Genomic DNA, 55,131 nt, shown 5'->3' with positions numbered 1-55,131 from the left:
TATACATTTCGAAAAAAATTTTTTGGCACTCAAAAATGGCGTGAGCCATTGATATATCAACATTTATAGAGGGAGGAATTAAAATGAATAAATTACTTATGGCAGTTTTAACTGTCGTTGCTTTATTGGTTGGGACTTTTTACGGGTATAACTACTACAATGGTCCAAAAATTGTTGATGGTGTTATTTCGGAGAATATCGATGAAAAGGGTAATCCAATAGATTATACGAATGAATTTTCACCTGGGGATACAGTATATTTCTCTGCAAAAGTAAACCGATTTTGGGTGAAAAAGGCAAAGGTCGTATGGTATAAAGATCGGGTTGCAACATCAAATAGAGTGCACGTTGAAGAAAATGTTGTTTTAAATGATGCGGGATATTTTAATGCAAAGCTATCGATTCCCGAAGGTCTTGAAGAAGGTCGCTACATGGTAACGATTTATAAAAAAGGTAACAAAATTAGAGAAACTACCGCTGAATTTTATGTGAAAAAGTAGAGGATTATATAATCAGGCTTGGAGGAAAAATAATGAACAGTATATTAAACGTTGAAAAAATTGAAAAATATTATGGATATAAAGGGAATGTAACAAAAGCAATCGACAATATTAGCTTTAAGGTAGACAAGGGGGAATTTGTAGGAATCATGGGTCCTTCAGGGAGTGGCAAGACGACCCTTTTAAATTGTATTTCTACTATTGATACGATTACGACGGGCCATATTAATATCAATAACAAAGATATTACAGTCCTTAAGCGAAAAGCTTTGGAAAATTTCAGACGTGATGAATTAGGTTTTATATTCCAGGATTTTAACCTGCTGGATACACTGACTGCCTACGAAAACATTGCGTTAGCACTTACTATACAAAATAGAGGGACTAGAGAAATTGATCGTTTGATTAAAAGTGTTGCTAAAAAACTTGAAATTTCTGAGCTATTAAACAACTACCCTTTCCAGTTGTCAGGAGGGCAAAAGCAACGAGTAGCATCGGCAAGAGCATTAGTTACAGAGCCTTCACTTATTTTGGCGGATGAACCAACAGGGGCTCTCGATTCTAAATCTGCCAGACTGCTTTTGGATACATTTGAAAAGCTGAACAAAGAATTTCAGTCTACAATACTTATGGTTACCCATGACGCCTTTACAGCCAGTTATGCCCACAGAATCCTGTTCATTAAAGATGGACGAATCTTTAATGAACTAATACGTGGAGAGGATACGAGAAAGGAATTCTTCAATAAGATTATTGAAGTTGTAACTTTACTTGGAGGTGATGCGGGTAATGTTTTATAAAATTGCGATAAACAATGTAAAAAGAAGCTTTCGGGATTACTCCATCTATTTTTTAACATTAACCATTGCCGTTTGTATATTTTACAGTTTCAATTCTTTTGAAGAGCAGACAGCCATGCTCGAAATGGGCAAAAGTACGTCGGAGTACATGTTAACCTTAAATAAATTAATAGCCGGAACATCCATATTTGTCTCCTTTATTCTCGGAGGGTTGATTACTTATGCCAACAATTTCTTAATCAAAAAAAGAAAAAAGGAATTGGGTATATATATGACCCTAGGAATGTCCAAAGGTAAGATTTCAAGAATCCTAATTTTTGAAACTTTATTAATCGGTCTCGTGTCCCTTGCAGTCGGAATTACACTTGGAATTATTGTCTCACAAGGCTTGTCGGTAATTACAGCCCAACTATTGGCCGTTGAGATGAGTCATTATAAATTTATTGTTTCAATTGGTGCAGTAATAAAATCTGCTGTGTATTTTGGAATAATTTATCTTCTAGTTATGATTTTCAATCAAGTGACAATTTCCAAATATAAATTGATCGACATGCTGAATGCAGCGAAGAAAAATGAAGTAGTAAAGCTAAAAAATGCATACGTCTCCATCTTTTTCTTTATTGTATCTTTAATTGTCCTGGCAATTGCATATGTATTAATTCTCAAAAATGGCTTGAATTCTGAAGGGTTTTTATTGATCGCATCTCTTTTGTTAGGTGTTTTTGGAACAATGTTGTTCTTTTTCAGCCTCTCTAATTTCATGATTCATATTGTACAAAAAAACAAGAAATTATATTTGAAGGATTTAAATATTTTTATTTTAAGACAGATAAACAACAAAATTAATACGAACTTTGTCTCAATGTCTGTAATATGTCTAATGCTATTTTTAACGATCACACTTTTATTTACTATGTTCAGTTTTAAAAGCACCAATGATAATATGGTGGCAGGAAATACTTCTTTTGATGCCTCATCAGTGCTCATTGCCAAAAATGAAAATCTAGAAGAAAACGCGAATGATATAGAGACATTTTTAGAAAAAATCGACTTCACATTTGAAGCGGATGAAAAACATACTTTTTTTAGTGAATATAAACTTACCCTTACTTTAGAAAACCTGTTATCAAATTACTTAAGTAAGCAGGAGCAGAAGGAATTTCAGGAGAGCTATATGTTGGGGGCTTTATCCGCTGTTAAAATATCGGATTATAATTCAATATTACAACTTAAAGGACAGAAGCCTAAGGAATTAAAGGACAATGAAGTTTTAGTTGTATCGAATTATGGTCGGATGAATCAGGCGTTGAATAAATTTATGGATAATGAAAACACCATAAACATAGAGGGCAAAGACTATGCCGTAAAAAATGATGCTCCTATTGAAGGGAATATTTTGACTACTGCCACAGCTTTGACCTACTTTTATCTCATCATTCCGGATAATTTTTCTGGAGAGTTACAATTAGATAAAACAGGTTATAATGTGATGTTTGAAGGCAGTGACCCTAAAAAGTCAGAGGAAAAGTTTACAAACCTATTTAGTAGTCTTTGGGAAGATAGTACTGTAGATGGCACTAATTATTTAGTTCTTGGGAACACAATAGATCAAGTAAATACAAGAGTACATGGTTTATCAGCTACAGTCGTTTTTCTTGGTATTTATTTAGGGCTCATCTTTCTAATATCGAGTGCAGCAGTAATGGCATTGCAACAATTATCTGATGCAAGTGATAGCTTCGAACGATATCAATCTTTACGTAGAATTGGCGTCACAGAAAAATTAATTAACAAAGCGATTTTAATTCAGAACCTGATTTATTTTGCGATACCTTTAGGATTGGCCATTATACATTCCATCGTCGGAATTAGTATGGTTAACGAAGTTTTCAAAGCTTTTAGCCAGGGGATTATAGGAAGCTCTATGTTAGTAATTATCTCTACGCTTCTTGTAATATACGGCGGATACTTTTATGCAACGTATGTTGGCTTTAAAAATATTGTGAAAAGTAGGAATTAGTGATAGTAACTAACTTAATTAAGTAAAGGTATGCAAAACAAAACGCATCTTCATTTGAGAGGATGCGTTTTGTTATGGAATTCAAATCGGCTAAAATCCAAACTTACTCAAAATAAACGAATATCCTTCAGCAAGTTCACGTAGCTGGTTGAAACGACCAGATGCACCAAAGTGACCGGCACCCATGTTTGTTTTTAAAACAAGGGTATTGTCATCTGTTTTTAATTCACGGAGACGGGCTACCCATTTGGCCGGCTCCCAATAACCGACGCGCGGGTCATTTAATCCTGTCGTGATATACATATGTGGGTAAGGCTTTGCTTCTACATTATCGTAAGGACTATAAGATTTCATGTAGAAGTAATCGTCTTCATTTTGCGAATTACCCCATTCATCCCACTCTAAAGTTGTTAATGGAATTGAATCATCAAGCATCGTTGTGACAATATCGACAAACGGTACTTCCGGAACGATATTTATCTTTCATCCAATAATATTCATCATGCCGAACGTCTCCATGCAGTTCAAACGTATGAGGTATTTGCTTTGCAATTAGTTTATTCATCTATAATTCTACCCCTTGATATAACACAATAACTTCAATAAATTTTTGGATAATCCTCTAAATAGCTACAATTTCCTTGTTTGCAGGAAGACTATAAACAAATTAAAAAGAATTTTGGAGATTTAAATACTTGATATTAATTTACTATTTCATAATGTTACATAATAAACTAAAATTTAGGTAATATATATATTTCCTGTACATAACTACCACGTCTCGACTTCCATTAACTTCAAAAGTTTTCACTTCTTAAGAATATTCTCCAAAGACCAAAATGCCAGAAAAGTAGTAATTAGAAAGGGGGCGGTTTATTTACCATGTTGGTTAATGTTTGTTCTAAAAAATTATATATAAAGGAAGGTAAAAAATGAGATTAAACCGGAGTTTACTTGTTATTTTTGTAAGCGTTATCACATTGTTTTCATTTGCTGTGCCCAATTTTTCTGCACATACGTCTATTCAATATGAATTAAGTGAAGTAAGAACCGTGGCAGGCAATCAGAATGCAGATCTGAAGAATGGGGATTTAATAAATGCAAGGTTCGATACTCCTTCGAAATTTGTAAAATTGCGTAATGGCAACATAGTAATTGCGGATACAAACAATCATGTTATTCGCCAGATAAACGATAAAAAAGTAATATCATTGGCTGGTTCACCATTTTTAATAGATGGAGATATAGCGTATCAAGGAAGTTTTCTGGATGGTAGAAATTTAGAAGCAGCATTTAATGAACCTGCCGGATTAGCTATTGCAAATGATGGAACTATTATTATTGCAGATTCTGCTAATCATGCAATCAGAAAAATTACTACAGATGGCAACGTAACAACAATTGCTGGTAATGGTGTATTGGGATTAGAAGATGGGGATGGGAAAAGTGCGCGTTTTAATTCACCTCATGATATTGCAATCGATTCAAAAGGTAATATTTATGTAGCGGATGCTTTAAATCATGTTATACGGAAAATCTCAAAAAACGGTAAGGTTAGTACCGTTACGAAGCCTTCCAAACGCATAGTAGAATACACACAAGGCTTACCGGATTTTGCTGGGGATTTTGCGGACGGTACTATTAAAGATGCATTGTTTAATGAGCCGAGCGCATTACTGATTGATCAAAAGGACAATTTATACGTTGCTGACCGCGGTAATCAACGTATACGTTATATTGATTTTAGTAAGAATACTGTTTCCACTGTAGCAGGTTCAGGCGATCTACTGACGGATGAGTATTATGTAGAGGGAGGAAATACTGATGGTCCTGCTACAAAAGCGCAATTTTCCTCACCTGAAGGGATGGCATTAATAGATAAATCAACATTACTAATTGCAGATCGAAAAAATCACACAATTAGGCAATTAAAAGATGGAATTGTCTCAACTATTACCGGTACTGCTGAACAATTTGGAAACAAAGATGGACTTTTACAATCGGCTTTATTTAACGAACCAGTGGATGTATTAGTGCAAGGTGACGGTACATTATTAATACTGGAGGCGGGGAATAACCAAATTCGGAAATTAGCTACCTACGATGCATTTTTATCACAAAAGTATTCAAAAAAAGCAGAAGTTTGGTTAAATGGGAAGTTGCTTGAGACAACTGTTGAATTTATTCAATCAGAACCTCTACTTCCTTTAAACACAATTGGAGAAGAATTAGATTTAGCTGTTAATTATGAAAAAAAATCCGGGGAAATTACTCTTTCAAATGAAAAGACAACATTTTACTTTATGAAAATAAGAAGACTGCACAAAAAGAAGAATTAGGTAAGAAAGCAAGTTATCAATTAAATGTACCTGCAAAAGTAATTAATAATAAAGTTTATATTCCGGTTAGCTTTATATCCGAAAACCTAGAGCTACATGTTATTTGGGATGAATCATTAAAAAATCTCGTAATTAGAAGTTATACTTTTGATTAGAAGGAGTGATAATTTTGTATAAAGCAATAATAAGCTTTGTCGCAACTGTAATGTTTTTAACAGTCGCTTTCCTTCCAACTACAACATATGCTGCTGATACATCAAGAGGAGCGGAAATTAGTTCGTATATGGGGACAGTTGAAGTGAAAAAAGCAGGAGGAAAAAAATCAATCATCGCCTTTAAAAATATGAAATTGAATCAAGGTGATGAAATCATAACCGGTGCTGACTCCTCAGCTATTCTTCAATTCTCTAATAATGGTGAAAGCGATGATCAGTTAATATTAGAAGCCAATTCGACGATTGTGCTGTCCAAAGTATCAAATAAAGAGAGCACTGTAACGAAGGTGAAATTAAAGCGAGGCAAAGCGTGGGTAGATGTATCTTCAATTAATAATAATGAAGATGTGTTCCAACTAGAAACTCCTGAGGGAATCTTAAATGTACGGGGAACAAATTTCTTTGTAGGTGTCGATTCTAATACAGGCCAGTCAGTTTTAGGAATGTTTTCGGGAATAGTTAATTATAATGCTACAGTAGATAGATCCCAAGGGACAAATTATATTTACCCTGCTCAAATTGCTTTTTTAGATTCGCAAAATGAAGAGAATGTAGGGAACATGTCTAATCAGACTTTAGAAGAGATGCTGAAAGATTTATCATCAGAAGTAGCTCAAGCAATTGTGGCAAATTTAATTAAAATAAATGAAGAAAATGAAATGTTGATAGATAAAATGAATGAGCAACCAGTGGCAGGTTTAAGTCCTGACGCTTTAACGAATATAAATAGAATAGCATATGCATTATTAAACGAATTGTATAAAACAGGTAAGATTTCAGAAGATGCTTATAAACTTAAATCGGAGGAATTAAGTAATAGCGGTCCCACAGTTGGGGATATACCATCATCAGTGCTTCAATCATCCGATGCTGATAAGATTTTAGAATTGAACCGAAAGAAACGGGAAGAAAGATTAAATGAAAGTAATAATCAATTATCAAAATTAGAAGAACTGAAAAGACAACAAGAAGAGCTAAAGAAAAAAAATGAAGAATTGAAAAAAGAGCGGGAAGCAGAGGCTTTACAAAAATATAAAGAAAACTTATCTAAAGAAGAGCAAGAGAAATTGCTGAAACGGCAAGCTGATTTAGAGGCGGCAAGAAAAACACCGACACCAACACCAGACTCAGGATCTAGTCCAACACCGCCACCGAGTCCAACACCAGATCCAGAGCCGACACCAAACCCAGCACCAACACCAGATCCAGAGCCGACACCAAACCCAGCACCAGACCCAGCACCGACGCCAAATCCAGACCCAACACCAGATCCGGAGCCGTCACCAGGCCCAGACCCAACGCCTGACCCAAATGAGTGGTTCTATAATATTGAAAATCCACTCTATTTTAGGGTGACGGTTGATTCAGAAGAATTTTTATATGAAGGGGATGTTATTAGTCAAGGCAAAGATAATAAATTACTGTTTGAAACAACAGAAGTTATTAAATTCGGCAATGGAGATCGAGTAACATTTTTTATTTCCACTACTAATAGTGATTCATTAGAAATTAGAGGAGTTATATTGGAAAGTCATTATCCTTTCGAAGCTGGGGAACCAGATTACACCATTCCAATAGAAACAGTCGATTCAGATAATTTAACATTTAAAATCACTATAGATGAAAAAGATGGTTCAGGGCGAACTGTAGAGGTCACATTTAAAATCCTTGCTGAATTAAGGGAATATCAAAGTCCGGAAAATATTATTAATTACTTCAAAGAAAGTAAATAAGGCTAGTACGAATTATAGTGGGTATATAACCTCCTAGCGGTGAATTAGTTATGAATAAAGAACGGATTCCTTAATGGGGGTTCGTTCTTTTTGTTCAAAAAAAATAATTCGAAAGCCCTTTAAGTATTTTGCTAATTCATATTCTACTTTTGTTTTATTTCAATAATTTTTAAATACCTCCGATGGATACTCTAAGGCTTTTGGTTCAAAATAAACAAGAGAGGGTATAAATGAATTTGACCTTTAATGGGAAAATCCCGTTCAAAATAATAACCAGCTCAGTGAGGAGGTAAAAATGAATGTTCTAGATTGCATCGTTATAGGCGGTGGACCATCCGGGTTAAGTGCAAGTTTGATTTTGGGGAGAGCTAGAAGGAAAGTTGTGTTATTTGACGATGAAACAAACAGGAATACAATTACACAAGAATCACATGGATTTATTACTCGAGATGGGATAAAGCCACAAGAGTTTAAAGAAATAGGATTAAAAGAATTGGAAAAGTATCCATCGGTATCGTTTGTTAATGCAACAGTTAACGAAATAATTAAGGATAAAGGTAATGATAGATTTTCTGTAAAAGCGTCTAATGGTCAAGAATATGTTACAGAAAAGATTATTTTAGCTACAGGTATTCAAGAAGTATTTTCTATACAGGGGATAAGGGATTTTTACGGTAAAAGTTTATTTAGTTGTCCGTATTGCGATGGCTGGGAGCAAAGAGACAAGCCATTGGTTGTCATTGCAGAAAAAGAAAAGCATGCACTCCATCTTGCTAAAGTTATATATAATTGGTCGGAGGATTTAGTTGTTTTAACGAATGGGGTTTCACTCTCTCCAGAAGGTGCTGCAGAGTTACAAAGACGCAATATCAAAATAATATCTGACCCAATAAAGAATTTAATAGGAGTAGACGGTTATTTACAAAAAATTGAGTTTGATACAGGTGAAACGATTATGAGATCAGGCGGGTTTGTTGCGCCAATTTATTATCGCTCCAATGAGTTTGCCGAAAAACTTGGCTGTGAAATGGATGAAGACGGAAAAGTCAAAACGGATGGCGTTGGCAGAACAAGTGAAAAGAACATATATATTGCGGGAGAAACTGAAAGAAACAGGCCGTCCTCGTTAATGATTTCAGCTGCAAAGGGTAATAAAGCTGCAGTTTCCGTAAATACTGACCTTACGATGGAACGCTTTTAAATGTTTAAAAGATAAAAGGCGCTATCCAAAATACATTGGATAGCGCCTTATTTTTTATGGTTTTTATTATGGGTTAGTAGACCAAAGACCAGCATGTTTCAATACAACACGTGGATGAAGCTTTAATTGTGCAACCATTAAGTCAGCTAAATCTTCTGCTTGCATAACTTTTTCTGGGTTGCCGTCTGTTAAGTTCAGCTCAACCGCCATGTCAGTTGCAACCGTACTTGGTGTTAAAGTTGTAACGCGAATATTTTTCTTGCGTACTTCAAGCATTAACGACTCACTTAATCCGATTACTGCAGCCTTAGAAGCTGAGTATGCACTTGTAACCGGTGCACCTTTTTGACCAGCTGTAGATGAGATATTGATGATATCGCCTGTGTTGCGCTCAATCATTTCAGGTAATACTGCACGTGTTGTATAGTATACACCTTTTACGTTAACATCGATGATATTTGTCCATTCTTCAGGTGTTAAGTCCATGAAGCTGCCGAATTTTGAAATACCCGCATTATTTACTAAAATATCGATTGCTCCAAGCTCGCCGCGAATTGTATCAACCGCTTTAGTAATAGAGTCTAAATCTGCTACATTAGCAGAAGCAACTGCTACCTTTACATTATATTGTTTAAGTTCCTCTGCCACTTGCTGTAAATTTTCAAGTGAACGTCCCACAAGACCTACGTGAATTCCTTCTTTAGCAAAAGCGATTGCTGTTGCTTTTCCAATTCCACGCCCTGCTCCGGTGATTAATGCCACTTTTCCTGTAATTGTTTGCATTTTTTTTGCTCCTTTAAATAAGATTGATTTATTATAGCGAAATAAAGAAATCGAAATCCTCAAACTAGATCGTGCTTTTTCACCAAAAATAAATCAAGTATTATTCTAAAACTAACTTTATTCTACTCATGGTTTTTCGTATTGTAAAGGATACGAGCATGCTAATTTTCTTCTTTCTTCCAAGGAGGATTGGTATGGTGGGAAAAATTATTATATATTTTAGAAACTGTATATGGAATAAAAAATGATAGGAAGGTACAAAGCATAGTAGGTATATCAGTAAAATGTTCCATAAGACTATTCCACAAAAAAATTCCACCTTTAGTGTGATTTTATAATGTTGCCTGGCTTTTCGATAGTTGCGTTGACATCAACTTGTATATCACTCTTTATGAAATAATGCTGACCCTCTTCCCATTCCTCTTTAATGGATTTCCAAAGCGGATAATGCTTTTCATATAAATAAGTGTTTAATCCGATAACGTCTGTATATAACTCATTCTGTAAAATAGAGATGGTATGTTCCGTTATTTCTTTAATTTCTTTTTCTAAAGTACTTTTTAGCTTTTGATAATTTTCTTCCTTCATAACGTCAAGATGGCCATATTGTTCAGCGACTCCGCTAGCAACATCGATTTTAATATCGAATTGTAATGGCATTTTCTTATCTTTCAGTGATATTTTACTTTGAATGTTTAAGATTTCAAAGGTGACATCGTGATCATCAAGTTTTGTATTAATCGTCCCTGTCTGATTTTTGGATTGAATAAAGTTTACTCCTTTTGCTTCATCTCCGATTAAATTACCAACAACTTTATTCTTAATACCGCTGTATACCGAAACCCCATCATAATTAACTGTCGTTGTATTTACCTGACTAATAAAAGGAATAATAAAACTTCGATTCATTAACAAATAGGATTGAACATTTCCCACAGTTAAAGGTTGGGCAATATCTAAAGTCGACTTGTTTTCCAAAACTTTGGATAAATATTTACTTGGTATTTTCTCGTTTTCAGGAAGAATTGATAAATAATCGCTGGATTGATCCTCCGTAATGGCGATTTTCACGCTCCGTAACATTTCTTTTTCTCGAAGGAAAATATCCATCAGATCAGCAAATAAATATTCTTCTTTTGCAAGGGCTTCCGAAAAGAGGACAATATTTAAATGTGTCACGTTTGTCCTACTTCCAGCCTGTTTTATCATATCGCGGTTCATTTCAATAATGGTGTCTCCAGTTTGTGATAGGTTACGAAATGAAGTGGCGTTTGAATTGTTAGTGTTTTGTTGTGAGCTAAAGGTAGAAGGATTTAAAAGCTGTTGTGTTAATTTGAATTTATTATTATCATTTTGTTCATAATCCTCATCTTTTTCATAATTTAAAACTCTTTCATCGGTTTGTAATGAAGATTCATTTTGATTTTGTTTTATGCGTTCTTGCCCTGATGAAGGTTGATTACTTTGCTGCTGTGAGTTCTGCTGCTGTTGACCTTGGGAGTCCCTCTCAGCCGCACTTTCTTCTGAAGGAGCTGGTTTATTATTATCTTTATTAGTAGCTAGGTCTATCGCAATCCCTGTTACAAAACTTCTATCTTCTACTTCAAGATTATCCCAGCAACCGGCTGTAAGTGGGAGACAACAAATTAAAAATATAAGTTTTTTATAAGGAATCATGGGTTCTCCTACCTCTTATTAATAGCATAGTTCCTAGTAGAAATATGACGAATACAATATAAACTATCTCTAAATAGGCCATATATTTTGCGATGTTATTAATTTGAATAAAGTTTTTAGGTAGCATGGCTAAAAAGAAAATGATGGGTGACAAAATAAAGATAATCGATTGCTTGGCTAATTTAGGAATTAACTGGTTAATGAGCATTACTGCAATATCAAATGCCATTAAGCAGGTTGTAAATACAATAATTGTCCAGATGATAAATAAAATAGAATCAAAGCGTTCGAAGAAAATCCCTGGAATCGATATAATTTTTGAAAGCTCGAATACAGGATAATAAAGATTTTTGACCGTTGCATTCCCAAAGACGCCAACACAAATAATAAAAATAATGATATAAAAGGTAAATGGAAATAAAATTCCTAAAACAGTCATTTTAGCTGCTTTTTCAGGTTTTTTTATAAGAGAAATATAAAATAATACGATACCAAATCCTAGAAATGCGTTCAAACTGGATATTGTTCCAGACTGAAGTCCTTTAAAATCGGTTTGAAACACAGGAAGTAAATTTTCAAGCTTAATAGCCCACATCGGTGCAATAATTAATAAAGTTAATCCGCCGACAACAAAAGGGAAAAAGAGAATATTTAATTTGAAAATGGCCATCTTCGAGCCAGATACTGCATATATAACGACAAGGATAAACGCTAAACAGACAACTTCCAATGGGGTACGATCAAAAAAGTACTCCTGAGACAGGGTAGCCATTTCCCTCATTTGAAAGGAAGAGATAATAATATATTGAAAAACAAAAATAAAGCATAGTATGACTGCCACTGGCTTTGATACTAAATAGGAGGCAAAAGAGAGAAAGGGTTCATTTGGGAAGGATACGGCTATTTTTGCTAAAATCCATCCTAAAAGAAGCGCGATCAACCCTCCGAATAAAATTGCTATCCAGCCATCAGAAGATACAGTATGTTCGGTTATATACCGAGGCAAAAATAAAATTGTAATACTAATCGTATTCGAAGCAACAGCAAACATAATGTCTTTATCTTGAATCGATTCATTGTTTTTATAAAGTTTCATTACTTCACTGATCCTCCGTCTTTCTTTTTCTTATTCGATTTCAGGAATGGCTGAAATGAGCGTTTTGACAATACTGTAATCGGAGCCCTTACGACAATATTTTCAAGGGTCCATAAGTTGCCGGGAGAAAAGGATTGTGTATATGGAACACCAATACTTTTTAAGTTGGCAAGATGAACATAAATCATAATAAACACTAAAATAATTCCGTATAGCCCTAAAATTGCCGCAGCAAATATAGTAGCGAGGCGAACTATTCGCAAGCCAATCGCAAAGCTGTAATTGGGTATGGTGAATGCGCAAATGGCCGTTAAAGAAATAACTATAACCATGATGGGGGTTACAATACCCGCCATAACGGCAAGTTGACCAATAACTATACCGCCTACAATCCCAATTGTCTGACTGATTTTATAGGGGAGTCTTGTTCCAGCCTCCTGCAATACTTCATAAAAAAAGACGAGGATTAAAGCTTCAATTAAGGACGGAAATGGAATCCCTTCCCTAGCTGCCGTTATTGTAAATAATAGCTGAGCCGGAATTAATTCTGGATGGTATGAAATTAATGCAACATATAGGGCTGGTAAAAATATAGTCATGTAGAAAGAGAATAAGCGCAATAATCGAAGTAATGAACTTATTAACCAACGTTGGTTATAGTCTTCTATTGACTTTAATGAATCCCCGAAAGTGATAGGCATTAAAAGAGCAAAGGGTGACCCTTCAACAATAATGGCTATTTTACCTTTCAATATATTGAAAGCCACCCTATCCGGTCTTTCTGTATCTAAAATTTGTGGAAAGGGTGACAGAAGATTATCTTCAATCCACTGTTCAATAAATCCAGAATCCGGTGCGAAATCAATATCAATTGTTTTAACGCGACGCAAAACTTCCTGTAAAAGATCTTCTCTTACAACCCCATCAATATAACAAATGGCAATTTTCTGGTTGGAATGTGTGCCAACTTCCATCATATCGACTCGAAGATTGGGATCTTTGATTTCCTGGCGAATGAGCGAGAGGTTAATTTTAAAATTCTCTATAAACCCTACTCGGGACCCTCGAATAACTGATTCAGATTGCGGCTCTTCAAGGGCACGATATTCCATTCCGCTCGTTCCGATAAGAGCGGCTTCACTTACACCTTCCAGTAAGAAAACTGTATCGCCGGCTAAAAGCGTTTTAATTACCTGCTTCATTTCCTTCGATCTGTTGATTTCAGCAATGGCGATTATTTCTTCATAGACATGATCAAACAAATTCGAGTGAATATGTTTTCTGTTTAATTCAAGAACTCTTAATATATTTTTATTTAATAAATCCTCGTTTATAAGCCCTTTTATATAAATTAAAGCAAAAGGATGGTTCAACCGGCCAATTCTGCTTTTTCGGATAATAAGATCTGAAGAATTTCCAAGTATTTTTTTTATTACTGTAATATTTTCATCTAATTGGCCATCGAGATATAGGGGATTATTGTATTTTTCATTTGAAGATTGGACCATTTTCTTAACTCCTGTTCAAATGATGTAATAAGTTTATTGTTTTATTTTTTCCAAATAATATGCAATTCATACTTTAATTCGATGTGTTATTGAATCTTTAAAATGTGGGTGTAGCTTAGATTGAGTGAGCAATCTAAATGTATGAATTTGACATTCAACATACCTGTTGATAATATGGAGGAACAAACAAAATAGCATATATTGCGGGGGGACTCTTTTGAGTTGAGAAGGTTAAAACCTGACTCTTTGAACCTGTCAGTTAACACTGGTGTAGGGAAGCGATTCATTATATTTTTAAGCAATAATTTGAATTGTGCTTTCCCAATTTTATTTAAATGGGAGAGCACTTTTTTATTTTCGCATGCTTAAGTGAATTCATATCGAAAGCCTCTGTCCTGTGATTCTATTTGTTCGTATTCAGAATGTTAATAGAAAGGTGTTTGGTAAATGGGTATTAAACAGGAGATTCAAAGTGAAATAATTCAGGCAGTTGAAACGGTAAAACAGATAAATCCGATGGCAGGTTCTATTACGAACTCTGTAACCATTAATCTAGTGGCAAACGCTCAGCTTGCTGTTGGCGGATCTGCAGCTATGGTATATTTGCCGGATGAAGCGGAGTTTTTGGCAAAAACCGGAGGAGCTACATATGTCAACGTTGGTACACTTCTACCGATTTATGAAAAGACATTACCCCATGTAGCAAAAGTATTGCATGAAGCAGGAAAGCCATGGGTGTTAGATCCCGTTGCTGTTGGTATTGGCTCCCTAAGGACACAACTTTTAAAACAATTTAAAGTATTTAAACCGACAATTATTAGAGGTAACGCCTCAGAAATTATCGCATTAGCAGGTTTATGGGAATTAGATGGGGGGACAGATGAATCAAATGTGCGCGGTGTTGATTCTACTGATTCCGTACATGCGGCTAAAAAAGCAGCAATTGCTCTTGCAAAGTGGACAGGGGGTGCGGTTGCTGTCTCAGGGGAAACCGATTTAATAACAGATGGATCTATTATAGCTATCTCTTATGGAGGGTCATATTTTATGGAAAAAATCACGGGTGCAGGTTGCTCGTTAGGTGGAGTTGCAGCTGTGTATGCAGCGGCAGCTAATCCATTTATTGCAGCACTTACTGCCTCTGCTGTGTACAACTTAGCGGGAAAAAGAGCTGAACTTAAAGTAGATGGTCCCGGAAGTTTTCAAGTACAATTTTTAGATGAATTATATAAAGCGACAGCTGAAGAGATTGCAAACAACCCATTTGATTTGGAGGAGGTTTAAATCGTGAATACATTAGTAGCAGTTGCAATTGCGCCTTTTGGTGTAGGAGATGAATTATCTCAGGAAATAGCCGAGGTAGTGAAAGTTATCCGAGATTCAGGACTACCTAATCACACTACAGCCATGTTTACAGAAATTGAAGGCGAATGGGATGAAGTAATGAAAGTAGTAAAAGAAGCGACATTTATCCTTGCCGAAAAAGGAATTCGAACGGAAGTGGTGTTGAAAGCTGATATCCGTCCGGGATACACAAATACAATCAATACAAAAGTAAATAAAGTGAATGATATTTTAGGAGGATAATATGAGAAACATTAAGAACCTTGATATTTCAGCATATTTAGTTATAGGTCCCGAAAATACAAAAGGACGTCCAGTTGTATCAATTATTAAAGATGCAGTAGAGGCAGGATTCACTTGCATCCAAATACGCTCAAAAGTCGCTTCTGCCAGAGAATTAATTCAATTAACACGTCAAGCAGCAGATGTCATTGAAGAGACTGGAAAATCCCAGGAAGTGACACTGCTTGTAAATGACCGTCTAGATGTTGTTTTAGCTGCTAGATCGCAAGGGATTAAAGTTGACGGCATTCATGTAGGACAAACAGATATACCGGTGAACGTTTGTCGTGAATATTTAGGGGGAGATCTTATTATCGGTTTATCTGCTCGAGTTGATCAATTATTTGACTATATTAAGACAGAGGATGTCTCTCAACTTGATTATTTTGGCGTAGGGCCGTTACATGAGACCTCAACAAAACCTGATTGCGGAATTGGGGAAGACGGAAAAGTGATTACGAGAAGTATTGACGATATTGCGAAAGTTGCTGAGCTTAGTTCAATTCCCGTAGTCGTAGGCGGGGGTGTAAAGCTCGCGGATATTCCGACCCTAGCACAAACTGGAGCACACGGTTTCTTTGTAGTATCTGCTGTCACGGAGGCCGATAATCCAAAACAAGAAGCAACAAATTTAGTGAACACCTGGAACAATTATAAATCCAAATTAATATAAAACATCAGATTAAGGAGAGTACGCAATGACTGCTTCCCTTGAGGACGTATATAAGAATTCCTTCTTACATCCAACTTTAATAATCCCAAGCTATTGCCATCACAATTATTCTCTTACTCTTATTCCCCTACTATTTGGTTATTACAGGTCCAACCAATCAATTTGTAATTTCATACACTGCATTATATAGCTTATTGTCGCTAGGAATGCACAACCTTCATATCAGCATAATAAAAGTCGTTTATCATACAATTTGGTACAGGGCATTCCTTACTAATGAATAGTAGGTGGAGAAAATTGATGAATCTTAACAACCCAAATGGCAGCGATAATAAAGAGGAACATAGGACCTCTATGGATAAATGGAATAAATTGATGTTCCGCAGCAAAAATGAGAAACGGTATGTCTCGAATAGCAATAATAAAAGTAGTAGCTCTAGTGAAACAAATATTACGGCGGTAGCAGGAAACTGGATTGTGGCTATCGGAACAATTGTATCGGCAATTGGGAGTACACCTTCAACCTTTTTTACTCAGCAAACACTGACAGACTTCAATGTAATCGGAAATATTCTGCAAGCCGGCGGAAGCGCAATTGTAGTGGAGACAGAAAACGCGGTATTAGATGTGGTTGGTGGTCAACTTTCAGCTATAGGAAATTTGGCTGTCGTAGCAGGGATACTGTCAGAGAACGAACAATCAAGTCAACTGTTACAAAAGCAAGGTACACTACTTCAAGTAGTAGGGGTAGGAATTACGATTAATACGGAAGGGGAACTGACACTCCTACAGACTATAGCAAATACAGGAAATATCATTCAGTTAATAGGCAATGTAATAGAAGTTTTTGCTGATACTAATACAAGTGAAGGGGAAGTAATGAATGCAGTTGGTGCTTGGATACAAACGGTCGGAGCAGTTATTACAGCATTGGCCTCCGATTAAGCTATAAAAGACTATCGAGTTAATTTTCTGAAAATTAACTGAATAATTTAACCTCTTAGTGTATATTTAAATTAAATAAAAAGTAAATACATTGAATGGGTATGTAATTCGGAAGGGGTATACAATGAAAAGGATTATTTTATCGACTGAGAGTGGAGCGGATTTACCGAAAGACCTGGTTGAAAAACATCAAATTCAAGTAGTACCGATGCATGTCATTATGGAGGGAAAAGATTATTTAGATGGTCAGTTATCTGTAGAGGAAGTTTTTGATTATCATAGCCGTACGAAAAAAATTCCTTCCACAGCAGCAACAAATGTACATGAATATGAGGATTTATTTACTAAAATTAGAACGGAATTTCCTGACAGCATCATTATTCATATTGGGTATACGTCTAAAGCTTCTGCATCATTTCAAAGTGCGTTAATTGCAGCGGAGAATTTTGAAAATCTTTTTCTTATCGATACGTTAAATGTGACAGGCGGCTTAGCTGCCATCGTGATGTACGCAGCTACTTTGCTTGAGGAGGAACCTTCTATTGAACCTGTACGTTTAATAGAAAAAGTAGAATCCATTGTTCCTAAAGCAAGACTGGCCTTTCTGCCGGGGAGTTTGGATTTTCTGAAAGCTGGTGGACGGGTAAGTAACCTAGCGTATATTGGCGGAGCCTTACTAAAAATAAAGCCATGCATTGAATTAAAGGAAGGAAAGCTTGTTTCAACAAGGAAATATCGAGGGAAAATGAGTATTGTTGCTGAAAAACTTTTACGAGACTACTTAGATGAATATGATATTGATAGAAAACAGCTGTATTTAATTTACTCAGTCGGTCTTGATGAAAGTATTAAAAGGCAGATGGAGGAAATCGCGAAGGAAACAGGCTTTGAAAATGTAACATGGATGCAAGCTGGAGCAATGATCTCTACTCATGCCGGACCAGGAGGCTTTGGAATAGCAGGGCTTGAAAAATAAAAAACGGGTTGTTAACGCTTGCTAGGTAATTTAGGAGTTGATGCGTTATGGAGAGAATAGTTTGGTTATCAGCTTTAACTTATTTTTTATTAGTTGCTTCTTTTACTTTTAGCTATTATGTGAGCAAAGGTCGTTCGAAAATGGTTGTCATTGTAATAGGTGTTGGAGCTTTGGCACTTTTATCGTGGTCGTTAATTGATAATGCAGTAATGGACTATCAGGATGCGAATATTGGATTGGGGCTTGTTCTTTACCTTATATGGATAATTACATTCTTTTCATTTTTGTTCGCTATTTTTACCTTCTTTTTCTCGAAAAAAGGAAAGTAATATTATATCTTACCAATATAATAAATTATAAAGGCAGTGCTAAAAGTACGATTAAACTTTTAGCACTGCCTTTCCTGTAACCGTTTACTTTTTAGGAGAGACTAAAGTTTCAAGAGCGATTTATGTTGGAAAGGGCATTTGCCTTTTATCGGTACAATATCATCACCAATAAATGATTGTTTCCACTCATTATGTGTCGGGTCACCATAGTGACCAATATCGGGATGTTTAGGAAGCTGATCCCATACCTCTACACGTTTCCGAACTTTTTCCCGAGACATGATCCCGCCTTTTTCAGTTCCTTCTAACCCTTCGAAAATTTTCCGAGGTTGAAATCCAAGAACCATTGCATTTCCTAAATGACGTGTTTTCCGCTTTTTATACGCAGGTGCATTTCCAAATACAAAAATTGGCTCTCCGGCAAAATGAAAATCCCATAAGTAATGTTCAGGGTCACGAGGACTGTCTATTGGCCATTCCACTTTATCTTCTTTATGCAAGTATTGTAGTATATCCCAAAATTGCTTTCGGTAATCTTCAAGAGAGCCCTCTTGCTCAAATGGTTCTACAAAGACGAAAAGTCCATGTCTCTTGTAGTTTGGCATCTTAAATAAATTAAGGAAGTGTTCTACTGCAGAAGGTAGATTGCTCCAGTCATCCTGATTAATATAGGCATAGCGAAGCTCACCTTTGAGCTCACCACTCATACCGAAAAAACATGGAAACGTTTTATCTGTTACCGTGTTATGAAAGGTTTCGTATTCTTTATAAAGCCAATTTGGCAAGTCGGTTCTTGTTTGAAAATCTTCCTTTGTTAATAAAGTATGCCCTTTCGTAATCATACAAACCCCTCCATTATCATTATCCAATTATTATTATATAGCCAATCATTACCCCTTCCTAAATTTCTTGAAACAATGGTACCTGAATAGATTAAAAATTCAGAAATGTTTACTGAATGTAAATCAAGGAAATGAAAATAAATAAGAGAGAGTTGAATTAAGAATCTGGAGGATGCCTTAATGGGTGATACAATTACAAAACATGATCAAATAAATTGTAAAAATGAATATGGAACATTAAAAAAAGTAGTTTTATGTGAACCGCAATATATGGAGATTAGAGAAGTGATTAATAATGTCCAAAAGCAATATAAACATGAGAATATTGACCAGGAACTTGCTATTGCACAACATCGGAATTTTGAACAAACATTAAGAAGTGCGGGTGTGGAAGTGATTAAACTAAAACCTAGTAAAGATCACCCTGAGCAAGTCTTTACACGAGATATTGGCTTTACATTAGGAAATCGTTTATTTATTTCAGAAATGGCGAATCCGATTCGTCAAGGTGAAGAGGAAGTATTAGCCCATTGGATGCATAAACATAATATTGCATATAAAAAGCTCTCAACTCATTCCATAGAAGGGGGAGATGTCATTGTCGACGGACAACGTGTCTTCATTGGAATCAGTCACCGTACATGTAAAAGTGCAATTCAATCTTTACAGAAAGAATTACCTGAATTTAAAATACTGCCAATTCAATTCAACCCAAAATATTTACATTTAGATTGTGTATTCAATATTCTTTCCTCAGAAGAAGCATTAATATATCCAGATGCGTTCGATCTGAAAACTGTAGAATTTTTAGCGAGTATGTACAATTTAATCGAAGTAAGTGAAAGCGAACAGTTTACAATGGGCACAAATGTATTATCTATTGGTCAGAAGCGGGTATTGAGTTTACCAATGAATCGTGATGTTAATTATCAGATGAGACAGCATGGGTATGAAGTATTGGAAGTAGATTTTTCAGAAATCATCAAGTCAGGCGGCTCATTCCGATGTTGTTCAATGCCTATTGTCCGGCTTTAAGAGGTAATAAAAATAATGTAATTGGCTCCTCGTTTCGTAATATATGTCATTTGTTCATTACTCATTCTTTATACGAACGAATCCTTGTTAAAGGGTTCGTTTTTTCTTTTTGCAAAAAAAGGTGGACCGCTTTGTAATGAGGATTACGAAGACATAACCAAAATCAAAAGCAGCCGATTTTAAGACCGGCTGCTTTAGCGTTACGTGAAATATTCAAGTTTCGCATTAGGAAAGAAATTTTCCATATAACTGTATAACTGCTCTTTCATTTCATCTTCTTCGTCTTTTTGATAAATATATTTACCGATTCCATACTTACCCCACTTAACTCGTCTTGTAGATTCATCCAGCTGTAATTTAGTTTTTGGATAATTTTTCTCAATGACATTTTTTGCTTTCTTAGTAAATCGGTGCTGAATGAATTCAAACGTTATATCATCACGAGCGTCTTTAGGTAATTCTGCATCAAGACGCTCAAACATATGATAGTATCCCTCTTGCCATCCTTCATGAAGATAAATTGGGGCGACGATAAAACCAAGCGGATAACCAGCCCTTGCTACTTTCCCAGCTGCTTCTATACGCTTTGCTAGGGGGGAAGTACCCGGTTCGAAATTCTTAATGACATAGTCGGCATTAATGCTAAATCGGAATCTTGTATGCCCGTTATGCTTAGCATCAAGCAAATGATCAACATGATGAAATTTAGTCACAAATCGTAATCTGCCTAATTCCGTCCGACCAAAATGTTCAATAGCTTTTTTTAATGAGTGGGTTAAGTGATCGATCCCTACAATATCAGAGGTACAAGCAGCTTCAAAACGCGTAATCTCAGGAGCGCGTTCTTCTATATAATGATCAGCGGCTTCAAATATTTCATCGACATTCACATATATCCGAATATACGGTTTACTCCCCATAGTCGTTTGCAAATAGCAGTAATGACAATGTCCCATACACCCGGTTGCAAGAGGGATGGCATATTCTGCGGATGGTTTCGATGTGTCAAACTTCAATGTCTTACGAATGCCTACAACGAGTGTGGATTTTGCAATACGATACTTCTGTAAATCATTGTCTCCAGGAAGATCGCGTATCTGATTATGGGAAGTGGTATAGCGAATTTCAATACCTAACCCTTCAAATTTTTCTTTCAGCTCTTTTCCAAGTGGATAATCTAAAGCATTCGGTTCAAAATAAACTAGCTGAGGCATAAACGGTTTATCCATGATTATCCTCAATAATGATAATCTGCATAAAGTTATAGAAACACATTGCGTTGTTAAGCTTAAGCACCTTATCACCTTCTTTTCTTTTTGGGATTAGTTTGTCTAAAGGACGAGGAATTATAATGGAAAATATTACAGTCCTTTTATAATTCAAAACCCGAAAAGGTGAAGGTAGTATAGGTATTGAGTTATAAATCTTCTTTTTGCTTTAGAAAATCAATGACTACTTCAACATACTCTTTTTTAGGATAAGTAAAATATAATTCGCTCGCTGCGCGGATTGAATCACCAAAAAAGAATCGTTCATATTGCATTTGCCTCGTACCAAATGAGCTCATTGTTAAATCCCAAGCTAAACGAAATATTTTTACACGATCCTCTGCTGTTTTAGTAGCTCCTTGAAGATATTGGTCTAAATCTGCTCTTATATCGGAATGGAATGCCTTTTTCGTAGGTAAGGTAATCATACCGCTTGCGCCTATAAGCTGAATTATTTCGATGTAGCGAGGGTACAGTTTTGAAAAAATATTACCGGCAACTTTCAATGGGAAAATAGCCGGGCGTAAATAGCCCCACTTATCTAATACTGCATTATTCTCCGATTTTTCCAGAAGTGCTTTCATCGTTTCTAACCCAACGATGATTTCTGACAGCTTTTCATGAATATGCTGATATTCGCGGACATTAATCGTATCTACAAGAAGCTCCGCAATACCTAAAATAAATTCTGTTTTCACAATCTGCCTTATCGTCACCTGATATTTAGCGAAGTGATGAAACGAACTTTCCATAAGGAACTTACCGGCAATTTCAAAGTTATTGTAAAAAAATATGCGCTCCCACGGAACTAATACATTATCAAAAACTATAATGGAATCTATCTCTTCATACCTTGAGCTAAGAGGATGATCAAAGTGGGAGTCCCCTCCTATAAAGGTATCTCTGCATATAAATTTTACGCCTTTCGTATTGGAGGGGATGGCAAAAGCAAAAGCTTCATCTTCTGCGAATACAGCTTTACCACCTCCAAATACTAGCACTTCATCTGTTAAACCACCTTGTGTAGCCAATAGCCGTGCACCCTTTATCACAAGACCATGTTCATTTTCTTCAATTATCTTCGCGGAAATAGGTTCATTTGTACGTTCGAAATAATTTTGAGAGCGATTAACTTGCGGTGTAATAAAAGTATGAGTGAGTGATAAATCATTTTCTCTTACTAATTCAAAAAATGCCTCAACATTTTCAGGGAAACAGTTTTCCTGTCCCTTCAATATTTCCGCTGAAGAGGCAAAGCTCATTAAAACGGAGTTCAAATAGTCGGGGCTTCTTCCTAAAATACCATAAGTATGTCTCGCCCAATGTTCAATCATCTTCCGCCTTTTCACTAAATCCTCTTTCGTTTTTGGTTGCAAAAAAGAAAGTCCAATAGGTTCTCCTGATTTTGGTGAAATAAAGGTCATTTCATCTTTTATTTTAGGATTATGCTGTAGGTCATAAAGAGAAGCTTTCGTTTTAATAAGACCTTTGAAAGCGGGGTGTTCAGAAAGTAACCCTTCAACCTTTTCCCCATCAAACCAAACTTCATTATTTAATTGATTCAGTCGATTAATATAAAATTCTCCAGTTATAGCACCCATGTATTCACTCCTTAAATTTCATGGAAATATAGAGCTAGGTCACTCGCTGTAAAGCAACAAATCAAAATTCTTTATATACGCAACATATGTCAATGATGTAAATGGTGTCACTATAGTACGTAAACAGGCTATATATTATAAAAACAGATGGACTTAGAAGTGCTTGCAGCTACCTCTAAGTCCATCTGTTTTAACGGGTATTTTTTTGTTTAGTTATAACTTGAATTTTGAAACAGAGTCCGATAAATTTTCGACTTGTTCATTTAAATGAGTAGCATGAATTGTTACTTCGGTAGTGGCTGATGTTTGTTCTTCAATCGAACTTGCAATTTCTTGTGTTTCAGCTGTTACCTCTGTAGTCATTTCATGGACTACTAACATTGATGAGAGCACAACATTTTTTTGCTGTTGCATTGTCGACACATTATCCATCGTTCTAGTAATAGATTCTTTCATATTTTCCAAAGTATCGGATAGCTGTTTAATTGCATTATTCACAGTATCAACGGCTACCTTTTGATTGTCACTAATATCATTTGTTTGCTGCATTACTTGAACGAGTTGCTCTGTATCTTCCAAAATACTTTTAATAATTTCCTGAATGTTCGTAGTAGCTGCTTTGGAATTCTCAGCTAATTTTCTTACCTCATCTGCTACGACCGCAAAGCCTTTACCGTGTTCGCCTGCTCTAGCTGCTTCGATAGATGCATTTAATGCAAGTAAGTTCGTTTGTTCTGTAATTTGGGCAATCAATTTTGTCACTTGAGAAATAGACTTTGTTTTATCATCCAGGTTGGTTGCTACAATGGTTACTTCCTGAAATGCTCTTTCTAAATTTGTATATGTTTCTTCTAATTGATCAACTTTATCAATAGTTGTATGTGCTTCAATGAGCGCTTCGGTTGCATCATCTGCCATTTGTTGAGATTGTAATTCAATAGTCTCAATACCGTCTGCTAATACTTGGAGAGCATTAGAACCATCCTGCATTTTTTCAGCCTGATTACTACTATTCATAGCGATTTCTTCAATACTAGTAGAAACATTATTTAATGCTTGTTCATTTTCTTTAGCGATAATTGCTAAACTATTAGACGAATTTCGAATTGCATTTGTATTTTCATTAACTTGAAGAACTAAACGATGAACTCCATCTAGCATCTGGTTATAATGGTTTGCTAAATCAGCAATTTCATCATTTGAATTCGTTTCAAAACGAGTAATAAAGTCGCCTTTTGCTGTTCTTTCAAATACTTTTTTTAAATTACTAAAAATCAGGATTAGTTTAATTGACATGAAATAAGCGATTAAACAACCAATTACTAATCCAATAATGAGTGATATCCAACCGTTAATTGTAAATTCCTTTAATTTTTCGGCAAAATTACCTTTATCTATAACAGAAACAATCTTCCAATTGTTTTTTTCTATTGTCTGTATTTCTCCCGAATAATCCATACCATCCCAGTTAAATTGTTCAATTTGATTATTCGTATTTGAATCATTTAAAAGCCAACTGAATTCTGTAGCTAATTCATCAGGTTTTAATAAATCCGAAACACCCTCAACTTTGCCGGAATTATCAGCGTTAATATTTTTTCCGTCACCATCTTCAATAAATGAAGAAACAATTAGACCATTTGGATCAACAATCATTAATTTGGAAGATGTATCTGTTTCAATACTTTCGCGTATTGAACCAATCGTTGAGAAGTCAATATCAAAGCCGACTGCGCCAACTAGCTCACCATTATTAAATACGGGAGCAATAACGGAAGTCATTAATTTATTTACACCAGTATCCAAATAAATATCCATCCATTGTAAATTAGGATTACTATTTAATTTCGCGAATGTTTGAGAATCGCGAACATCCCAATCGTATGTAATCTCTGGTGTCACATGTAATTTGCCAGTATTAAAATCCATGAAATACACGGCTAAATAATCATTATTTTGTTCATGAAGTGTTTTTGTTATTTTGTCTATTTGAGTATAATCTTTTTCCTCATTCGTTAAGATTGCCTCTATTACCTGACTTAATTGTAAAACAGCAGATTCATAATTCAATAAGCCTAATGAAACCTGATTAACTGCATTTTTAGCACTGTCAGCAGAGGTTTGACGATTTTCATCTTCTAGAATGTTACGCACGTTCCACTGACTAAAAATTACAGTTACGCCGACTGCTAACACAATGGCGCATGAGATATAAATCATCCACTTCACTTTTAAAGTCAAATTCTTAAAAAAGTTCACTTGTTTCACATCTTTCTTTTATCTAAATATTTACTTTTGCACCGAAAAGTAGAAAGGTAATCTGGATAAAAGTATATATATGTATAGGACTTATGTCTATAGAAAAATATTATATTGGGGGCAATTTGCATTATAGTTACAATTTTCTAAATAATATTACTATTTAGTGGGTATATTTATAAAAAAAACTAATAACTAATTAGAAATGGTCGAAAAATGGTTTTTGACAGTTGCAAATGTTATTGGAGGATAAATAAAAAAAGTACAATTGTCTATATATATATATAGTAAATATAAGGATTGGTGGAGGTTTTTAAAGCGAAAATTTTTAAAAATAAAAGCCTTGTTTGAAATAAATATTTCATTTTAACCTAACTTAAAATGTATTGTCAACAAAAAAATTGTATTTTTGTTTAAGAAATGTTATAATAGACTTACAATTGTGGTATTTCGAATTCTGCTGTAAATGCAGAAAGAATTTGGAATACGTTTTTTAATAGTCTTTTTCAAAATTAAGGTAAAAATTCAAACAATTGTGTGAGGTTTATTAGGAGTTATTTAATTTAATAATAAATTTACCTGTAAAAATGTGAAGGAGGACTATAATAATGAATCTAATTAATAAGAAAGTTACACATAAGCTCTTTGGTACGGGAAGTGTTGTTAAACATAATGATTCAAGTATCGAAATACATTTTGCATCTGAAAAAAAGAAGTTTGTTTTCCCTGATGTATTTGAAAAACACCTGAAACTTCATGATAAAGGTGATGCAAGTTCACTTGAAAAAATTATTGAAAAAAGAGAGCTTGAACGAAGAGAAGAGGAATGGCAAAAGGAAGAAGATTTAAAACTTTTGCGAAAAAACCAGGACCTTCGCCAACAGCATGAAAAACTTATGAAAAACCATAAACTTCATCCTGAGTCCCAAATGGTATTTTGGTGTGATGAAGAAGAGAAAAGTACAGCATTTTCAGAGTGGAAAGTTTTCTCTGGAGTTGCAAAAAGTGGTGTTAACAAAGGCAAACCAAACAAACCGATTCGATTGTTTGAAAATAGTGCGGTCTTGTTAACTTCTGTAGATTCTGACTCGTCAGAAAAAGACAGACGCATTTTAGGTGTTTATATGGTAAAGGAAGATTTTATCGGAAAGCTTAGCCAAGATGGTAATATTCCTGCCCATTCAAAGTTCAGATTGCAACTTACAGAAGAGGAAGCGAATCAAATGCTCTTCTGGAATTATTATGTAAATGAAAAGTTTACACATAAAATGACATGGAATACCGGCAAACACCGTTACTTTAATAATCTTTGGATGGCTCAAATTTTACGCGATATAGTATCGATTAAAACTGATCCACAGGAACGAGAGCTGGCACAACAGTTTTTTGATTATTTCTGCAAAATCAATAAAATTTCAGCTCAAGAGTTACCAGATCCAAATGGTGCATTAAAACGCATTTAATTTTTAGTTCCAATTCGAAAAGAGAGATTGCATCCGGCAATCTCTCTTTTTGTGCTTTATTTTAATCAGGCCTTCAAAACTAAATGGATGAATCACAAATACTTTTAATCAATCAAAAATATAACGAATTACATCTATTGCTTGGTCAACAGTCTCTACGGTTACATTTGCTTTATTGGAAAGCTCCTTTAAAGGGTGAATCAATGACTCCGGTCGAATAATAATAGTTGGCTTGTTCATAGCAATAGCCGTACTTGCATCCATTGCGGTATTCCACTGTTTATACTTTTCGCCGAATAAGGCAATGACAATATCAGCTTTTTGCATTAATACTTGTGTTCTAAAATTATTAATATCCGATGCTGCATTATCTTTATGGAAGTTAGAAGGCTGCTCCCCTAAAATTTCTTCGCCAATATTATCAGAACGATCATGGTTTGTTTGTGGAGCTACGAAGCGTAGGGGGAGATTATATTCCTTTGCCTTTTTTGCAACTTCTTCCCGCCAATTATCATGAATCTGTCCTGCAAGATATACTGTAAGTTCCATTCCTATCCCTCCTATTATTTTCACTATAAACTAATACTACCCAAAGTAATGGAGATTTTAAAGGAAACCTAAATGTAAGGATTAAGCAGGACGAAGATATGTTATGGTGGAAAGTAAGAATAACAAAAGCAAATAAGGAGATTTAAAATGAATATTGGTATAGTTGGGGCGGGTGCAATCGCTCATTTTTTATTAAAGGAAATTAACCAAAAGGAACATAATGATTTACGAGTTAAAAGTGTATTCGTTAAAGATAAGAGAAAGTACGAAACAGTTGCATCGCAATTCGAGGTTGAATTATTTACGGAACTGGATGATTTTCTAAGTTCGGATATTGACGTTGTAGTGGAAGCGGCGGATATAAATGCTGTGAAAGATTTAGTACCAGACATTATAACTCAAAAAGATGTTGTGGTGATTAGTGTCGGCGCATTTGTAGATACGGAACTGTTAACCAAAATCAGTCATCTTGCACACAAGTATAAAAATAATATTTATTTACCTTCAGGAGCAATTGGGGGCTTGGACGTTTTACAAAATGCACATGCCCTCGGTAAAGTTACTTTTGTTTCACTCACTACTCGTAAGCCAGCAAGTTCGTTAATTGCTGAGGAAATTGAGGAAGCTCAAGTCGTTTTCGAAGGAAAAGCAGCAGATGCGATCGAGCGATTCCCTAAAAATATGAATGTTTCAATTGTCCTTGCACTGGCCGGGATTGGTATGGAAAATACTAAAGTAACTTTAATTGCGGATCCACATATTGAAAAAAACATTCATCATGTTGAAATAACGGGAGAGTTTGGGGAAGCAACTTTTACGATTAAAAATAATCCATTGCCGGAAAATCCAAAAACGAGTTATTTAGCTGCTATGAGTATTTTAGGAACACTAAAGAGGATGAATGGGAAAATTAGAATCGGTGGATAGTGCTTTATTGACAGCGGCTCTTTAGAAATATAAGCAATATTGTAGAAGGAAACGGTTGAAAAGTATAAAATAAAAAAGTGTTTTTGAGGCTTGCTATAGTTTTAAAATAATATTAATGACAATTATGCTCTATTAATGAGCTTAACTTAAGGGATGAGTAACGCAAAATCCCATTTTGAGAGGACTTGAAATAGTATGAAAGAAAATTTTTGGAACGATTTACCGAAACCGTTTTTCGTTCTTGCGCCTATGGAGGACGTGACGGATACTGTTTTTCGTCATGTTGTAGCGAAAGCAGGCAGACCGGATGTATTTTTTACAGAGTTTACAAATTCGGATAGTTACTGTCATCCGGAGGGAGAAAAAAGTGTGAGAGGTCGTTTACATTTTACCGAAGATGAACAGCCCCTTGTTGCACATATTTGGGGAGACAACCCCGAATTTTTCCGTCAAATGAGTATAGGTATGGCTGAAAAAGGATTTAAAGGTATTGATTTGAATATGGGATGCCCTGTACCAAACGTTGCACAAAGAGGGAAAGGAAGCGGGCTGATTCTTCGTCCCGATGTTGCGGCAGAGCTGATTGAAGCAGCAAAAGCTGGTGGATTACCTGTTAGTGTAAAGACTCGCCTTGGCTATAAAGATGTAGAAGAATGGAAGGAATGGCTGACACATATTTTAAAACAGGATATCGCTAACCTATCGATTCATTTACGTACGAGAAAAGAAATGAGCGCGGTTGATGCTCACTGGGAGTTGATTCCGGAAATAAAAAAATTAAGAGATGAAATTGCGCCACAAACATTATTGACAATCAATGGTGATATTCCAGATCGTCAAGTTGGTTTAGAGCTCGCTGAAAAATATGGTATTGATGGGGTAATGATTGGGCGCGGTATTTTCAAAAATCCTTTTGCTTTTGAAAAAGAACCGAAAGAGCATAGTCCTGAGGAGTACCTTGATCTTTTAAAATTACAACTTGATTTACAGGATAAATATGCGGAAATGCTGCCACGTTCCATGTCAGGTCTACACCGCTTTTTCAAAATTTATGTTAAAGGCTTCCGTGGTGCAGGTGAGTTAAGAAATCAATTAATGAACACAAAATCAACGGATGAAGTACGTGAACTGCTGAATAACTTTGAAATAAACAAAGTCGAAGAAAATTAAAAATAAGAACAAAATTAAACTCCTGTGGACCTTAACCAGTCCACAGGAGTTTAATTTTGTTTATTTACCAATTTATAGTAGTTTTATTCACGATAATACTGTATGATACATAGTATATAATAATACTGTATGACATACATTATTATGGAGTGAGGTGTTTTAGTGAGCAATTTATTGAATTCCTTAAAAATAGAGCTTAGAAGAGGGACTTTGACACTAGCGGTTCTAAGTCAATTAAGAACCCCACAGTATGGATATTCATTAGTTCAATCATTGGAAGGAGCAGGGATTTCCATTGATCAAAGTACTTTGTACCCTTTACTACGTAGATTGGAAAAGCAAGAACTCGTTTCAAGCAGTTGGGACACATCAGAGAGTAGACCTCGAAAATATTATGTTTTAAGTGAATTTGGCTTGGAGATCTTTTCAGAATTGAAAAAAGAGTGGATTAATAATTCTAAGGAACTGTATTCCTTATTAGGAGAGGGAGATGACGATGAGAACGAATTTAATTGAAGTTTACATTCAAGAAGTCACTAGAAGGTTGCCTGAAAAAATGCGTTCAGATATTGCACTTGAATTACGCTCAACGATTGAGGATATGCTGCCTAACCATCATACCGTGGAAGATGTTAAAGATGTGCTTAATCAGCTAGGTAATCCAGCGATATTGGCAAACGGGTATAAGGATCAGCCAATGCATTTAATAGGTCCACGCTATTTTGATGTTTATATGTCATTATTAAAAATGATTGTACCAATAGCAGCTGTCGTTTCATTAATAACAATTATCACAAAATATTTCATTGGTTTCAGTGGTGAAGAGGCGCTATTAAATAGCATTTTATCCCTTATCGGAGAAGGTATCTGGACGTTGATCCAAGTAGGAATCCAAGTCTTTTTCTGGCTAACTATCACTTTTGCTTTATTAGAAAGATTTGATAAAGATAAGGAACAGCTGCCATTAACTTCAGGTTTAGAAAAATGGACCGCGGAGGATCTGAAAAATGTTGCATATATTTCTAAGAAAAAAACAATTTCGAAATTAGAAATTTTCGGGAGTTTAATGTGGACGGCTATTTGGGTGACGCTTTACTTTTATGCTAACCAGATTATAGGAGTATATGAAGGGGATGGCGGTCCATTAGAATTTGTTATGCCAGCATTAAATCAGGATGTTTTACAACAATATGGGCTAATCGTTCTTATTATCGCTGGTTTGGAGATTGCATTTGCTCTTTATAAGTTATTGAAGGAACAATGGACAAAAAGAATGGCTATTGGAAATACATTACTTGAAGTAATTTCAACGATTGTTTTCATTATTATTTTAATAAAACCTAATTTTTTGAGCGAAGAATTTGTTGTTTATATAACTAATTTGTTTACGATTACGAAAGAGCAATTCAATGTATGGCTAATAGGGGGTACAATTATTATTTTAATAATTACTGCTGCCGCTAGTATTTATGATGGGTTCAAAAAAGCGAATATTCGATAAATATTTCCGGATAATTAAATTAAAAAAAGAACGTATTCCTTTAGGAATCGTTCTTTTTTCTTTATAAAACAAAAGAAAATATGAATCGAGAACTCTTTCGCTATAATATTTTACAATGTTATATAACAATGGAACATGCAAAAAAAATGCTATTTAAAATATGAAATTATATATTTTAGGGGATTTTATCAACAATCTTTATTATTTTTTATTTTCTTATTATTTTAAATACTATTGCATTTTTTATTTATCTAAGTAAAAATGGTAGAAGAAATAGTAATGTTTAAGACGAAATATTGTTATTTTAAAACAAAATTTAGGAGGAAAAGAGATGTTTTCGACAACTTGGAATCGGTTATGGGAAATGCATGACCAAGTGAAAGATTTGTTTACTTTTTTCATAAAACCAAATTCTTCTAAAATCGCTACTAATGGAAGTTCCGGGAAAACAGGTAGTGAGGGTTCTGGTAGTGGAGGCGGTTATACTCCACGCAGTTATACAACAGCACAAACAGTTGGCCTTATATTAGGACCGGTATTTTTTATTTTAACGTTGATGTTTTTTAATCCTGAGGGTCTTACTCCGGAAGCTAAAGGAATTTTGGCAAGTACGATTTGGATAGCAACATGGTGGATAACGGAAGCAATTCCAATCCCTGCTACATCATTATTGCCGCTTGTATTGTTTCCTTTAACAAATAGTTTGGACATTAAAGTAACTTCATCCTCTTATGGAGATGAAACAATTTTCCTGTTTATGGGTGGATTTATGATTGCTCTTGCAATGGAAAAGTGGAACTTACATAAACGCATTGCTATCTCGATAATTTCAATGGTCGGTACAAATATGGACCGAATTGTACTTGGGTTTATGATTGCAACAGGATTTTTATCTATGTGGATTTCAAATAGTGCCACGGCAATGATGATGATTCCAATTGGACTTGCTATCATTAACCAAGTAGCAGACGGTTTGAAAAATGACCCGAATATCGATATAGATACTTCTCCGCAACGTTTTGCTTTTGGTAAAGCATTGATGCTCGGGATTGCCTATTCAGCGTCTCTTGGGGGAATTGCTACATTAATAGGAACGCCACCGAATACATTACTTGCAGGTGCAATCAATAAAATGTATGGTATTGAATTATCTTTTGCTGGATGGATGCTGTTCGGGGTACCATTTGCATGGGTATTCATCTTCTTCACATGGATTTACCTTGTAAAGGTGGCTTTCCCGTCTAAAATAAAAACTTTACCTGGCGGACGTGCTGTAATTGATAAAGAAAAAAGAGATTTAGGTAAAGCATCTATCGAAGAGAAGATTGTCTTTGTTGTCTTTATACTTGCTGCATTTTCTTGGATTACCCGTTCATTCTTCCTAGGTAAGATTATTGTCGGACTATCTGATGGGATAATCGCAATATTTTTCGCCATCGTATTATTTGCGATTCCTTCTGTGAATCGTAAAGGCGATCGCATAATGGATTGGCAAACGGCAGTGAAGTTACCATGGGGTATTTTGCTATTATTCGGAGGGGGCCTTGCAATTGCTTCCGGTTTTGTGAGTACAGGATTATCTGAATGGATTGGTTCACAGCTTATGGGACTTGATGGTGTAAATGTAATTGTATTAATATTCCTAGTTACAGCACTTGTTCTTGCTTTAACTGAGATTACTTCGAATACAGCGACGGCATCTATGATGTATCCAATTATGGCATCACTTGCTGTTGCTTTAGGTATCCATCCTTATGCATTAATGATTGCAGCTGGTGTCGCAGCGTCATGTGCATTCATGCTTCCGGTTGCTACACCACCAAATGCGGCAGTGTTCGGTTCAGGATATATTAAAATTACAGATATGATGAAGGCTGGTTTTGCACTAAATGTCTTCGCTGTCATATTAATTACATTGTCTATCTATTTCTTACTCCCTGTTTTGTGGGACATCGATTTAAATACAGTACCAGAAGTGTTCAAAGTAATGAAATAAATATAAAAAGGTGAAATCGCATCATTGGATTTCACCTTTTTTACATTAAAAATATATTTACCAAACTGGCGACCATGATTTTAAAAATTGTATTGTCCTCTCTTTACCGATGCTAATTAATTTATTTTTTGTTTTTTCATCCAAATCAAATTGAGTTGTACTATAATCTTCAACAGGAATAAAGATAATATTTTTCACATGTTTTCGGGCAATATAACGGTTATCATGAGCATTTTGCATTGTAGTAAATAACGCTTCAAATAATTGAATTGCGTTGTTAATTTCATGCGGTGCTCTATCCTCGCTTGAACTGCTTAGCTTCATTCCGAGAACTGGGCGCTTTTTGTGACCGTTATCATAAATCCACAGAGGGAAATTACTTAAAACGCCGCCATCTACAATTACAGATTCGCTTTTTCCGTTTTTTAAATAAACCGGTTCAAAGAAAAAGGGAAGACCGCAACTCATCCGTAATGCCCGAGAAATCGGAAATGTGCTGCCATCTATGTTGTAATGATGCAGATCATCAGGCAACACAATCATCTTCCCGTTTGTTAAATCGGAAGCAACGAGTTTTAATGAATCTTTTGGTAAGTCACCAAATGTATAAATCCCTTTTGTCGCTAGTTTTTCGAGAAACCAATTTTCCAAAGCCCTTCCTTTATACAAGCCGAACCGTTTATATAAGTTGAGCCACTTTAAAAACGGGAATTCTCGCGTCATTTTTGGAGGATCTAGCAATACTTTTAAATTTAGTTCATCAAAAATCACTTCAAGTTCTTGTGCATTAAATCCTGCTGCGATAAATGTTGCTAAAATAGCACCCGCGCTCGTACCAGCTACCCTTTCAAACTTTATGCCTTTTTCTTCTAGTGCCTGAATCGCTCCTACATATGCAAATCCTTTAATACCACCACCGGAAAATACCCCGTCAACAATCATTTACTCTCCCTTTCCTGTTTATGTTAGAGGTCGAATTGATAATTTAAAAATTATGGAACAACGCTTCAAGTGAAGGTTTATAACACATTATATGATAATAAAACGAAAGTGGGTTTATCAACATATAGCTAAGTGGAATTGATTATATTGGCTAACAGATAAGGAAAGTATAATTGGGTTTCAAGTTTTTATGAAAATGAAAAGGCTGTTCGAAAATATACTTCGAACAACCTTATTTATAATGATTTATTGCTGTTGAATAAAAATCACTTGATCATATCCGCATTCGTTACAAGTTAATAAGTGTGGACAAATTTCATTTGCTGTAGTATATGGATAGCCATCACCCATTTTAATGGTTTCTTCATCATTGTAATGTCCGTATGGATCTAAATAATCGGATACCTTTCCTTCATCATTTAATAGAATATGGCATGTTCGACAATATTTCTCCACTTCATGTAAACCATTGCATAACGGACAGACTGCCATATGCATCCTCCTTTTTGGATCATTCCTATTTATGTAATATGGCACTTTTTAGTTCACTAATAAACATGTCGTAACTATTTATAATTGCTAACTTTTATCCATATGAAAAGAAGTTAGGCGAATGCTCAATTTACCGAAAAATATTTATTATAATAGGCGCTCACCACTAATCTTTTCACTCCATATGCTATATAAAAAAGAAAAGAGGAAGAGTATGGGAATTGAATTAACAGCTCTCCACTGGATTTATGTAGCATTTATAGCTCTTATTATTATTTTCATGGTAAAGCGACTCGATACTTCACTAATTAGTATTTTAGGAATATTCGTTATCGCATTCGTCGCAACAGGAGAATTCATTTCTTCTATTAGCGGGGTTTTTAACAGCTTTATTTATGCGATTACAGAACTTTTATCTACTATTTTAATTATTTCTATTATCGTAGCGATGAGTCGGGTGCTTACAAAAACAGGTATTAATGAAGTAATGATCGCACCATTTACAAAAATTATAAAAAATCCGACACTTGGGTTTTGGACTATAGGTATATTAATGATGGTCATTTCATGGTTTTTCTGGCCTTCACCCGCTGTTGCCCTCCTCGGAGCCGTTCTGTTACCGGTAGCTATCCGAGCTGGACTTCCAGCACTTGGGGTGGCAATGGCGATGAACTTATTCGGTCATGGTATTGCGCTGTCCAGTGATTTCATTATCCAAGGTGCACCGAAATTGACTGCCGATGCAGCAGGAATTCCGGTAGGAGATGTGGTCACGGCGAGTATCCCACTTGTTATAACAATGGGTGTTGTGACGACTGCAGTGGCGTTCTATCTTTTAAAACGGGATATGAAACGAGGAAATATTCCATTGGTAGGAACGTATGATAACAGCACAGAACAGGAAAAACCTGATAATTTACTGTCGATGAGACAGAAAAAAATCTTTGCCCTTTTAATTCCGGTTGCATTTTTACTCGACGTTGTGGCAATGTCTCTTTTTAATCTACAAGGCGGAGATGCGACTGCTTTAGTGGGAGGAACTTCTGTATTTATATTGCTCCTTCTTTGTGTTGTAGCCTACAGAAAGAAAGGGCTCGATCAAACGACCGAATATTTTATTAAAGGGTTTCAGTTTGGATTTAAAGTATTTGGTCCGGTAATCCCAATTGCGGCATTTTTCTATTTAGGGGATGCAGGATTTCTTACAATTATAGGAGATCACTTACCCGAATCCTCACATGGCATAGTCAATGATTTGGGTATGGGGTTAGCGGCAATTGTCCCATTAACTACAGAAATTGCTGCTATTACTTTGACAGGGGTAGGGGCAATTACGGGGCTCGATGGTTCAGGGTTTTCAGGGATTTCACTTGTAGGGTCAATCGGAAGTTTATTTGGTACGGCGATTGGTGAAGGAACTGCAACTTTGACGGCACTTGGACAAATTGCAGCTATTTGGGTAGGTGGCGGTACACTAGTTCCTTGGGCGCTTATTCCTGCAGCGGCAATTTGTAACGTTAGCCCATTTGAGCTCGCTCGCCGAAATCTTGTACCTGTAGTAGTGGGGTTAATTGTTACGACAATTGTGGCGATGTTTATTATTTAATTTGCCTGAAGCTTATGAAAACGGATATTGAAGGAACGCCTAAATGAAGTGAAGAATAAACTATATGAAATTAGTAAAGAAGGATGGTATATTTTGAATTTTAGTGAACAGCCTGTTAACCCAGCTGATCCAAATACAATACCCAAATTTATAGATAAATTAGTAAAACCGCCTACTGCAAGACCGAGAGCAAATAAAAATTATCCGGCAAATTCCTATTATGAAATACAAATGCTAAAGTCAAAGCATCGATTCCACAAAAACTTTCCTTTTACCGAGGTGTGGGGATATGATGGCATTGTTCCGGGGCCGACGATTGAAGCGAAAAAAGACTACACGACATATGTGAAATATTTGAATAGACTTCCGGAAAAACATTTCTTGCCGATTGACTATAGTTTGCATGGCGTAAACAATTCCGCCGAAGTACGGACCGTTGTTCATTTGCATGGAGCGAATGTTGCTTCTGCAAGCGACGGTCACCCTGAGGCATGGTATACGAAAAATTACGCAGCTACAGGTCCAACCTTTAAACAGGAAGTACACGAATATACAAACCACCAGCCTGGTACAACATTGTGGTATCATGACCATGCAATGGGGCTTACTCGATTGAATGTCGTTGCGGGTCTTGCTGGTTTTTATTTGCTTCGTGATTCCTCGGAAGAACGTCTACAACTGCCAAAGGGGAATTACGAAATTCCTTTACTCATTCAGGATAAATCTTTCAATGAAGATGGTTCTATTTTTTACCCTACAGAACTAGATCCACCATTTCCCCTTCCCGTTCCTGACCAGCTTCCATTGCCAAACCCGACTGTCACGTTAGGCTATGTCGGTAATACGATACTCGTTAATGGAAAGGTATGGCCTTTATTAAATGTTGAGCCAAGAAAGTATCGCTTCCGCATACTGAATGGTTCAAACCGGAGAAGCTATAACTTGCGTCTCTCCAATGATGAGAAAATAAGCCAAATCGGAACAGATGGTGGGTTTTTAGCTGCCACTGTAGATATTGGTTCAGTTGAATTAAACCCAGCAGAACGGGTAGATGTTATTATTGATTTTAGTAATTTTGCCAATGAAGAGATAATTTTAATGAATGATGACGATGAATTTGCTGATGATCATACGAACGTTATTATGAAATTTAATGTAAACTTGCCATTAAAGGGTGAGGATACAAGTCAAATCCCGACATTATTGGAACCTGCAATGGATTTGCATGAGCATCATGCACATACGGTCCGGGATCTTCCTTTAACAAGTACGTTAGACCGTTATGGCAGACTTATGTTGTTATTGGGCGATAAAATGTATCATGATCCCGCAACAGAAAAACCAGCTTTAGATAGTATTGAAGTTTGGAACTTTATCAATACTACAGCAGTCCATCACCCGATTCATGTTCATCTAGTGCAATTTAAAATACTTGAACGTAGACCTTTTAATGTAGATCTTTATGTAGCAGAGGGGAAATTGCAATTTACAGGGCCTCCGGAAGAACCGCATGAATATGAACGAGGCTGGAAAGATACTGTAAAAGCAGATATAGGAAAAGTAACAAAAATTATTATGCACTGGAAGGAGCATACGGGGGATTATATATGGCATTGTCATTTTTTAGAGCATGAAGATCATGATATGATGCGCCCGATTCGTGTCATTAAAGACGCACATCCCGTAACACCTCCTCATATTAACGATCATTAAAAGAGTGAGGATAGGACAGAAATAGTAATTTCATAGGATAAGGAAAAGACCCTTATTAAGAAACGATATTTTATGAAATTGATTGGAATGGAGGGCGACTCCTGCGGGAACAGCACGACGCCTGAGACTACAGGCTCAGGCCGTGCCCGCGGAAAGCATCCCGGAATGGAAAGCAATTTTTACGCCAGCAAAAAAATGCCATTTTTCTCAGGGAGAAGAATGGCATTTTTGGGTTATGTCCCAGTCTCCTAAATATTGTTTATAACTTTATTAGAGTACTAACACTTTTTCCGCCGTCATTCTCCCAGCGATTAATATCCAATTGTTCATCAGAACATCTCATGATATACATCATCCTTTTTAAGTATTTTCATTGCGGGAAGCTTCGTTAAAGAGTGGCGATTTCAATAATGCCAGTTTTGATATACATAAGGCATTTGTTGGCTATGGGGCGCACATTGTGAGCAATGATACTGGGGATATAAATATTGAGGGAATATTTGTTGCGTCTCTTTAGAGCAATCCGTATAGGGTCCTATAAAGGTATTTGGTTTCACAGGACTGATGGCTTGGTTCCATTCATTTTCATTGATGCAATAAGTTTTAGATAAGATATTGGGTGGAGTTAATTTTAATAAATCAGATCCTAATATTACTTCAGGAGTCGGTGCATTAAAAATTGCTAAAAGATGCGTGTCATCAACAGTAGCTACTTCATAATGCCACCAACCTTGTGGAACATTCGCCACTTGTCCGGGTGTAAGCGGATAATGGAGAAGCTGTTTTGTGAAAGGATTTAAGATAGATACGGTAACAGCACCAGAAATACAATAAATGAGCTCTGCTGCATTTTGATGATAATGCGGTTCAATTATATTATTGGCACTTAAATATATATCCAGCAAGGACACATTATCCAATGTATTTAACTGTTGTACACCTAATACGTTTATAAAGTTCTGATGGTCTTTTTTAAATAATGTGCTTTTATTTATGTCAAAAGCGAATTGAGTAGATGGAGATGTGTAATCTATAGATGACGCCATTCTTTCTTCACCTCGTATATAAGTTTAAAACTGGATTTCTAGTTATATTATGCTTATTTACCTCTTTTGGTGTACTTAAAAAGGTGCCTAAAAAGCCATATGCCTCTCACTAGAAATGAGAGGCATACAAGTTATATTAAATATCAATTATTAACAGCCATCCTACTTAGAGGACTTGATTCATCAATAATATCGGTTAAATCAAAAACAGAAATCGGAAACATCGGCAAGCCTACGTAATAGGGGGTAATTTCGTATAGCTGGAAATAGATTACTAGTGTTTTATCCGCTATATAAAAATCCTGGTTTGGTTGAATACCGGTAAAATCATCCAGCAGGGGAATATCCCGCTCGTGAATTTGAATATTTACAAGACTGGAAATCCGTTTGATATAGTCACTGCCAGGGATAAATAAATCCTCTAACTTACAAATCTTCTGTTTTTCTAAATCAAAGTTCAATGATTTGATATAGGTCATTCCGTGAGCAGCCTTTTGATGATACGTATAATTGGAAAGCGATAAGCTTAATATTTGTCGCTGATTGTTTTTTATTTCATAAAGACCTAGCATTTCTTCTACTGTTGTCGGCATATCACCAACTTGTTCAGAAATCAGCTTTTTCACTTGTTCTTTAATTGCCTCGTTCATTTTATTTTCCCAAAAATTATTCTCAGTAAAAAATACATACGGATAATACACTACCTGGTTTTTGCCACAATCCAAACGAAGCGTACTTATAGGCAAAGGACCTATTTGTAGAATGTTTGCACTCCCTTTATGATTTTTTCTCCAACCTGGAAACCACAACCTATATATTGTTATTTATATGTAAAGCTAAATACTTTATGAAAATGTCTGCAACTAAAAAGATATTACATTAAGTCCAATCATAAAATGAGTCAGAAAAGGGTTTTACGCTATTTATCAAAGGAGTAGAGGCTACTGGATAAACAAAATAGTAAGTACAGATGGATTGTATTTGCTTCGGTATTGCTTACGTATTTGCTTATGGCAAGTCAAAGAACCGCACCAGGATTGATTACGGATCAGTTAATGAACGATTTTAGTATTACCGCTACGACTATCGGATTTATAACAGGTGTGCAATTTTTTGTTTATACAAGCTTACAAATTCCGATGGGAATATTAGCTGATCGTTTTGGACCGAATTTCTTTCTTATTTTGGGAGCAGTTATAACAGGTATTGGAACGATTTTTTACAGTGTTGGAACACATGAATATGTACTGTTTCTATCACGCATTTTAACTGGATTAGGCGACGCGACTATTTGGGTAAATATGATGCTTATATTAGGGCAGTGGTTTCATAAAAAGGAATTTGTTCGACTAGTAGGTTTTGCCGGTATGACAGGTAGTTTAGGTTTTTTGTTAGCTACTGTTCCGTTTTCTGCATGGATACAACTACTTGGGTGGAGAGGGGCCTTTTTCTCGTTAGGGGCCATCGTATGTTTATGTGGCTTACTTCTTTATATCGTCCTTATTAAAAACCCAAAACAGACTTTTATAAAACCAGTCGTAGAAAAAGAGCAAGTACTTCGTGAACGAACAGGAATAATAGTAAAAAGAATTTTTTCCAATCGTCAGGCATGGGCTTTATTTTTCTGCCATTTTGGAGTAGTTGGCGGTTATGTCGGTTTTATCAGTTCATGGGCAGTACCTTTTGGTATGGATATGTATGGAATGACTCGTTCTGAGGCAAGTCAGCTAATTATGGTCGGTCTTGTTGGTGCAATTTTAGGTGCACCTTTAATGAGTTGGATTGCGAGCATGTTCGATACTATTAAAAAACCTTATATTACCGTTCATCTAATCGTCTTATCAAGTTGGATTACTTTTTTATTATTTAAAGGATATCCATCGATTTGGTGGGTAATTATACTTTTCTTTCTAATCGGTTTTGGATACGGGGCAAGTGCATTAACGTTTGCAGCAGTTCGTCGCTCTTTCCCGCTCGAAGAATCTGGTATTGTATCGGGCTTTGCGAACACAGGTGGTTTCTTAAGTGCTGTGTTATTACCGATTTTTTTAGGGACAATATTAGATTACGTTCAAGGTAGTTCCGGAGTGTTACAAAATGCTTACTACTATGGATTTATTATTCCTGTTGTTTTTTCAGTAATTGGTTTAGGTGGAATGTTCCTTTTTAGGGAAATGCAAGCTACTGATTAGTGTATTACTATATGATTTCATCTCGTTCACATAAACCCTATTTCCTCGCGCATCCTAAAGTAGGAGGAGGTGGATTTATGGACGAGAAAAAATATACAGAGGCAGGCACCGATATTGAAGAAGTAAAGCGGTTAAATGCAGCATCCGGTCTTTCTTATAATGATGCACTTGCTTTGCTTGCTCAAAAGAAAGAGATTCAAACGGTATATGAAGTCCCACTTAAGCCATTAAGTGAAAATTTGGAAGTAGATAGCAATGCATATAAATTAAATGAAGTTCCTGGGTTAGATCGTAATGGCCCGCATTAACACTTTAAAAAGGAAGCTGTCGTGTTGACAGCTTCCTAAAAAATTAGGAGTGTTTTGATGCATCTTTTTTAGAAATGAATGTTTGACAGCATGTTTCATTTGAATTCTTTGCTTTCTCTCGTTTATCAAAGTCAAAATCAGAAGCAAACTCGGTATTCTCATTCTTACTGGCTTTATCCATATTGATTTCTATTTTTTCGGCTCCACAAAAATTCCCCTTTGCATGGAAAAAACAGTTGGATACAGTACATTTCACCTCTAATGTTGGCATAAATATCCTCCTTATTAATTTTTTTTGAAAAAGTATAAAAAGAGTATTTACTATAATATCCTTTTATATTCCTCAATATTTAATTTGTCCAATTGCACTTCTTTTATGTTCAATGAAATAAGCTACTTTTAGCCAAATGTTTTTTGTGAATGAAAAACTGTATTTAAATAGAAAAAATTGTTAAAATCAAGAAAATACATGTTTTTTTGATAAGGAGCGATGGGATGGCGATTACAAAATCATTATTTGAGCAATCTATAAAGACACCGGAAGCTAAAGCTATTATGTTTCATGATGAATCTTGGACTTATAAAGAACTTTATGAAAAATCATTAAAAATTGCGCATTACCTCGTAAAGAAGGGCTATAAAAAAGATGATATTGTTGCACAGTTTACGCTTAATTCCAATCTGTTTATGGCGATTTATTACGGTGTACAACTTGCAGGGCTTACGGTAATGCCAGTTAATACGAAATTGGCTTCACCTGAAGTGGAGTATATTTTTAAACATTCAAAAGCAAAAGTACTCATTTATGATGAAAAATTACAAGGGACAATTGACTTTCCTCTGACTGGTTTTGACGAAGTACTAACACTAGAAAAAATTCAAGCGATTATTGATACGCAAATGGAAACACAGGAATTACCAACAATGGATTTGGAAGAGACATCTGTTGTCATGTACACATCAGGTACTACGGGAAAACCTAAAGGTGTAATGCTGAGTCATCGGAATGTATTCGAAACAGCAGAAATCTGGTCGGAGTCCATGGAGATGAATGAACAGGATCGCATGTTTATTTGCACACCGTTATTCCACTGTGCAGGCAGTCATGTCTTTGCTGTACCGACAATTTTAAAGGGCGGGACAGTTATAATTGACGAGGCATTCTCACCGGATAAAACTTTAAAAAAACTTGTAGAAACAGAGACTACAATTTTCTTCGGTGTGCCGGCTATGTATACGATTTTATTAAATAAGCCAGAGCTTGCTGCATATAATTTTGAGCATTTACGATTGTTTTGTTATGGTGCAGCCCCGATGCCGTATGAACTAGTGAAGCGTTTAAAGGATACGTTTCCAAATGTAAAAGTACAAAACTTATACGGTCAAACCGAAAATACACCTGCAGCGTGTTCATTGTTAGATGAAGCGGCACTGATTAAAATTGGGTCAGTAGGAAAGCCGCTTGCTCGTACAGAAATTCAATTGCTAAATTCCAACGGTGAAATCGTACCTATAGGTGAGGTAGGGGAAATTTGTGTGAAGGGACCGCAAGTCATGAAGGGTTACTTGTTTGCACCGGAGGAAACAGCAAATACGATTCAAAATGGCTGGCTTCATTCAGGTGATTTAGGTCGTTTTGATGACGAAGGCTATTTATATATTGTGGATCGTAAAAAGGATATGATTATTCGTGGCGGTGAAAATATATATCCGATTGAAGTAGAAGAAGTACTTTATCAGATTCCTGAAATTTTAGAAGCAGCAGTCGTTGGGGTTCCACATGATGTATATGGTGAAGTTGCGAAAGCGTATGTCGTGACAAAGCCCGATAAACAGTTAACAGAGCAACAAGTAATTGAATATTGCGCAACTCAACTTGCAAAATATAAAGTACCTTACGAAGTAGATTTTATAGGGGAACTGCCACGGAATGCTTCTGGGAAAGTGTTGAAGCATACGTTGCGCCCGAAGCAAACGACCTAAAGCGATATGCTTTTAACTGATTGGAACGTAAAAAAGTGGGAGCAGATTTAGCGAAGTGTGCACCTGTTATTCAGGAAACGATGATCCGTTATGCAGAAGAAGCAGATGATGAGTATGGTCGTCGCCTTCGTGAAAATCTAAAAAATACGAACGAGTCCGGACCTCTTGGTAACCCCGATAACGATAAAGCGGTACAGCAAGCAATTGATGAAAGTAGAGAAACGGATCATCTATAAAAACTAGCCTTCTATTTAAGCAGTCCAACTAACAACTGTGCCCCTCTGTCTGTTATAATAGGTGTTAGCAAAATATTATGGAGGCAGTTATGGATAATAATGATATTTTAATCCGTGTGCGTTACGCGTTGGATTTTAAAAATAGAGAAATGATTGAGATATTTAAGTTAGGCGGAGTGAAGATTACACCAGAAGAAATGCCGAAAATTTTAACGAAGTCTTTGGAAAAAGAGGCTGAAGTACCAGTTGATTACGATCAAATGAAAGTAAACAATAAAAATTTAGAGGCCTTTTTCAATGGTCTAATTACGTATAAGCGCGGTCCTATGCCTAAAAAAGAAGGACAAGCAGTGCCAGTACAAGAAAAACCAGATCATGTGAACAATATGATCTTAAAAAAACTAAAGGTAGCGTGCCAGCTTACAACCGAAGATATGCTGGATATTCTGGATGAAGGTGGTATCGCTGTTTCGAAAGGCGAACTCGGTGCAATTATGCGTAAACCGGGTCACCGAAATTATAAAGAGTGCGGAGATAACTTTGCGCGCAAGTTTTTAAAAGGCTTGTCCATTCGTAATCGAGGATAAAATTATAAACTGTTTAGAAGGTGAATACTTTCTAGGCAGTTTTTCATTTGTAGAGGAAAATTGAAGTATGAGATAAAACATCAACTATCTATTTATGTTTGAAGTTTGATACAATGAAATGTATTGCTTTACTTTACTTCTGAGTGTAGACGTACAAAAACATAAGGAAGAAGATAAAGGCAGATCATAATTGATAAGAGGAATGGTGAACGAGCGTTGAAAACTTTTAAGAAAGTGTATATCGAAATTACAAGCGTTTGTAATTTAGCTTGTAGCTTTTGTCCACCTACAGAGCGAGCAAAAGGTCTAATAAAGGTAGAGCAATTTGCTCATATTCTAGATGAAATTAGTGGCTATACAAAATATATTTATTTGCACGTTAAAGGGGAGCCTTTACTGCACCCGCGAATTGGTCAATTACTCGACATTGCCCATGAAAAAGGCTTTAAAGTCAATATTACGACAAACGGAACTTTGATTAAAAAGAACCGCGATAAACTATTAGGTAAGCCAGCACTTAGACAAATTAATTTTTCTCTTCACAGCTTTGATGGACATGAAGGTTCTGAAAACCGGGAAAAATATTTAGGTGATATTTTGGAGTTTGTGCGTGATGTACGAGAGCATAATGTTATTATTTCGTACCGATTATGGAATTTACAGCGAAACAATGTTTCAGAGCTGGCAAACCGTAGAAACCGTGAAACACTTGAAGTTTTAGAAAATGAATACGGATTAGACTTTGAGATTCAAGAGCGGGTAGAAATGGGCAAAGGTTTAAAAATAGCAAAAAATATTTATTTAAACCAAGATCATGAATTCCGCTGGCCAAGCTTGCTTGAAAAAGCAGATGAAGGGAAAGGGTTCTGCCATGCATTGCGTACACATGCAGCTATTTTAGTGGATGGCTCTGTCGTTCCTTGCTGTTTAGATGGCGAGGGTGTGATTAATTTAGGCAATGTCCATAATCAGCAATTTGGGGATATTATCAACACTGAACGTGCACAAAATTTAGTGGATGGCTTTTCTCGCCGAGAAGCTATTGAAGAGCTATGTAAAAAATGTGGTTTCCGTCAAAAGTTTGGAATGGATTCCGAGTTACCGGACATATAAAATACTAATTTTAAACCTGATGACAGAAATGTAAATATAGTATAATTATAGTGATAAATTTACAGATTTCACTGAAGAATAGATCGTAAGCGAGTTTATGATATTGTAAAAAAACTTACAGCAAATTCTAATCGAAGTAAAAGCTCCTTATGTAAGATCATAATGTGTATTAACGACGGGTTGTTCAAAGTAAAATTTGAACAACCCGTTTTATATGGATTCTGAGCTTTTTCCTATTGTGCCTGCATAAATGTAACCGTCATTGCTTGACTGTCGTATAAGCACCACTCCTTATTTTCTACAACGGGACCGACATTTATTTGGTAACTCCTATGTCTAACTGACAATGGAATGTCATATGGTACAGGTTGTCTCTTCCCGTTATTGTATATCGCCGCCTCATGACTATGACCAAAAAATAGTAACGGCGTTTCAATCTGAGGAAATGTAGGATTAAATGTTTTATCCCACACTATTTGGTGACCGTGAATTAACGTTGCATGCTCAATTTCAAGGGCATTTTCATATTGCAGAAAACGCTCATCCCCTGTTACAAGCGCAATGCGTTCTTCCTGGTTGCCGATAATTGAAGGAAATGTTAAGAGGCGCATAAACCTATCATCAATTATCGCTGCATCTTTTAACCTTGCATGACGAATCACTTTCGCTTTTTTCTTGCCGATTTTACACTCAAATAAATCCCCTAAGCCAATAATCTCTGCATTGGGCGCCACTTGCTGTATATGATTTAACACCTTTTTTGTATTTTTATAATGCGAATGTAAGTCACTCAAAATCGCATACTTCATAAAGAATCACCACCGTATAATTGAATTTCTACAATATTATAGCAATAGTCAATAAATCGATAAAATAAAACATTTACCCCTATTTATTTTCAGAAAATTTAAATAAAATCTTGACGACTAGCAATATAGGTTTTATTATGAAGTTAAATTTCATATATTTTACATAAAAGAAGGAGTTTTACAACATTTTGTATGAGAGTAGGTAGTGGATTTGGAAAATAGTATTGAGAGAATACGTTCGGGGATGGAATTGCTGAAACCTGCTGAAAGAAATGTAGCTTTATATATTTTAAGTCATTTAGAGGATATCATACGTATGCCGATTGCTACGCTTGCTGAAAAAGCTAAAACAAGTGAAGCAACAATTGTACGGATGTGTAGAGCATTGAACTTTTCAGGATTTAAAGATTTAAAACTAAGTATTGCAACAGCATCTACTCTTGAAATCCAACAAAACCACAATTTTGAACTAGAAAAAGATTCCACGATTATGCAAATGATACAGACGATTGAAATGCATAATATCGATGCAATCCAACGAACGCTAATGATTAATGACGAAAGAGAATTGGAAAAAATTATTCATCAAATAAATAACGCGAGAAAGATAAGCTTTATTGGCATCGGGGCTTCAGCGATCGTTGCGCAGGATTTCGAACATAAGTTGAAGCGGATAAATAAAAACTGCGAAACAATATTTGATAGTCATGGGCAGCTTATTGCAGCAACACATGCAACGTGCGAGGATGTTGTTTTCGCCATCTCGTACTCAGGGGAAACGAAGGAAATTATTAATGCGCTTACAGTTGCAAAAGAGAATAAAGCAACAGTTATTACAATGACACAAAATAAACGAAATACAATACAAAGCTTTGCAGACTATGCTCTATACGTTGTTTCTAATGAAGCAGATATTCGTAGCTCGGCAACCGCATCACGCATCGCACAACTGACATTAATTGATATTTTATATACAGGAATTGCCACGTTAAACTATGAAAAATCGATTGTTGCGTTAAATCGAACACTCGAGGTAATTAAGGGTTTTTCTCGTTAATATTGGTGCTGACTATATTCATATAGTTAACATAATGAAAATGAAGGGGTGTAATGTATGTTTGTTATCAAAGAGAGAAAGCAGACTTGGTTTTTAGTAGCATTAATGAGTTTAATGTTATTGCTCGTCGCATGTTCGAATGACGAGGAATCAAACAGCGGCACTGAAGGAAACGGCAATACAGAACAATCAACGACTCCATCGGATAATACTACTACAGAAAATACAGGGGATGGTTTGTCAGGCACACTGGAAATTCAATATTTTGTTGGAGGCTATGGTGACGGATGGTGGAAGCAAGTTATAGGTGACTTCCAAAAACAGCATCCGGATTTAAAAATTGTTGAACATGCAGGTCCGAACATTAATACAGAGATGAACACACGCTGGATTTCGGAAACACCACCTGATGTCGTATATATCGATGGTGCTGGAGCTAGTGAAACACAAATGATCGCTGAAGGTCAGTTAATGGATATTAGTGAATTTGCTAAAGGAATTAAACTTGAAAATGGTACAGCTTTATTAGATAGCTTTATCTCACCGGCAGAAGAAGTAGATGGCGGGAAAATCTATAGTTTACCATTAGTATTCGATACATGGGGAACTTGGTTTGACGCGAAGTGGTTTGAAGAAAACGGATGGGAAGTACCAACAGATTTTGACAGCTGGATCAGTTCTATGGAGAAAATTAAAGCCGATACAAAAATTGCACCATTTGTAACGACAGGACAACACACACAATACTTCCACCGTGGCGTATTGAATCCGGCTTTTGCTGCAGCAGGCGGTGAAGAGTTATTAAATGACTTAAATAATGGTGTAGTAGAGGCTTGGAAAAAACCTGAAACGCTTGAAGTATTGAAGAAGGTTGAAAAAATTGCTAAAGCAGGAGTAATCGATAGCGGTTTTGCTGCCTACAATCATACGCAATCACAAATGAACTTTTTAATGCATAAAAATGCTTATATTCCAGTAGGTTTCTGGTTACCAAATGAAATGAAAAATGATACGCCTGACAGTTTTGAATTCGGCTTTACACCAACACCGATGAATGACCCTGGTAAGCCATTAGCGCTTGTACCGGATATTCGTACAATTGCAATTGCTGAAAAATCGCAAAATCCGGAAGCTGCAAAAGCATTTTTAGAATTCATTTTTACGGAAGAATATGCGCAGGCATTTGCTGAATCAACAGGTGCGATTATGAACATGAAGGACATTGATTTGTCTTCGAATACTAATGTTCAGGATTTCTTGAAAAATATAAATGAAATGATCAACAATCCAGGTGCTGTTCATACGTACAAACGTTACACACCAGATGCTGAACTGCAAAAAATAGCGGTTGAAATTACAAATGAAATTAAATTGTTAATTATTGATATCCTACTTGGTGACATTACTGCTGAAGAATTCGTCGATAAGATGGTGAAAAAAGCAGAGGAACTAAGAAAATAAGAAGCGGTCACATTCTAAAGAAGTGACTACGGGAAATGAGGTTGCTAAAAGCTTTTTAGCAACCTTATTTAATAATAGAGAAAGGAGAAATGATTAATGACCTTTTCTTCCAAAAGTAAATATTTGTTTTTAGCATTTTGTTTACTGCCGACTTTTCTGCTATTTATAATTTTTACTGTTTACCCTATGTTAGGTGGTTTGTATTACTCATTTTTTGATTGGTCCGGAACAAGTGCCAACAAAACATTTATTGGCTTAGATAATTATATTCGTCTATGGAATGACTCCATTATTAAAAAGGCGATAATAAATGACTTTTTCTTTGTATTTGTAAAAGTCATTGGGATCATGACGCTCGCCCTATTTTTTGCGGTGGCATTAACGCAGCTTAAGATTAAGGAAGCGCCATTTTACCGGATTGTATTTTTCTTTCCTAATATTATGTCTGTAGTAGTTATCGGGATTTTATGGCAGTTTATTTATGATCCGAATATGGGGATTGTAAATAGCTTATTAAATCAAGTCGGATTAACAGAATGGGCCCGGCCTTGGTTAGGTGATAAAACATGGGTACTACCTAGTATTGCGATTCCCGCCATTTGGGCAGGGATTGGATTATTTATGCTACTTATAATGGGTGGTATATCGAATGTGCCGAAAAGTTTATATGAAGCGGCAGATATTGATGGTGCATCTGAATGGCAACAATTTTGGCATATTACGGTTCCACTCGTTTGGCCACAAATTAAAACATCCATTCTCTATATTATTATTACCTCTCTTAACGGTTCATTTGTACTTGTGCAAGTTATGACGGGGGGCGGACCGGGAAGTGCTTCAGAAGTTATGGGCTCCTATTTATACCAGCGCGCTTTTGAAGATTTCCAATTTGGCTATGGTGCAGCGATTGGGGTACTAATCTTAGTTGTGTCGCTCATTACCGTTCTCGTGTCACAATTTATTTTGAAAAAAGAAAAAGTCGAATATTAACGGGGGGAATTTAGATGAAAGTAGTTTCGCAAATTTTAGTACGTATCCCGTTAATCCTATGGGCATTTATTGTAATTTTCCCGTTAATATGGATGTTTATGGGTGCGTTTAAATCGAATGCAGAAATCTTCACGTCACCTTGGTCATTTCCTACTGATTTTAGTTTTACAAATTTTGAGCGCGCATGGAATGACTATAATATCGGACGTGCATTTTTAAATAGTTTTTTTGTAACAGTTCTTGGATCATTTTTAACAATCATTTTATCCATTCCAACGGCTTATGCGTTAGAGCGTGTGCGGTCAAAATTCGGTGAAGTGCTAATTAATGTTTATTTAGCTTCAATGATGATCCCATCTGTTTTAGGTTGGATTCCTCTATTTTTCCTATTGATGAAGCTTAATTTACTAGACAATTTGTGGGCGTTATCCCTTGTTTATGCCATATCACATGTACCATTTACGATTTTCATTCTTGTTGGATTCATTGGCAATATTCCTAAAGAGCTGGAAGAAGCAGCGGTCGTTGATGGTATGAGTCCATATGGCATACTATTTAAAATTGTGACACCACTCATAAAGACAGGAATTATAACCGTAACGATTTTAAATGCCATTTCTTATTGGAACGAATTTTTCATGGCGCTAATTTTACTTCAAACGGAAAGTAAAAATACGTTAGGTGTTGCTATGAACTTACTGAAAATCGATGCACAATACGATAGTGCATGGGGTGTATTATTTGCGGGGTTATGTATTGCTGTCATACCGGTAATCATTTTCTACTCATTCTTCCAACGCCATATCGTAAAGGGTATGACAGAAGGTGCCATCAAATAGGAGGGGGATCATGTCTTTTTCAGGAGTTGACCAATTTATTGAAACAGCAATCCAAAACAAAGAACTGCCGGGTGCAGTATTGGTTGTGGCAAATGCGAAGGATGTAGTCTATTGTAAGGCATTCGGTATGGCACATATAGAAGAACAAATCCCGATGTCGGAACATACGATTTTTGATTGTGCTTCATTAACGAAAGTAGCAGCAACAGCAAGCTCAGTTTTATTATTGCTGGAGCAGGGCTTTATTGATTTAGATGATTCTATTAGCTACTACTTTCCGGAGCTTATATTGAGGCATGAAGAAGTTAGGATTCGACATTTATTAACACATACAAGCGGATTTCAGGCAGAAATCAAATTTTATAAAGAACAAATAGCAAACAAGGAGATTGTGGAACGCATTGCACAGGAAACAGGACGGAAAAATGTAGAGCAGCAGGTCATCTATAGTGATGTAAACTATATTTTATTAGGGAAACTGATAGAAAAGGTTACGGGTATTTCTTTAGAGGACTATGCCCATAAAAATATTTTTCAACCGCTTCGTATGCAAAATACCCAATTTAATCCGTCTGTTCGATTGCGGGGAAAAATAGCGGCAACTGAATACCGACCTTATTTAAACAAACATCAATGGGGTGATGTGCATGATGAAAATGCGCTCCATTTCGGTGGAGTTAGCGGGCATGCGGGATTATTTTCAACTGCTGAGGATTTGGCGAGATTTGCTCAATCTTTTATGAAAAATAACGATTCTATTTTTAAAGAGCATACTAAGCAATTAGCAAAGCGGAGTTTTACAGAGCAGCATTTGGAACAGCGTGGATTAGGGTGGCAATTGTATTCTTCGCCTTCATTTTCCGGCCAATATTTACGAGATGGTTTTGGGCATACAGGGTTTACGGGTACTTCAATTTGGATATCGGATGAGAAGCAATTAGTAATTATATTGTTAACAAATCGCGTTCATTTTGGACGAAGTTGTGAAATTCAAAGGTTTAGAAGAATTGTTCATAACTTAGTTGCACTTGAGAATGAAGAGGTAAGGTGAGCATGTGTCAGGGAAATTATGGATTGGAATCGATGGCGGCGGCACTAAAACGATTGCTGTAATCGGTAATGAAAGCGGACGTTTACTTGCAGCAGCCAAAGGGAGTTCCAGCAATTTAACAGCAATTTCAACAGAGCAGTTGTACACACTAATAAATAATCTGATTGACCAATTGTTAATGAAGACAGGTGTAGCCTTATCGGATGTTGAAACGATATTTGCTGCAATGGCAGGTGCAGATCGACAAGCTGAGCAACAGAAAATATATGATGCGTTTTTGCAATCACCAGTTCTTGCTAAACTTAAAGTTCAGAGTGATATTCATGCTGCATTAGCAGCGGGAACATGGGGCAGAGAAGGTACTTTACTTATTGCTGGAACCGGAGCGATTATATTTGGTTATGAGCAACAAAACACATTTCGTGTTGGTGGCTGGGGCTATTTATTAGGTGACGAAGGAAGCGGCTATCACTTAGGGAAGCTCGCCATTCGTTCTGTATTAAAGGCGCATGATGACAAAATGCCTTTAAAACTTTTTCAAAAAGAGATACTTACTCATTTTAATGTATTATCACCAGATCAGCTCATTACAAAAGTATATAGCAGCACAAATCCTGTAGCCGCTATTTCTTCTGTGAGCAGGATTGTGCTAGACGCTTTTGAAGAAGATACATTAGCAAAAGCCATCGTTTATACAGTTCAAGAAGCTTTATTAGAACTTATTGAAAGTGCCTACTCACGAATCGATCGAACAAAGCCGGTAGTATTACACGGCGGATTATTTTCGAATAATATATTTTATGAAGAGTTTAACATGCGTTTTTCGTCACGATTTCCTGACTTGATTGCTTTGAAGCCAACAATTTCGGGGACAGTTGGAGCTTACTTATTAGCATTACATGAAAATAAAATTGAAGTAAGTGATCCGGTTAAACAAATGATTCAACAAACATGGCGTCTATTGGAAGGTGAGATAACATGAATTACGATCAATTAACAACTGAAAAAAGGAATAATGAAACAATGAATTTGGATGTTATGCCCATCTCGGACGTACTTCAAATAATGAATAAAGAGGATATGCAGGTTGTGAATAGTGTCGAACGAGTTTTACCTACCATTGAGAAAGTAATTAAAAAAGTGGTTGAAAATTTAAGAAATGGAGGGCGCCTGTTTTATATCGGGGCGGGGACTAGTGGTCGTTTAGGTATGCTTGATGCATCTGAATGTCCTCCTACTTTTATGACTGACCCGGAGCTTGTGCAAACGGTAATGGCAGGTGGAAAGGATGCTTTTTTTCAGGCAGTTGAAAATGCTGAAGATCGTTTGGAAGATGGGATGAATAAATTAAAGGGGAAAAACATTACGCCGTTCGATTCCGTTATCGGTATTACGGCAAGTGGTACGACACCATTTGTAATGGGGGCTTTAGAATATGCCCAATCTGTCGGAGCTTTTACGGTAAGTTTGACGAGCAATGTTAAATCTGAAGTAAGTCGCTATGCGGAAGAAGCAATTGAGGTTGTCGTCGGACCCGAAATTTTAACAGGCTCAACTCGATTAAAAGCTGCTACATCACATAAAATGATTTTAAATATGATCAGCACGGCATCGATGGTGCAATTAGGTAAAGTGTATGAAAACTTAATGGTCGATGTAAATGCTAGCAATAAAAAATTAATAGAGCGGGCTAAAAGAATTGTTGTTTCTGCAACGGACTGCAAATATGAGGAAGCAGAAGAGGTGCTTGGAAAAACGAAATTTGCTGTAAAGCCGGCAATTGTCATGCTAAAAACAAATCAAAATTATGAACGAGTAAAACTTGCATTGGAACAAGTAAACGGCCATACAAGAAAGGCTATTTTACTTTTAAACAATAGTTAATAACGAGAGTTGTCATGAATAATTCTGGCAACTCTTTTTGGTTTTTTACTTAGAATTTCTGTATAGCGCGATAATATTTCTTATAAAACCATTGTTTCTGTTTTTTGTGACTGTTAATATTAAAGTGTACTAATATTCAGAAAAAAACAAAGGGGGCGGGGAGATGGGCATTTCTACAGAAGAGCATGAGATGTTTAGAAAAGCTTTACGCAAAATGCTGGATAAAGAGGCATATCCTTATTTTGAACAATGGGAGAAGGATCGGGATATTCCGCGTGAGTTTTGGTTGAAGCTTGGGGAGAATGGCTTTTTATGTCCGATGGTGAGCGAGGAATACGGAGGACTTGGACTGGATTTTGGCTATTCCGCTATATTAACGGAGGAGCTAGAACGTGTAGGAGCAGGACTTGCGAGTGGGATTTCACTTCATTCTGATATTGTGACACCATATATCGAATCATATGGAACAACTACGCAAAAAGAAAAATGGCTACCTAAAAGTGTTACAGGTGAGTATATTTCGGCTATTGCAATGACAGAACCGGGAGCAGGCTCCGACCTCGCGGGGATTCAAACGACCGCTAAAAAAGATGGGGATGTCTATATTTTAAATGGAGAAAAGACATTTATTACGAACGGGATTCATGCAGATTATGTAGTCGTTGTTTGTAAAACAAACACAAAGGCCAGCCCGGCGTATAAAGGGATTAGTTTGCTTATTGTAGAGAGCGGTACACCTGATTTTAAACGCGGAAAAAAGCTCGATAAGATCGGAATGCATAGTGCAGATACAGCGGAGCTTATTTTTGAAGATGTACGTGTACCTGCAGAAAACTTATTGGGGGAAGAAAACCGGGGCTTCTATTATTTAATGGAAAAATTGCAGCAAGAAAGATTAATCGTAGCTATTGAAACTCAAATCGAGGCTGAATGTTGTTTACAGCTAACGGTAGATTATGTAAAAGAACGTAAAGCATTCGGGAGTCGTATTGCAGATTTCCAAAACACACAATTTAAATTAGCGGAAATGGCGACGGAAATTGAGCTTGGACGTACATATGTCGACAGTTTAATCGAAAAACATATTGCTGGTAAAGATATTGTGAAGGAAGTATCCATGGCAAAGTGGTGGAATAGTGAAATGGCTAAACGCGTCGTAGCTGATTGCCTACAGTTACATGGAGGATATGGCTATATGGAAGAATATGAAATTGCGAGACGTTACCGAGATATTCCCGTAGCAGCAATTTATGCGGGAACAACGGAAATTATGAAGGGGATTATCGCAAAACAAATTTTAAAATAGTACTTACAAAGGGGATAGAATTATGAAAAACGTATATATTGTAGACGGGGCTCGTACTGCATTTACAGCTTTTGGGGGTTCCTTTGCAACAACAGATGCAGTACAGCTTGGTACAAAAACTGCAGTGGAAGCGTTAAAGCGGGCAAATGTACAGCCTGAACAAGTCGACCATGTAATTTACGGGGGTGTCATTACAACTGGTTCCAATTCAGCCTATTTAGCTCGACATATTGGACTTTACGCAGGTGTTCCTAAAGAAGTACCAGCTTTAACTGTGAATCGTTTATGTGGATCAGGTATACAATCGGTTATATCTGCTGCACAAATGATACAGCTAGGTGAAGGAAATGTAGTATTGGCTGGGGGAGCAGAAAATATGTCCCAATCGCCATATTCGAACTTCGAACAACGCTTTAGCGGTTCGAAACTAGGCAACCTGGAGTTTACAGATATGCTTCAAGCAACATTAACTGACCAGTATACA

The 55,131-nt window shown here is 36.1% G+C and carries 53 protein-coding genes and 1 riboswitch (1 of these 54 cut by a window edge); of the genes, 37 read left to right on the top strand and 16 right to left on the bottom strand.

Annotated features, from left to right (window positions below):
* Positions 1 to 83 precede the first annotated feature (83 nt).
* The 3 genes from H9632_RS14520 to H9632_RS14510 are packed head-to-tail and all read left to right on the top strand — an operon-like array spanning position 84 to position 3,320.
* A complete protein-coding gene (locus H9632_RS14520; RefSeq protein ID WP_191704785.1) occupies positions 84 to 500 on the top strand; it encodes a hypothetical protein in 417 nt (138 codons plus the stop codon).
* 32 nt (positions 501 to 532) lie between these two features.
* Complete coding sequence (locus tag H9632_RS14515; protein ID WP_191704784.1) at positions 533 to 1,300, top strand: ABC transporter ATP-binding protein; 768 nt, start codon at positions 533 to 535, stop codon at positions 1,298 to 1,300.
* Complete coding sequence (locus tag H9632_RS14510; RefSeq protein WP_191704783.1) at positions 1,290 to 3,320, top strand: FtsX-like permease family protein; 2,031 nt, start codon at positions 1,290 to 1,292, stop codon at positions 3,318 to 3,320. The genes H9632_RS14515 and H9632_RS14510 overlap by 11 nt, the downstream gene beginning before the upstream one ends.
* A 90-nt stretch (positions 3,321 to 3,410) precedes the next feature.
* On the opposite strand, the gene H9632_RS14505 is transcribed toward H9632_RS14510, so the two are convergent.
* Positions 3,411 to 3,794: a prolyl oligopeptidase family serine peptidase gene (locus H9632_RS14505; protein WP_318247706.1), complete on the bottom strand. Its 384-nt coding sequence runs from the start codon at positions 3,792 to 3,794 to the stop codon at positions 3,411 to 3,413.
* A gap of 458 nt (positions 3,795 to 4,252) precedes the next feature.
* Between H9632_RS14505 and H9632_RS14500 the strand changes: the two genes are divergently transcribed.
* The 4 genes from H9632_RS14500 to H9632_RS14485 all read left to right on the top strand — a co-directional run bounded on the left by H9632_RS14500 (position 4,253) and on the right by H9632_RS14485 (position 8,808).
* Positions 4,253 to 5,659 carry an NHL repeat-containing protein gene (locus H9632_RS14500; RefSeq protein ID WP_191704782.1) on the top strand — a complete coding sequence of 469 codons (1,407 nt, stop codon included), beginning with the start codon at positions 4,253 to 4,255 and terminating at the stop codon, positions 5,657 to 5,659.
* Positions 5,614 to 5,814 (top strand): stalk domain-containing protein, encoded by a 201-nt coding sequence (locus H9632_RS19140; RefSeq protein WP_191704792.1) that lies wholly within the window; start codon positions 5,614 to 5,616, stop codon positions 5,812 to 5,814. Before H9632_RS14500 ends, H9632_RS19140 begins: the two co-directional genes overlap by 46 nt.
* Positions 5,815 to 5,828: 14 nt before the next feature.
* Positions 5,829 to 7,607 carry a FecR family protein gene (locus tag H9632_RS14490; RefSeq protein WP_191704781.1) on the top strand — a complete coding sequence of 593 codons (1,779 nt, stop codon included), beginning with the start codon at positions 5,829 to 5,831 and terminating at the stop codon, positions 7,605 to 7,607.
* A 295-nt stretch (positions 7,608 to 7,902) separates the two neighbouring features.
* On the top strand, positions 7,903 to 8,808 hold the full coding sequence (locus H9632_RS14485) for an NAD(P)/FAD-dependent oxidoreductase (RefSeq protein ID WP_191704780.1): 906 nt from the start codon (positions 7,903 to 7,905) through the stop codon (positions 8,806 to 8,808).
* A 66-nt stretch (positions 8,809 to 8,874) separates the two neighbouring features.
* On the opposite strand, the gene H9632_RS14480 is transcribed toward H9632_RS14485, so the two are convergent.
* From H9632_RS14480 to H9632_RS14465, 4 genes are all read right to left on the bottom strand, one after another.
* Complete coding sequence (locus H9632_RS14480; RefSeq protein ID WP_191704779.1) at positions 8,875 to 9,591, bottom strand: 3-ketoacyl-ACP reductase; 717 nt, start codon at positions 9,589 to 9,591, stop codon at positions 8,875 to 8,877.
* Positions 9,592 to 9,912: 321 nt separating this feature from the next.
* Positions 9,913 to 11,268: a Ger(x)C family spore germination protein gene (locus tag H9632_RS14475; RefSeq protein WP_191704778.1), complete on the bottom strand. Its 1,356-nt coding sequence runs from the start codon at positions 11,266 to 11,268 to the stop codon at positions 9,913 to 9,915.
* Positions 11,255 to 12,364, bottom strand: coding sequence for a GerAB/ArcD/ProY family transporter (locus H9632_RS14470; protein ID WP_191704777.1), 1,110 nt, complete (start codon positions 12,362 to 12,364; stop codon positions 11,255 to 11,257). Before H9632_RS14470 ends, H9632_RS14475 begins: the two co-directional genes overlap by 14 nt.
* Positions 12,364 to 13,872, bottom strand: a complete 1,509-nt coding sequence (locus tag H9632_RS14465; protein WP_191704776.1) for a spore germination protein — start codon at positions 13,870 to 13,872, stop codon at positions 12,364 to 12,366. Before H9632_RS14465 ends, H9632_RS14470 begins: the two co-directional genes overlap by 1 nt.
* A gap of 195 nt (positions 13,873 to 14,067) precedes the next feature.
* A riboswitch (TPP riboswitch) is annotated at positions 14,068 to 14,167 on the top strand.
* Positions 14,168 to 14,319: 152 nt separating this feature from the next.
* Here H9632_RS14465 and thiM point away from each other — a divergent pair.
* The 6 genes from thiM (at position 14,320) to H9632_RS14435 (ending at position 18,421) form a co-directional block, all read left to right on the top strand.
* Positions 14,320 to 15,156: a hydroxyethylthiazole kinase gene (gene thiM / locus H9632_RS14460; protein ID WP_191704775.1), complete on the top strand. Its 837-nt coding sequence runs from the start codon at positions 14,320 to 14,322 to the stop codon at positions 15,154 to 15,156.
* Positions 15,157 to 15,159: 3 nt separating this feature from the next.
* The gene (locus tag H9632_RS14455; RefSeq protein ID WP_191704774.1) at positions 15,160 to 15,459 is read left to right on the top strand and encodes an MTH1187 family thiamine-binding protein; all 300 of its coding nucleotides are present in this window, start codon (positions 15,160 to 15,162) and stop codon (positions 15,457 to 15,459) included.
* Between the two features lies 1 nt (position 15,460).
* A complete protein-coding gene (locus H9632_RS14450) occupies positions 15,461 to 16,171 on the top strand; it encodes a thiamine phosphate synthase (RefSeq protein ID WP_191704773.1) in 711 nt (236 codons plus the stop codon).
* A 300-nt stretch (positions 16,172 to 16,471) separates the two neighbouring features.
* Complete coding sequence (locus tag H9632_RS14445; protein WP_191704772.1) at positions 16,472 to 17,116, top strand: DUF6944 family repetitive protein; 645 nt, start codon at positions 16,472 to 16,474, stop codon at positions 17,114 to 17,116.
* A 124-nt stretch (positions 17,117 to 17,240) separates the two neighbouring features.
* Positions 17,241 to 18,092 (top strand): DegV family protein, encoded by an 852-nt coding sequence (locus H9632_RS14440; RefSeq protein WP_191704771.1) that lies wholly within the window; start codon positions 17,241 to 17,243, stop codon positions 18,090 to 18,092.
* A gap of 47 nt (positions 18,093 to 18,139) precedes the next feature.
* Entirely contained in the window at positions 18,140 to 18,421 is a 282-nt protein-coding gene (locus H9632_RS14435) for a potassium transporter Kef (RefSeq protein ID WP_191704770.1), read from the top strand.
* A 101-nt stretch (positions 18,422 to 18,522) separates the two neighbouring features.
* Here H9632_RS14435 and H9632_RS14430 read toward each other — a convergent pair whose 3' ends face one another.
* Positions 18,523 to 19,263: a YqcI/YcgG family protein gene (locus H9632_RS14430; RefSeq protein ID WP_191704769.1), complete on the bottom strand. Its 741-nt coding sequence runs from the start codon at positions 19,261 to 19,263 to the stop codon at positions 18,523 to 18,525.
* 180 nt (positions 19,264 to 19,443) lie between these two features.
* On the opposite strand from H9632_RS14430, the gene H9632_RS14425 reads away from it, so the two are divergent.
* Entirely contained in the window at positions 19,444 to 20,298 is an 855-nt protein-coding gene (locus H9632_RS14425) for a dimethylarginine dimethylaminohydrolase family protein (RefSeq protein ID WP_191704768.1), read from the top strand.
* Between the two features lie 200 nt (positions 20,299 to 20,498).
* Here H9632_RS14425 and splB read toward each other — a convergent pair whose 3' ends face one another.
* The 3 genes from splB to H9632_RS14410 all read right to left on the bottom strand — a co-directional run bounded on the left by splB (position 20,499) and on the right by H9632_RS14410 (position 25,426).
* Positions 20,499 to 21,527 carry a spore photoproduct lyase gene (gene splB / locus H9632_RS14420; protein ID WP_191704767.1) on the bottom strand — a complete coding sequence of 343 codons (1,029 nt, stop codon included), beginning with the start codon at positions 21,525 to 21,527 and terminating at the stop codon, positions 20,499 to 20,501.
* Between the two features lie 188 nt (positions 21,528 to 21,715).
* On the bottom strand, positions 21,716 to 23,167 hold the full coding sequence (hpaB, locus tag H9632_RS14415) for a 4-hydroxyphenylacetate 3-monooxygenase, oxygenase component (RefSeq protein ID WP_191704766.1): 1,452 nt from the start codon (positions 23,165 to 23,167) through the stop codon (positions 21,716 to 21,718).
* 213 nt (positions 23,168 to 23,380) lie between these two features.
* Positions 23,381 to 25,426: a methyl-accepting chemotaxis protein gene (locus H9632_RS14410; RefSeq protein ID WP_191704765.1), complete on the bottom strand. Its 2,046-nt coding sequence runs from the start codon at positions 25,424 to 25,426 to the stop codon at positions 23,381 to 23,383.
* Between the two features lie 608 nt (positions 25,427 to 26,034).
* Between H9632_RS14410 and H9632_RS14405 the strand changes: the two genes are divergently transcribed.
* A complete protein-coding gene (locus H9632_RS14405) occupies positions 26,035 to 26,889 on the top strand; it encodes a malate synthase (protein WP_191704764.1) in 855 nt (284 codons plus the stop codon).
* A gap of 108 nt (positions 26,890 to 26,997) precedes the next feature.
* Here H9632_RS14405 and H9632_RS14400 read toward each other — a convergent pair whose 3' ends face one another.
* Positions 26,998 to 27,438: a YtoQ family protein gene (locus H9632_RS14400; RefSeq protein WP_191704763.1), complete on the bottom strand. Its 441-nt coding sequence runs from the start codon at positions 27,436 to 27,438 to the stop codon at positions 26,998 to 27,000.
* Positions 27,439 to 27,585: 147 nt separating this feature from the next.
* On the opposite strand from H9632_RS14400, the gene nadX reads away from it, so the two are divergent.
* From nadX to H9632_RS14375, 5 genes are all read left to right on the top strand, one after another.
* Entirely contained in the window at positions 27,586 to 28,365 is a 780-nt protein-coding gene (gene nadX, locus H9632_RS14395; RefSeq protein WP_191704762.1) for an aspartate dehydrogenase, read from the top strand.
* A gap of 195 nt (positions 28,366 to 28,560) precedes the next feature.
* Positions 28,561 to 29,535 (top strand): tRNA dihydrouridine synthase, encoded by a 975-nt coding sequence (locus H9632_RS14390; protein WP_191704761.1) that lies wholly within the window; start codon positions 28,561 to 28,563, stop codon positions 29,533 to 29,535.
* A 162-nt stretch (positions 29,536 to 29,697) separates the two neighbouring features.
* Positions 29,698 to 30,051, top strand: coding sequence for a PadR family transcriptional regulator (locus H9632_RS14385; protein WP_191704760.1), 354 nt, complete (start codon positions 29,698 to 29,700; stop codon positions 30,049 to 30,051).
* Positions 30,032 to 31,036: an HAAS signaling domain-containing protein gene (locus H9632_RS14380; protein ID WP_191704759.1), complete on the top strand. Its 1,005-nt coding sequence runs from the start codon at positions 30,032 to 30,034 to the stop codon at positions 31,034 to 31,036. The genes H9632_RS14385 and H9632_RS14380 overlap by 20 nt, the downstream gene beginning before the upstream one ends.
* Positions 31,037 to 31,367: 331 nt before the next feature.
* On the top strand, positions 31,368 to 33,032 hold the full coding sequence (locus tag H9632_RS14375; protein ID WP_191704758.1) for an SLC13 family permease: 1,665 nt from the start codon (positions 31,368 to 31,370) through the stop codon (positions 33,030 to 33,032).
* A 57-nt stretch (positions 33,033 to 33,089) separates the two neighbouring features.
* On the opposite strand, the gene H9632_RS14370 is transcribed toward H9632_RS14375, so the two are convergent.
* Both H9632_RS14370 and H9632_RS14365 read right to left on the bottom strand, forming a co-directional pair.
* Complete coding sequence (locus H9632_RS14370; protein ID WP_191704757.1) at positions 33,090 to 33,974, bottom strand: patatin-like phospholipase family protein; 885 nt, start codon at positions 33,972 to 33,974, stop codon at positions 33,090 to 33,092.
* 246 nt (positions 33,975 to 34,220) lie between these two features.
* Entirely contained in the window at positions 34,221 to 34,466 is a 246-nt protein-coding gene (locus H9632_RS14365; RefSeq protein WP_191704756.1) for a hypothetical protein, read from the bottom strand.
* Positions 34,467 to 34,680: 214 nt separating this feature from the next.
* Between H9632_RS14365 and H9632_RS14360 the strand changes: the two genes are divergently transcribed.
* Positions 34,681 to 36,072, top strand: a complete 1,392-nt coding sequence (locus tag H9632_RS14360; RefSeq protein ID WP_191704755.1) for a hypothetical protein — start codon at positions 34,681 to 34,683, stop codon at positions 36,070 to 36,072.
* 93 nt (positions 36,073 to 36,165) lie between these two features.
* Positions 36,166 to 37,785 (top strand): multicopper oxidase family protein, encoded by a 1,620-nt coding sequence (locus H9632_RS14355; RefSeq protein WP_191704754.1) that lies wholly within the window; start codon positions 36,166 to 36,168, stop codon positions 37,783 to 37,785.
* Between the two features lie 404 nt (positions 37,786 to 38,189).
* On the opposite strand, the gene H9632_RS14350 is transcribed toward H9632_RS14355, so the two are convergent.
* A complete protein-coding gene (locus H9632_RS14350; RefSeq protein WP_191704753.1) occupies positions 38,190 to 38,831 on the bottom strand; it encodes a cupin domain-containing protein in 642 nt (213 codons plus the stop codon).
* A gap of 143 nt (positions 38,832 to 38,974) precedes the next feature.
* On the bottom strand, positions 38,975 to 39,481 hold the full coding sequence (locus tag H9632_RS14345) for a DUF3298 and DUF4163 domain-containing protein (protein WP_191704752.1): 507 nt from the start codon (positions 39,479 to 39,481) through the stop codon (positions 38,975 to 38,977).
* A gap of 294 nt (positions 39,482 to 39,775) precedes the next feature.
* Between H9632_RS14345 and H9632_RS14340 the strand changes: the two genes are divergently transcribed.
* Positions 39,776 to 41,023, top strand: a complete 1,248-nt coding sequence (locus H9632_RS14340) for an MFS transporter (RefSeq protein WP_191704791.1) — start codon at positions 39,776 to 39,778, stop codon at positions 41,021 to 41,023.
* A gap of 77 nt (positions 41,024 to 41,100) precedes the next feature.
* A complete protein-coding gene (locus H9632_RS14335) occupies positions 41,101 to 41,331 on the top strand; it encodes a hypothetical protein (RefSeq protein WP_191704751.1) in 231 nt (76 codons plus the stop codon).
* 43 nt (positions 41,332 to 41,374) lie between these two features.
* Here the strand turns inward: H9632_RS14335 and H9632_RS14330 are convergent, their stop codons facing one another.
* Positions 41,375 to 41,602 (bottom strand): DUF1540 domain-containing protein, encoded by a 228-nt coding sequence (locus H9632_RS14330; RefSeq protein ID WP_191704750.1) that lies wholly within the window; start codon positions 41,600 to 41,602, stop codon positions 41,375 to 41,377.
* Between the two features lie 224 nt (positions 41,603 to 41,826).
* On the opposite strand from H9632_RS14330, the gene H9632_RS14325 reads away from it, so the two are divergent.
* The 4 genes from H9632_RS14325 to H9632_RS14310 all read left to right on the top strand — a co-directional run bounded on the left by H9632_RS14325 (position 41,827) and on the right by H9632_RS14310 (position 45,250).
* Positions 41,827 to 43,314, top strand: coding sequence for a class I adenylate-forming enzyme family protein (locus H9632_RS14325; RefSeq protein WP_191704749.1), 1,488 nt, complete (start codon positions 41,827 to 41,829; stop codon positions 43,312 to 43,314).
* Positions 43,315 to 43,349: 35 nt separating this feature from the next.
* Positions 43,350 to 43,550, top strand: coding sequence for a hypothetical protein (locus tag H9632_RS14320; RefSeq protein WP_191704748.1), 201 nt, complete (start codon positions 43,350 to 43,352; stop codon positions 43,548 to 43,550).
* An 89-nt stretch (positions 43,551 to 43,639) separates the two neighbouring features.
* Complete coding sequence (locus H9632_RS14315; RefSeq protein WP_191704747.1) at positions 43,640 to 44,137, top strand: YehS family protein; 498 nt, start codon at positions 43,640 to 43,642, stop codon at positions 44,135 to 44,137.
* A gap of 216 nt (positions 44,138 to 44,353) precedes the next feature.
* Positions 44,354 to 45,250 (top strand): radical SAM/SPASM domain-containing protein, encoded by an 897-nt coding sequence (locus tag H9632_RS14310; protein ID WP_191704746.1) that lies wholly within the window; start codon positions 44,354 to 44,356, stop codon positions 45,248 to 45,250.
* 233 nt (positions 45,251 to 45,483) lie between these two features.
* Here the strand turns inward: H9632_RS14310 and H9632_RS14305 are convergent, their stop codons facing one another.
* Positions 45,484 to 46,059, bottom strand: coding sequence for a metallophosphoesterase family protein (locus tag H9632_RS14305; protein WP_191704745.1), 576 nt, complete (start codon positions 46,057 to 46,059; stop codon positions 45,484 to 45,486).
* A gap of 211 nt (positions 46,060 to 46,270) precedes the next feature.
* Between H9632_RS14305 and H9632_RS14300 the strand changes: the two genes are divergently transcribed.
* The 9 genes from H9632_RS14300 to H9632_RS14260 form a co-directional block, all read left to right on the top strand.
* Positions 46,271 to 47,116: a MurR/RpiR family transcriptional regulator gene (locus H9632_RS14300; protein WP_191704744.1), complete on the top strand. Its 846-nt coding sequence runs from the start codon at positions 46,271 to 46,273 to the stop codon at positions 47,114 to 47,116.
* 57 nt (positions 47,117 to 47,173) lie between these two features.
* Positions 47,174 to 48,577 (top strand): ABC transporter substrate-binding protein, encoded by a 1,404-nt coding sequence (locus H9632_RS14295; RefSeq protein ID WP_191704743.1) that lies wholly within the window; start codon positions 47,174 to 47,176, stop codon positions 48,575 to 48,577.
* A gap of 96 nt (positions 48,578 to 48,673) precedes the next feature.
* Complete coding sequence (locus H9632_RS14290) at positions 48,674 to 49,567, top strand: carbohydrate ABC transporter permease (protein ID WP_191704742.1); 894 nt, start codon at positions 48,674 to 48,676, stop codon at positions 49,565 to 49,567.
* A gap of 14 nt (positions 49,568 to 49,581) precedes the next feature.
* Entirely contained in the window at positions 49,582 to 50,406 is an 825-nt protein-coding gene (locus tag H9632_RS14285) for a carbohydrate ABC transporter permease (RefSeq protein ID WP_191704741.1), read from the top strand.
* Positions 50,407 to 50,416: 10 nt separating this feature from the next.
* Positions 50,417 to 51,457 carry a serine hydrolase domain-containing protein gene (locus H9632_RS14280; RefSeq protein ID WP_191704740.1) on the top strand — a complete coding sequence of 347 codons (1,041 nt, stop codon included), beginning with the start codon at positions 50,417 to 50,419 and terminating at the stop codon, positions 51,455 to 51,457.
* 4 nt (positions 51,458 to 51,461) lie between these two features.
* Positions 51,462 to 52,439, top strand: coding sequence for an N-acetylglucosamine kinase (locus tag H9632_RS14275; RefSeq protein WP_191704739.1), 978 nt, complete (start codon positions 51,462 to 51,464; stop codon positions 52,437 to 52,439).
* Positions 52,436 to 53,341, top strand: a complete 906-nt coding sequence (gene murQ, locus H9632_RS14270) for an N-acetylmuramic acid 6-phosphate etherase (protein ID WP_191704738.1) — start codon at positions 52,436 to 52,438, stop codon at positions 53,339 to 53,341. The genes H9632_RS14275 and murQ overlap by 4 nt, the downstream gene beginning before the upstream one ends.
* 163 nt (positions 53,342 to 53,504) lie before the next feature.
* Positions 53,505 to 54,647, top strand: a complete 1,143-nt coding sequence (locus H9632_RS14265; protein ID WP_191704737.1) for an acyl-CoA dehydrogenase family protein — start codon at positions 53,505 to 53,507, stop codon at positions 54,645 to 54,647.
* A 22-nt stretch (positions 54,648 to 54,669) separates the two neighbouring features.
* Positions 54,670 to 55,131: the start of an acetyl-CoA C-acetyltransferase gene (locus H9632_RS14260; protein ID WP_191704736.1), read on the top strand. The gene runs 720 nt beyond the window's last position; only the first 462 of its 1,182 coding nucleotides appear in the window; the start codon lies at positions 54,670 to 54,672; its stop codon lies beyond the right edge, outside the window.

Source organism: Solibacillus merdavium (assembly GCF_014836935.1).
GTDB lineage: Bacteria > Bacillota > Bacilli > Bacillales_A > Planococcaceae > Solibacillus > Solibacillus ferritrahens.
Note: the sequence above shows the minus strand (reverse complement) of the source record. Positions and strands in the feature narration are given on the sequence as shown.

Excerpts from the sequence above, each read along its gene's own strand:
- H9632_RS14520 (WP_191704785.1), top strand. The coding sequence starts at position 84 with ATGAATAAATTACTTATGGCAGTTTTAACTGTCGTTGCTTTATTGGTT.
- H9632_RS14515 (WP_191704784.1), top strand. The coding sequence starts at position 533 with ATGAACAGTATATTAAACGTTGAAAAAATTGAAAAATATTATGGATAT.
- H9632_RS14510 (WP_191704783.1), top strand. The coding sequence starts at position 1,290 with ATGTTTTATAAAATTGCGATAAACAATGTAAAAAGAAGCTTTCGGGAT.
- H9632_RS14500 (WP_191704782.1), top strand. The coding sequence starts at position 4,253 with ATGAGATTAAACCGGAGTTTACTTGTTATTTTTGTAAGCGTTATCACA.
- H9632_RS14485 (WP_191704780.1), top strand. The coding sequence starts at position 7,903 with ATGAATGTTCTAGATTGCATCGTTATAGGCGGTGGACCATCCGGGTTA.
- H9632_RS14480 (WP_191704779.1), bottom strand. The coding sequence starts at position 9,591 with ATGCAAACAATTACAGGAAAAGTGGCATTAATCACCGGAGCAGGGCGT.
- H9632_RS14475 (WP_191704778.1), bottom strand. The coding sequence starts at position 11,268 with ATGATTCCTTATAAAAAACTTATATTTTTAATTTGTTGTCTCCCACTT.
- H9632_RS14470 (WP_191704777.1), bottom strand. The coding sequence starts at position 12,364 with ATGAAACTTTATAAAAACAATGAATCGATTCAAGATAAAGACATTATG.
- H9632_RS14465 (WP_191704776.1), bottom strand. The coding sequence starts at position 13,872 with ATGGTCCAATCTTCAAATGAAAAATACAATAATCCCCTATATCTCGAT.
- thiM (WP_191704775.1), top strand. The coding sequence starts at position 14,320 with ATGGGTATTAAACAGGAGATTCAAAGTGAAATAATTCAGGCAGTTGAA.
- H9632_RS14450 (WP_191704773.1), top strand. The coding sequence starts at position 15,461 with ATGAGAAACATTAAGAACCTTGATATTTCAGCATATTTAGTTATAGGT.
- H9632_RS14445 (WP_191704772.1), top strand. The coding sequence starts at position 16,472 with ATGAATCTTAACAACCCAAATGGCAGCGATAATAAAGAGGAACATAGG.
- H9632_RS14440 (WP_191704771.1), top strand. The coding sequence starts at position 17,241 with ATGAAAAGGATTATTTTATCGACTGAGAGTGGAGCGGATTTACCGAAA.
- H9632_RS14435 (WP_191704770.1), top strand. The coding sequence starts at position 18,140 with ATGGAGAGAATAGTTTGGTTATCAGCTTTAACTTATTTTTTATTAGTT.
- H9632_RS14430 (WP_191704769.1), bottom strand. The coding sequence starts at position 19,263 with ATGATTACGAAAGGGCATACTTTATTAACAAAGGAAGATTTTCAAACA.
- H9632_RS14425 (WP_191704768.1), top strand. The coding sequence starts at position 19,444 with ATGGGTGATACAATTACAAAACATGATCAAATAAATTGTAAAAATGAA.
- splB (WP_191704767.1), bottom strand. The coding sequence starts at position 21,527 with ATGGATAAACCGTTTATGCCTCAGCTAGTTTATTTTGAACCGAATGCT.
- hpaB (WP_191704766.1), bottom strand. The coding sequence starts at position 23,167 with ATGGGTGCTATAACTGGAGAATTTTATATTAATCGACTGAATCAATTA.
- H9632_RS14405 (WP_191704764.1), top strand. The coding sequence starts at position 26,035 with ATGAATCTAATTAATAAGAAAGTTACACATAAGCTCTTTGGTACGGGA.
- H9632_RS14400 (WP_191704763.1), bottom strand. The coding sequence starts at position 27,438 with ATGGAACTTACAGTATATCTTGCAGGACAGATTCATGATAATTGGCGG.
- nadX (WP_191704762.1), top strand. The coding sequence starts at position 27,586 with ATGAATATTGGTATAGTTGGGGCGGGTGCAATCGCTCATTTTTTATTA.
- H9632_RS14390 (WP_191704761.1), top strand. The coding sequence starts at position 28,561 with ATGAAAGAAAATTTTTGGAACGATTTACCGAAACCGTTTTTCGTTCTT.
- H9632_RS14380 (WP_191704759.1), top strand. The coding sequence starts at position 30,032 with ATGAGAACGAATTTAATTGAAGTTTACATTCAAGAAGTCACTAGAAGG.
- H9632_RS14375 (WP_191704758.1), top strand. The coding sequence starts at position 31,368 with ATGTTTTCGACAACTTGGAATCGGTTATGGGAAATGCATGACCAAGTG.
- H9632_RS14370 (WP_191704757.1), bottom strand. The coding sequence starts at position 33,974 with ATGATTGTTGACGGGGTATTTTCCGGTGGTGGTATTAAAGGATTTGCA.
- H9632_RS14365 (WP_191704756.1), bottom strand. The coding sequence starts at position 34,466 with ATGGCAGTCTGTCCGTTATGCAATGGTTTACATGAAGTGGAGAAATAT.
- H9632_RS14360 (WP_191704755.1), top strand. The coding sequence starts at position 34,681 with ATGGGAATTGAATTAACAGCTCTCCACTGGATTTATGTAGCATTTATA.
- H9632_RS14350 (WP_191704753.1), bottom strand. The coding sequence starts at position 38,831 with ATGGCGTCATCTATAGATTACACATCTCCATCTACTCAATTCGCTTTT.
- H9632_RS14345 (WP_191704752.1), bottom strand. The coding sequence starts at position 39,481 with ATGAACGAGGCAATTAAAGAACAAGTGAAAAAGCTGATTTCTGAACAA.
- H9632_RS14335 (WP_191704751.1), top strand. The coding sequence starts at position 41,101 with ATGGACGAGAAAAAATATACAGAGGCAGGCACCGATATTGAAGAAGTA.
- H9632_RS14330 (WP_191704750.1), bottom strand. The coding sequence starts at position 41,602 with ATGCCAACATTAGAGGTGAAATGTACTGTATCCAACTGTTTTTTCCAT.
- H9632_RS14325 (WP_191704749.1), top strand. The coding sequence starts at position 41,827 with ATGGCGATTACAAAATCATTATTTGAGCAATCTATAAAGACACCGGAA.
- H9632_RS14315 (WP_191704747.1), top strand. The coding sequence starts at position 43,640 with ATGGATAATAATGATATTTTAATCCGTGTGCGTTACGCGTTGGATTTT.
- H9632_RS14305 (WP_191704745.1), bottom strand. The coding sequence starts at position 46,059 with ATGAAGTATGCGATTTTGAGTGACTTACATTCGCATTATAAAAATACA.
- H9632_RS14295 (WP_191704743.1), top strand. The coding sequence starts at position 47,174 with ATGTTTGTTATCAAAGAGAGAAAGCAGACTTGGTTTTTAGTAGCATTA.
- H9632_RS14290 (WP_191704742.1), top strand. The coding sequence starts at position 48,674 with ATGACCTTTTCTTCCAAAAGTAAATATTTGTTTTTAGCATTTTGTTTA.
- H9632_RS14285 (WP_191704741.1), top strand. The coding sequence starts at position 49,582 with ATGAAAGTAGTTTCGCAAATTTTAGTACGTATCCCGTTAATCCTATGG.
- H9632_RS14280 (WP_191704740.1), top strand. The coding sequence starts at position 50,417 with ATGTCTTTTTCAGGAGTTGACCAATTTATTGAAACAGCAATCCAAAAC.
- murQ (WP_191704738.1), top strand. The coding sequence starts at position 52,436 with ATGAATTACGATCAATTAACAACTGAAAAAAGGAATAATGAAACAATG.
- H9632_RS14265 (WP_191704737.1), top strand. The coding sequence starts at position 53,505 with ATGGGCATTTCTACAGAAGAGCATGAGATGTTTAGAAAAGCTTTACGC.